This is a genomic window from Shewanella ulleungensis (assembly GCF_014648315.1).
Classification (GTDB): Bacteria; Pseudomonadota; Gammaproteobacteria; order Enterobacterales; family Shewanellaceae; genus Shewanella; species Shewanella ulleungensis.
This window is the reverse complement of record NZ_BMQW01000005.1, coordinates 230,686-288,356: the sequence shown is the minus strand read 5'-3', so window position 1 is coordinate 288,356 and position 57,671 is coordinate 230,686. Positions and strand designations below refer to the sequence as shown.

Here is a 57,671-nt window from a genome sequence, read left to right as displayed (position 1 = left end):
GTATTAATGGCGGCTCAGCAACGGCTGCAAACTGTGATTTAGTCTTTGCCGACAGTGGTTTTATTTTTGATGTACCAGACAAGCTAGCAAACAAACCCACGGGTAATATTTCAATCAGTGCTGTGAAAAAGTCAGATGATACGCTTCAATGTGTACCTACCTTTGCAGACACAAGTAAAGATGTCAGTTTTTGGAGCACGTACCTGGAGCCCATTACGCCAATTAACGGTCAATCAATAACCGTTAACAGTACTACTGTGGGCAAACAAAGCTCGGCAGCAACCAGCATTACCTTAAATTTTGACGCCACTGGCAAGGCCAATATTGATGTTAACTACCCTGATGCAGGCAATATGCAACTCGATGCTCAGTACACCGGTACTGGCGATGAAGCTGGTTTAGTTATGTTGGGTTCCGACTCATTTGTGAGCTTCCCAGTGGGGTTATGCATTACCCCTAAAGATGATAGCGCCCAATGCTCGGCGGGTAACAGTAGCTGTAATGTATACAAAAAGGCTGGTGAATCGTTTGATTTGATTATTCAAGGTAAAGCTTGGCAGTCTGACTCTGATACTAATTATTGCGATAACACCAATACGCCTAATTATGCCCACAATAATATAGTCTTAAGTCACCAATTAGTGGCACCTTCGGGCGGTGTATTAGGAGCTGTTGGGTCATCACAGTATAACCAGGTGGCAGAAGCAACAAACAGTAATACTGTTTCTCAATCGGTCAGTGAAGTGGGGGTTTTTAACTTTACGGCTAATCCTCCAAGTAGTTATTTAGGCTCTAGTTTTTATGACATCCCATTGGCAATATCACCCAGTATAGGTCGATTTGTGCCAGACCGATTTACGGTTACAAGCTCCAGTGTGTTGCCAAGTTGCGGTAGTTTTACCTATATGGATCAGCCCTTTGGATTAACACTTACTTTAAGCGCACATAATACAGGTACTTATACTACTCAAAATTATCAAGGCAGCTTTGCCAAAGCAAGTGCCAGTTTGGTTGCCGAAAATGCTAATGATGGTGTTGAGTTGAGCAGCCGATTAAGTGCTTTACCTATTGATGCGAGTTCATGGAGTTTAGGTGAGGCGAGTGTTGGCATAACGTATCAAGCGAATCTGAGTCGTACTCTTGCTCCTGGTGTTGATGGGCCTTTTGGTCAATTAGATATTGGTGTTCAGGTTGTCGATAACGATGGCAATGTGTCATTTGTTGCCTCGCCTGATATGCGAGCAGATACTAACGCGATCTGTAGTGACAGCAATAATTGCAATGCTAAATTATTGTCGACTCAAGATTTTCGTCATGGCAGAGTTGTAATGGATAATACTTTTGGCCCTGAAAATGAAATTTTGCGTATGCCAACGTATGCCCAATATTGGAATGGTAGTGACTGGATTACCAATATTAATGACAGTTGTACTCAAGTGACCGATCCTCTCGATGGCTCAGAGGTCTACTCTCCGTTATTAACGACTGGCCAAACGGTAATACGCAGTGATGGTGGCAGTTTAGTCAATAATGGCTTACTTACGTTATTGTGGCAAAACACAGGTTCTGATGCGTATCGAGGACAAGTTACTGCACCGCTGCAAGTTGATGATTGGCTCAAATGGTATTGGAATTGGGATCAATCCAGCGCAACAGTACAGTATGACCCAAGAGCAAGTGCTTTCTTTGGTCGTTATCGAGGCCATGATCGGATCATTTACTGGCGTGAAGTTGGCCAATAATCTGAATGATAAAGCATCTGTTTGATGCTTTTTAGCGTTAAATGTGAGCGATTATGGTTTTTTTACAGGCTTTTGAAAAAAAAAACGCCAGATTAGCAATTGTTAACCTGTTCGGTCTTGTAGAATAGGGGTGTCATTGATAAAGTTACCTGATTTTTCTTTCTTCTGACTTCACAGAATACAGGCCTGATACATGTTCAAAAAGCTGCGCGGCATTTTTTCTAACGACCTATCGATCGATTTAGGTACGGCAAACACTCTTATTTATGTTCGCGATGAAGGTATCGTGCTAAACGAACCTTCAGTAGTTGCCATTCGTGGCGAACGCAATAGCAATGGGCCAAAGTCAGTTGCTGCTGTGGGTAGAGACGCAAAACAAATGCTAGGCCGAACGCCTGGTAATATTCAAGCAATTCGTCCAATGAAAGATGGTGTAATCGCCGATTTCTATGTGACTGAAAAAATGCTTCAACATTTTATTAAACAAGTCCACAACAACAGTTTCTTTCGCCCAAGTCCACGTGTACTTGTGTGTGTACCTGTTGGTGCAACCCAAGTTGAACGCCGCGCAATTCGCGAATCAGCAATGGGCGCTGGCGCACGTGAAGTCTACCTAATTGAAGAGCCAATGGCTGCTGCAATTGGTGCAGGTCTTCCTGTGTCAGAAGCAACGGGCTCGATGGTTGTTGATATCGGTGGTGGTACTACTGAAGTGGCAATCATTTCGTTAAACGGTGTGGTGTATTCATCATCTGTACGTATTGGTGGCGATAAGTTTGACGACGCGATTATCAATTATGTTCGTCGTAACTACGGCAGCTTAATTGGCGAAGCGACAGCTGAACGTATTAAGCATACTATCGGTACCGCTTATCCTGGTGATGAAGTGCTTGAAATCGAAGTGCGTGGTCGTAACCTTGCAGAAGGTGTTCCAAGAAGCTTCACTTTGAACAGCAACGAAATATTAGAAGCACTGCAAGAACCGCTATCTGGTATTGTGAGTGCAGTCATGGTGGCTTTAGAGCAATCTCCTCCAGAATTAGCATCAGATATTTCAGAGCGAGGCATGGTGTTAACCGGCGGTGGTGCACTATTGCGTGACTTAGACCGTTTGCTGATGCAAGAAACCGGTATTCCAGTTATGGTTGCCGACGATCCGTTAACTTGTGTGGCTCGTGGTGGTGGTAAAGCGCTTGAAATGATCGATATGCATGGCGGTGATTTATTCTCTGAAGAGAATTAATGATTAACTGCACAGTGGCTTTGTTAACCGTATTATGCCCTAACAGAGCCACGCACAATTTATGAAACCAATTTTCGTTCGTGGCGTTTCTCATCAATTTAGATTGACACTGGCAATAATATTGTCGGTGGCCTTGCTTGTTTCTAATCATCGCCTTGACCCTATCCGCCAATCGCTCTCCTCAATATTAAGTCCTCTACAATATTTAGCCAATGTACCAGGTGTGATGCTAGATTGGTCTGCTGAAGCATTTGCCACTCGTAATATGCTTGAATTACAAAATAAAGAACTGTTACGTCAACAATTGATGATGTCTGAACGCTTGCAGCGTTTTGAGCATGTCCGCCAAGAAAATGAACGCTTACGCGCATTGCTCGGTTCTCCTGTTCACATGGATTCACGCAAAGTGGTTGCCGAGGTCATGGAAGTGGCCAGTGATCCGTTTCGTCAGTTTGTGGTGCTCAATCATGGTTCACAAACTGGCGTTTATGTTGGTCAGCCAGTGGTTGATGCGCAAGGGGTAGTCGGGCAGGTTATTGAAGTCAGTGAATTCACCAGCCGCGTATTAATGGTGTCTGATACGACTCATGGTATTCCGGTTCGTGTTACACGTAATGATGTGCGTGCTATTGCTAATGGTACAGGCGATATTGACCAAATAGAACTGCGCCATGTGGCTAAAAGTACAGACATTATTGCTGGTGATTTATTAGTAACGTCAGGCTTAGGAAATCGATTTCCTGAAGGCTATCCTGTGGCGAGGGTGATTAGTGTATCTCGTGACGATGGGCAAAGCTATGCGGTGATTAATGCTCAACCGTTAGCGGCGTTAGACCGCATTCGTTATGTGTTATTGATTTGGCCAGATGAAACTAAACCATTTACGTTACCAGCTGACTTGGTCGGCGTTGTTGCAACCGATCCTGCTGATGTGCCGCAAAATATCGTGCCAGTTAATGGCGAGCAACCAACCACACAAACCATTACATCACCAACAACTGGAACCGATCCGGCTGCGAATAATATAACCCCTAATACAACCTCTAATTCAGTGGGCGCGCCGAATACAAATCAGCCAACGCTAAACCCAGCAAGCAATAATGCAGCAAACCAACCCGTTTCACCGTCAACGCCAACTAATGAGGTGAACCAATGAGTGCGCACATCGCCAGCGGCCGCTTAGTGGTGTGGCTAACGATATTTATTGGGATGATGTTTCAAATTATGCCGTTGCCGAGCATGGTAGAAAATTGGCGACCAGATTGGCTATTAATGGTCATGGTATATTGGGCAATGGCACTACCACATAGATACAGTATCCTGACCGCGTGGATACTTGGGGTGATGCTCGATGTGTTGTTGGGCGCGACGTTAGGTATTCGCTCACTAGCATTGTCTTTGGTTATTTACATTGTAGTGCTAATTTGCCAGCGCCTTCGTAACTATCCTCGCTGGCAACAGTCGCTTGTTATCGCAACCTTGATATGTATTTATCATGCCGTGATATTCTGGGTGCAGTTTGTGGTTGTTGGCGCTACACCGTTTGATTTCAATATGTTTTTACCTGCCGTGTCGAGTTTATTTATTTGGTGGTGGGTATTTTGGATTTTACGCAATATACGCCGTCGATATAAAGTGCGTTAATCAGGCCCCCTGATTTAATGGCATCAATAGAGTGAGTAAACATGACTTGGGTACTGGCTTCAACTTCACCAAGAAGAAAAGAATTACTGGCGCAAGCGGGCTTTAGTTTTACAGAATTTAGCTTTGAACTTGTCGCGCCTGATATAGATGAAACACCTAAGGTCAATGAGTTAGCTGCTGATTATGTGTGTCGGCTCGCCATAGAAAAAGCTCAAGCTGGACTGGCATTAAGTGCACAGCTTAGTCAGCCAAAAGTGCTAGGTTCAGATACGATTGTGGTGTTTAACGGCGTTATTTTAGGCAAACCTGTCGATCCTGACGACGCTAAACGCATGTTAACCTTATTATCTGGCAACACACATGAAGTGATGACCGCTGTAGCGTTAACCGATGGCAAGCACACTTTAAATCGCCTTTGCCGTACTCAAGTCAGCTTTTGCGAATTATCAGCCACAGACATCGATGCTTATGTTGCCTCAGGCGAGCCTATGGACAAAGCGGGTGCTTATGGTATTCAAGCTTTGGGTGGCTGCTTTGTTAAGTCTATTACTGGGAGTTATTCTGCAGTAGTTGGCTTACCGTTAGTTGAAACACGAGAATTATTAGCCTGCATGATGCAGCAAACTTAACCTTTTGCTTTAATCGGTCTTCATACGGTGGCGCAACTGCTGTCAATATTACGATTGGAGCATGACCTGAATACAGGTGGCCTATGAACATAAAAGCACAACGTAAAAAAGGCACAGAACTACTCATCAATGTTACGCCAACCGAAGCGCGTGTTGCATTAGTCGAGCATGGTGTGTTGCAAGAAGTCCACATCGAGCGCCGCATGAAGCGCGGTTTGGTGGGTAATATTTACAAAGGCAAAATTAGTCGCGTGCTACCAGGTATGCAAGCTGCATTTGTGGATATTGGTTTAGACAAAGCTGCTTTCTTACATGCCTCTGATATCGTTCCTCATACCGAATGTGTTGCCGATGTCGAAAAAGGCAATTTTGTGGTGCGTGACATTGCCGAACTGGTTCGCCAAGGACAAGATATTATGGTGCAAGTGGTTAAAGACCCGCTTGGTACCAAAGGTGCTCGCCTCACCACCGACATTACCTTACCGTCACGTTATTTAGTGTTCATGCCTGGATCTAGCCATGTGGGGGTGTCGCAACGTATTGAGCTTGAAGAAGAGCGCCAACGCCTTAAAAATATCACTTTACCGTACGTCGACGATGACGGCGGATTTATTATTCGCACTGCAGCAGAAAATATTGGTGAAGATGAACTAGCACAAGATGCGGCATTTTTACGTCGAGTGTGGGCTAAAGTTAGTGAGCGCCGCAAACGCAAAGGTGCCACGTTACTCTATCAAGATCTGGCATTACCTGTGCGGATTATTCGTGATTTTGTTGGCACAGAGCTTGATCATATTCAGGTCGATTCACGCCGTACTTATGCTGAGTTACAGCAGTTTGCTCAAGAATTTATGCCAGAAATAGCTGACAAAATTGAGCACTATGCAGGCCCTGCCCCCATTTTTGAATTATACGATGTCGAAAACGAAGTGCAGCGCGCACTAGGGCGTAAAGTTGAGCTTAAGTCGGGGGGTTATTTAATTATCGACCAAACCGAAGCCATGACTACTGTCGATATCAATACTGGCGCGTTTGTTGGTCATCGTAATTTAGAAGAAACCATTTTTAATACCAACCTCGAAGCAACGCAAGCCATAGCCAGACAACTGCGGCTTCGTAATTTGGGCGGCATCATCATTATCGACTTTATCGATATGTTGAATAAAGAACATCAGGCAAGGGTGCTCGAAAGCTTAAACGCTGCACTTGCTCTTGATCGAGTTAAAACCAGTGTGAGTGGTTTCTCAGGTTTGGGCTTAGTTGAAATGACTCGTAAGCGGACTCGAGAAAGTCTTGAACATGTAGTTTGTGGCGAATGCCCATCGTGTCAAGGTACTGGGACCATGAAAACCATCGAAACGGTATCTTATGAAATTTTCCGTGAAATTATTCGCTTAAACCGAGCTTATAAAGCCGACGAGTTTTTATTGTATTGTTCGCCTGCGGTTTACATGAGTTTTAGCGGTGAAGAGTCGCATTTATTGGCAGAACTTGAAGTTTACATCGGTAAACGCATCCGCCTTCAAAACGAACCTTTATACATTCAAAGCAAATATGATGTGGTGATGATGTAGTGTCAACAACCCGGGTAGCGACTATCAACAGGATCTGTTGGCAAATATTGGCGATTACGCTAGTGCTTTTTGCACTGGCTGTTAGCCTTATTCGTGGGTTGTTACCGCATATTCCTGAAGTGCGTACCGAGCTAGTTAACTATTTATACTCTGAGTATCATTTACAGGTACAAATGGATGAATTGAATGCCGAATGGCAAGCTTTTGGTCCAGCGCTGACTATTAAAAACTTAAATTTGCCTCCTCAAGAGTTGCTGCCTATTACGGTTATCAGCCAAAACGTACACATTAAGCTCGACTTTTGGCAGTCTCTTTTTACCCTTAGTCCACAAGTTGAAACAGTGGTATTTGACGGTGTGAAAGTGGTATTAAATTTGGACCAACTGCCAGCCAATGGCGTCAGCGACAATAGCCAACCACAAGCAAATCTAGATTGGCTTTATCACTTGTTATTAGAGCAGTTAGCTCACTTTTCTATTACAGATGCATCATTACAATTAATGAGTAGTGAGCATGATTATCGGCCTATTTTTATTGATAACCTTGAATGGCATAACAGCCAAAATCGCCACCGGGCACAAGGGGTTATTCATGTTGATCAACTTGAGTCGAACAACGAACAACTGACACTTCGAATTGACCTAAGTGGTGATGGTTATCAGCCTGAGTCCGTTAACGGGCAGTTATATGTGTCTGCAGAATCGCTCGATTTGGGTGAATGGGCATCTCGTCAGCACAAAACTCAACAAGTCACCGACAACATCGAGTTTCAAGGCGTTATAAATTTAGATGCCTGGATGACGTTTGCTAACCGTAAACTGCGTGATGGTGTATTGATATTTAAACCGAGTTGGTTGCAATGGCGAGATAGTGATAGTTTGCAAAAATTTGCTATTGATTCAGGAGTATTGCAGTGGACACCTGAGCAAGGTGGTTGGGAAATACACAGTAACGATTTAGCACTATCGACTAACGAGCAAGCATGGCCACAATTAACACTGGCCTTTGGTGCTCAAAAAGGGCAATTTTTTGGTTTTATCAATCAAATTGTCCCACCATTATTAACGCCTTTATTGCCTTTAATCCCCAATTTAGGTCTAGAACAAGTTAAGAGTTGGCAACAACTTAATCCTCAGGGGGTTGTAGGGCCCATTCGATTATACAAACAAGTACAAAAACCACTAATAGCCACGGCAGATATTGAACAATTACAATGGCAACCATTTGATGCAATTCCGGGTTTAAACCCAATTGATATACACCTTACATGGGCTAATAATCACCTTGATTTTGCGCTACCACCTCAAGCCTACCAATTTGATTTTGGTGACAGTTTTAGTCATCCACTGGCATTACAAGGTGAGGCAATTAATGGTCGAATGGATTTCACCAAGCAACGCCTTACGATTGCCAATATCAGCTTAAGCAATGCCGATATTGAATTGCAGGCAGGGGTAAACCTTGATCTAAGCGAGACTAAACATTTAGCGTTAGCCGCCAATATGAGTATTTTTGATGTTGCCCATGCCGGGCGATATTTTCCGTTAATGGCCATGAGTCCAAGTTTAGTGGATTACCTTAATGATGGCTTACAAGCTGGCAATATCGAAAATGCTCAGGTGGTGTGGCACGGTGAGTTAAGCGGTTACCCATATCAAGACAGTAGTGGCGTATTCCAAGCAGATTTTGAGTTAGAGAAAGGTAATTTTAAATTCCAACCTAATTGGCCAGCAGTAAGTGACTTAACCTTGTCGGCACTGTTTGAAAATGCCTTAATGGACTTGCATATTGAAAAAGGGCTGTTAGGTAAAGTCGTTGTTGATGGTGCAAAAGTGTCTATTGCGCAACTTGGTAAAGAATCATTATTAAAAGTCGAAGCCGATATCACCGCAGATGGCCAGGCCGCGACTCAAGTGATTAATCAATCACCACTCAAAGAGTCTGTCGGTACGACATTAGATGTCGTGCAAATAAAAAAACCTATTGGCATTAATTTAGACTTAGCCATTCCGCTATATCATGGAGGGCAGCAACTAATAAAAGGCCAGATTAATTTAGCTGATAACCCTATCTTTATCGCGAGTCCCGGCCTAGATTTACAAAAAGTAACTGGACAAGTCAGTTTTATCAATCAATTCATTGAAGCCAAAGATATCAAAGCAACATTGTTTAAACAGCCGCTCATTTTTAGTGTAAGCACAGGTAAGCAAAATGATAACTTTGCTTTAAACGTCAATATGAATGGTCGCTGGGATCTTGATACATTATCAAATCAACTGAATAACCCCATGACAGGTTTATACCATGGTGAACTTGATTGGGATGGCGCATTGACAATGATTTTTGACCCAAGCGGTTACAGTTTACAGGTATCGGCCAATTCAGACTTAGTCGGTGTCGCACTGGATTTACCCACACCTTATGCCAAATCAGCAGACGAGCCTAAAAAACTACGTGCCGATCTCATTGGCGACAATAAACAGTCATCACTGAGCATTAAACTTGGTAACGATGTTGAGTTTTGGGGCGGATTTAACGCCGAAAATAATGGCCATTTGGCGTTTTACGATGTGATGGTAGGTCGTCATTTTAAATTAGGTGACAAGCTCAGAAAGCAATATGGCCATTTACACCTCGATTTACCAAAAGTTGAGTTAGCGCAATGGTTACCACTGATAAAACGTTTTAGTTCAGCTGCTGAACCTGAAGTCATCGCTTCATCAGTACGAGACAGGATTTTAACTGATACCGAATTACCCACTATAAACAACACCACCTTAGCAACTGCGAGTAATATCCCTGTTCCAGCTGCGTTTCCTCCACTCGTTGGGATCCATGCCAATGTTGCTCAGCTAAATGTATTAGGCCAGTCGTTTGACCAATTACAATTTGATGCCGAGCCAACGGAATACGTATGGCGTTTTGATGCGATATCTGAGCAGTTTGACGGCCGAATCGATTTTTACTCAAATTGGCGCGAGCAAGGCATAAAAGTGGTGGCAAATAAACTCCATCTATCACCGACTACTCAAGCCGCAACGGCAAGTGAGCCTGTTGATGTTGCTAGTAAAACTAGCATGCTAGATCAAATACCAACGCTAGCCATTGATGTTGATGATTTTAGTGTTTATGACCTCTCTTTAGGGCATTTGGTACTACAAGGTGTACCAACTGAGCAAGGTTATCAGTTCCAAACGCTATCATTAACTAAACCAACACTGTCTTTACAGGCCGATGGTTTATGGTCATTGAATGAGGGTGTCGACAGCACTGAGTTTGATGTCAAACTGCTGGCAGAAAACTTCGACGAGTTATCGACCACGCTAGGCATTAATCCCGGTCTCAAAGATGCGCCCTTAGATCTCAGTGGTAAAGTATCATGGGAGGCAGCCCCCTATCACTTTTCGCTCGACACCTTAAATGGTCAAATCAAGTTCGACTTAGGCAAAGGGTATTTATCGGAAATCAGCGATAAAGGCGCGCGAGTATTTTCATTGTTTAGCTTAGACTCATTACTGCGTAAATTGTCGTTAGATTTTTCAGACGTGTTTGGTCAAGGGCTTTATTTTAATACTTTTGCGGGCAATGTGACCATTGATAACGGTGTGGTAAAAACCACCGATACCGAAATGGATGCTATCGCCGGTAATATGAAAGTGAGGGGATATACCGACTTAACGACCCAAAGCTTAAATTATGATATTCGCTTTGTGCCGCAATTAGCCTCGAGCGTCCCCACAGTGGTCTTGCTGAGCACTAGCGCATGGACATTAGGTTTAGGGGCATTTGCATTAACCAAAGTGTTAGAACCGGTAATTGAAGTGATTTCTGAAATTCGTTTTCGGGTTACCGGCACTATGGACAATCCTGAGTTAGAAGAATTAGAGCGCAAGAGTAAAGAGATTGAAATTCCAAAGGCTATTTTGCCACAACCAGATGAAACCAGTGTTGATGCGGTTGAAGGTGTAAGCTCAAACACCAAAGATAAAGTTAGTGACAGCGTAGTACCAGACGTACAATCCAGCGCTAACGAACCAACCAAAGTAGCACCTGCAAACACAAATATAAGCAATGTCGTTACGCTACAAGGAGCACAATATGCAAATCAGCTTATTACAATGCCAGAGCAGTCGCGACGTTCAAGCCAACCTAGCTTTTATCGACTCGCAGCTTAAGCTATTACCGCGTGAACTAGGCGAGCCTCAATTGGTGGTATTGCCTGAGTGTTGTTTATTGTTTGGTGGCCATGAGAGCCAGCAATTACAATATGCTGGCAGTGAACACCAAAGCGAGCTGAAAACGGCATTAGCTAATATGGCCAAGCAATACCAAGTGTATTTAATTGCCGGCACTATTCCGATGCGCGCCGATGATGGCAGAGTGTTCAGTCGCTGTTATTTTTTTGATGATCATGGCGTCACCCTAGGTCATTACGATAAACTGCATTTATTCGATGTAGATGTTGCCGACGGTACTAAAACCTACCGTGAAAGTGACACCTTTCATCCCGGCGATCACCTGTGTGTTGTTGATACGCCTTTTGGTAAAGTAGGCTTAGCCATATGTTACGACATTCGCTTTGGCGATTTGTTTAGGGCACTGCGTTTAGCGGGAGCTGATTATATTGCACTACCTTCAGCTTTTACTAAAGTGACCGGAGAGGCACACTGGCAAGTATTATTACAGGCTCGGGCCATCGAAACTCAATGCTATTTATTGGGTGCAGGTCAATGGGGCCAGCATAATCAAGGTAGCCGAGAAACCTGGGGCCACAGCATGATTGTCGACCCATGGGGTAGAGTCATTGCCGAACGTGCCACCGAGTGCGGTTGGGCACAAGCCAAGGTTGAGCTCAGTGAGCTACAACGTATACGCCAACAAATGCCGGTGATCGGCCATAATCGTTTCGTTGCGCCGCAATTAACCCCTGTTTAGGTGGGCGCTTAAGACCTCATTCGCACTACGCGTTAGCTATTAATAAAAGAGAATTTGAATGCCATTTTTAACTCAAGTAGAGCAAAGCTTATTGCAAGATGGATTAACCTTAGATGGACTACAGGGTTACTTAAATATCATTCATCAACACAATATTGATTTTTCAGACCTGTATTTTCAAGCTTGTCGTCATGAGTCTTGGGTACTAGAAGATGGCATTATAAAAGAAGGCAGCTTTCACATTGAACGTGGTGTGGGTGTGCGTGCCATTACCGGTGAAAAAACCGGTTTTGCTTATGCAGATGAGATTACACCAGCAGCATTAGATGCTGCAGCTAAAGCCGCACGGGGTATTGCTAGCGCGGGTGAACAACACAAAGTCAAAGCATTTACTCGTCAAACTGCTCATAAGCTTTATGACAGTGCAGATCCTATTGCAGCGATGGATGAAGTAAAAAAAATCGATTTGCTCAAGCAAACCGATGCCTATATTCGCAGCCTCGATAGTCGAATTATTCAAGTCGTAGTGAGTTTATCTGGTGTGCATGAAGAGATATTAATTGCCGCTAGCGATGGGACATTAGCCGCCGATATTCGTCCATTAGTGCGTTTTAATTGCAGCGTCATTTTAGAAGATAAAGGCAAGCGTGAGCGTGGCAGCGCCGGTGGTGGTGGTCGTCATGACTACAGTGTGTTTTTAGCCACTGATGAGGCGGGTTTACCACTTAGTTTTGAATTTGCTCGTGAAGCGGTGCGCCAAGCTCAGGTTAATGTTCATGCGATTGATGCACCTGCTGGCGAAATGCCCGTCGTGCTCGGTAATGGCTGGCCTGGCGTGTTATTGCATGAAGCAGTAGGTCATGGTTTAGAAGGCGATTTTAATCGTAAAGGCAGCAGTGCATTTAGCGGTAAAATTGGTCAGCAAGTCGCCTCAACATTAGTCACAGTTGTCGACGATGGCACCATGGAGAATCGTCGTGGTTCGTTGAGTATTGATGATGAGGGAGTCCCAAGCCAAAAGACGACCTTAATCGAAAACGGTATCTTAAAAGGTTACATGCAAGACAAGCTCAATGCACGTCTTATGGGCCAAGCGCCAACAGGTAATGGTCGCCGCGAATCATATGCACATTTACCTATGCCGCGTATGACTAATACCTATATGAATGCCGGAGAATCTAACCCAGCCGACATTATCAAGTCAGTTAAAAAAGGTATTTACGCACCGAATTTTGGCGGCGGACAAGTGGATATTACCTCGGGTAAATTTGTATTCTCAGCCTCAGAAGCTTACTTAATCGAAGAGGGTGAAGTAACACAAGCCATTAAAGGTGCGACCTTAATTGGTAACGGTCCAGAAGCCATGGGGTTAATTTCAATGGTCGGTAATGATTTAGCATTAGATAAAGGCGTGGGCGTGTGTGGTAAAGATGGCCAAAGTGTGCCGGTAGGTGTGGGTCAACCTACATTGAAAATTGATCGTTTAACCGTTGGTGGTACAGCGTAAAGAGCGTTAACGGATGAGCTTAATGCTGAGTGCTATCGCTAATTAAGCTCATCAAATCGTTTATGCATTGAAAAGATTTGTTCTCTAAGGGTAACTGTATTCCTTACCTGTGCAGTGGATCTCAACGATTGGCTGATAAGCAATGTAGATTCAGGGTATAATTCATCAATAAAATAGAGCAAAAACTCTAAGGGTGATTATGGTGTTAATAAGTCTTATTGGCCAATGTTTTCAGCAGCCAGCACGTTTTGTTGGCTGTGTTACTTTGAGCATTAGTACGCTAATCTTTACAGGTTTTTCTTATGCTGAAACCGTGAGTTTTCCACAAGCCTGGCAGCAGCTGTTACAAGTGAGCGATCAACTGCAGGCCAAAAACCAACACGTTAACAGAGCCAAAGCGGAAGAGAGTGCAGGTGATGCGTTAAATTATCCATCGCTAAATGTCGCAGGAAGTTATACCCGCCTAGAAAAACCGATTGAGTTAGATTTACAAGATTTAAACCCACTCGCTTCACTCGATGTGAGCACATTACCGAGTGCTATTACCGATGTGTTAGCCACTATCCCTAGCTCAATGTATGTCACACCATTTACCGAACAAGATGTGTTTCGCGCTAGCTTACAAGCTATGTGGCCTATTTATACTGGTGGACGAATTACCGCTGCGCAAGGTATTCATGCTGCGCAAGTGTCAGAGTCAGAACAAGAGTTTGCTTTAGCCAGCCGTGAATTATTTTTACAATTAGTTGACCGCTACTATGCAGTGTCGGTGACGCAAACGTTGGCTGAAACGCAAAAACAGCTGGTGGACTCGTTAAGCTTACATGCATCACATGCAGAAAAGCTTGAGCAACAAGGACAGATTGCCAAAGTTGAACGTCTCAATGCACAAGTCGCACTCGAAAATGCCAAAGTGGATTGGGGTAAAGCGAAGCGTCAATATGAAATGGCCGAAATTGCATTAGCGCGAATGTTACACGTGCCTGCGGTTAATCCTACTACTGGATTATTTATGCTTGAACAGCAGCCGTCCTTATCGCGCTTGAGCCAGCTTACCTTAACGCAACATCCAGCATTAAAATTACTTGAGGCTAAAGAAGCACAAGCCAATGGTTTGGTCGATTTAGAAAAAGGCGGCTATTTTCCAACGGTGTATTTATATGGTAATTACACCTTGTATGAAGATGACAGTTTATTTTCCCAAGTTGAACCAGACTGGATGGTTGGGGTTGGTGTGAGTATTCCACTTATTAGCCGTGACGGCCGCAGTGGTAAAGTGCTTGCAGCCAAAAGTGCGTTACTACAAGCACGGTATACCAAGGCGCAAACTCGACAAGATTTAAGCTTGTTGATAGACCAAAGCTATCGGCAAATGTTGCAAGCTAAGGAAGAAGTTGATGCACTCGACACTTCGCTCGCTCTTGCTACTGAAAACCTTCGTTTACGTGAATTAGCCTTTAATCAAGGGCTTTCAACCTCAATTGACCGTGTAGATGCAGAGCTAAGCTTAACGGCAGTAAAAACCAAGCAGTTAGGGGCAAAGTATCGATATATGCAAGCGTATGCCAAAGTCATGGCCGTGAGCGGTCAAGTAGACGAATATGTTAATCGAACTCAAATTCAGGGAGCTTCACATGCGGACTAACAGAGTTATCGCAGTATTCGCATTGGTGCTGTTATTGTTATTGCTCGGTTACGGCGTCATGCTAGCATTTACGCCCAAACCATTGGTGCTACAAGGACAAATTGAAGCACGAGAATACAATATTTCATCTAAAGTACCTGGCCGTGTTGAACAAGTACTCGTACGTAAAGGTGACAAGGTCGCTCAAGGTGATATTTTGTTTGCCATTAGTAGCCCAGAGTTAGATGCTAAATTAATGCAAGCTCAAGGTGGCTTAGATGCGGCAACAGCGATGCAGCAACAAGCGGATAACGGCGCCAGACAACAAGAGGTCACCGCCGCACAAGAGCAATGGCGCAAAGCTAAAGCGGCTACTGAATTACGGGTTAAAACCTATCAACGGGTTGAAAATTTATTTGATGAAGGCGTAGTCGCCAGGCAAAAGCGCGATGAAGCCTATACCCAATGGCAAGGCGCTAAATATACTGAGCAAGCGGCTTATGCTATGTATCAAATGGCACAAGAGGGCGCACGCAGCGAAACCAAAGCCGCTGCTGCAGGGCAAACTCGCATGGCAGAAGGTGCGGTAAAAGAAGTGAACGCCATTTTAGCCGACAGCCAAATGCGTTCGCCTAAACAGGCAGAGGTCAGTGACGTACTACTTCAAGCTGGTGAGCTTGCTCCGAGTGGTTTTCCTGTGGTGAGTATTATTGATATGTCAGATGCTTGGGCTGTAATGCAAGTACGTGAAGATCAGCTGAGCCAATTTAAACAAGATCAAACCTTAACCTTAGAAATCCCAGCACTTCAGCAACAGGTTGAGTTTGTGGTGTCGCACATTAGCGTAATGGGCAACTTTGCCACTTGGCGTTCAACCGAAAGTGGTCACGATTTTGATATGCGTACTTTTGAAGTGGAGTTGACTCCAAAGCAACCTATTGCTGACTTGCGTGTTGGTATGTCGGTGTTATTTCGCATCGACAAACTTGACCAATAAGTTGCATCACAAGGCTTAATGATGAGACAGTTAATTAAGCGAGAACTTAAAAGTGTATGGCACTCTCCATGGCAATTAGCTCTCATGAGTTATATTCCGCTGATTGGTGTATTGGCGCTATGGTGGCTGTTTAGTGCTGGTTTGCCGCGTCAACTTCCTGTGGCGTTAGTTGATCTAGACAATAGCCAAATTAGCCGAATGCTCAGTAGGCAACTTTCTGCCAATTCGGTGATTGCTCCTCAGTCGTTTGCTAATGAAGCACTGGCGATAGATGCTATGCGCCAAACTAAAGTATACGCGATGGTTGTGTTGCCTTATCAGTTAAAAAAAGATCTGTTAACGGGTCATCAGCCCACTATTGATATTCGTTATAACAGCCAATTTTTACTGGTGGGTAAGTTACTTTCAAGTCAATTACAGCTGAGCCTAGCAGAAGGGCTTACCCAAATCGGTCAGCAACGTTTGCTGCTTAATGGTGCCACTAAAGCCACTGTAGATGTCAGCCTAACGCCAATCACCAATCAAACCACGGCATTATTTAATCGTAATAATAATTATGTCGGCTTTTTAGTGCCGCCCATTCTGATTGCCTTATGGCAATTATTATCGATGTTAGTGTTCGTTAATAGCTTAAATAAAGAGCTTATTTTGCTCCAAGACCGCTATTACTTACCGAGTAACATAGGGGCGTTAGTTGTCACTAAAATCTTATTCTACAGCCCGATAATGTTGTTGCATGGCGGGTTTATTTTATTGTGGCTATATCACTACTTAGGCCTACCTGCCGCTGGCGGTTTGATTGATTTAGTGCTGGCGCAATTGGCGATGTTACTGGCGTTGTGGTTATTGGTGCTGGTGATTTTTATGGCCATGCGAGATGGTGCGCGTACAGTGAGTTTTTGCACTGCATTATTTGCCCCCGCTTTTGCATTTATGGGGATTACTTTTCCGGTTAATGATATGCCTGAGCTCGCGCAGTGGTGGCGTTTAGTGATGCCATCTAGCCATTATATCGACTCTCATGTGAGCGTGATTAGTTATGGTGCGCAATTACCTCAAGTGTTAACGCAAGTCAGTTCATACTGGGGCTTTTTATTATTATTGCCAATCATTGTGTTATTAGCCCATAAAGCGAAACAAGTGCCACGAAGCGAGTTGGCTGTCACAACTGCAGGTCAGGAGGTTAATCAATGAACTTCTGGCAATTGATGCTGGCTGAATTTAAGGCGATTTTGGCTGACAAAGCCATTGTGGTGACCTTATTTGGTGGAGTGTTATTTTATTCAGTATTGTATCCGCTGCCATATTTACAACAAGTGCCTACTGAGCAGCAAGTGGTTGTTATTGACCACGATAACTCATCGTTGAGCCGCTTAGTGACGCGTCACGCTGATGCCAGTGCCAAAATCCATGTTGTAGCTAATTTGGGTAGTATTGATGAAGCTAAGACCTGGATTAGTAACGGGAAGGCTTATGGTTTGTTAGTGATCCCGGCTAACTTTAGACGAGATTTATTGTTAGGAAAGGGCGCGACGTTAAGTTATGGCGGCGATGCCAGTTACTTTTTAATTTATTCCGCCGTGGCAGAGGGTTTAGTCGCAGCAGGTATGGATGCCAGTAAAGACGTACAGTTAATTGGTTTGTTGTCTCGTGGACAAAACCCACAATTGGCAGAGCAAAGCGTTAACTCAATAAATATAAACTCTGTGCCGGTATTTAACCCTAGCTTAGGCTATACCCCGTATGTAGTTCCCGGACTTTTTTTACTCATATTGCATCAAACATTATTAATTGGTACCGGTATTTTAGGGGCTGGGCAGTGGCGCAAAAAAGGCTATTGGCAGCATGTGAGTTCTACTCAATTGGTGTTGGCGCGATTAAGCGTTTTTTTATTAATTTATAGTGTGTTTAGCAGTTTTTATTTGGGTTACTGTTTTTATTGGTATCAAGTCAGTGTCGCAGCAACTATCATCGAGGTGGGCTTATTTATGCTCCCCTTTTTATTAGCCACAGGCGCACTGGGGATTGTGCTAAGTAGTTTTTTTATGCGCCGTGATTTACCCACTCAACTGTACTTACTCATGTCTATGCCGGTGTTATTTGTGTCTGGATTTGTATGGCCCATTGCCTTGATCCCAGAACCGCTAGTCGTCGTCTCACAGGTTATTCCAGCCGTACCAGCCATTATGGGTATGCTAGAGTTAAATCAATTAGGCGCTGGCTGGTTAGCAATATTGCCAAAATGGCTACAACTTTGGGGATTATTTGCGGTATTTATTTGTCTTGCTGTGTTTGCTGTTGCGCAAAAACAAAAGCAAGCTATTGGCATAAGTAGTTAAGTGTTAGCTGCATGCCCTAGACAATAAAAATAGACAGGCATCAAATGATTGACCTGTCTATTCCATCACATTCAGTGATATGTGAGTTACCTAAAAGGTAAGTAAGCTGGTTGGTGTTAACCGTAGCGGTTATTTGGTCACTCTCCAATTACAAAATACCAGTTTGAACTGTGTTTAAAGCCGCCTCTAAACGCTCAAGGTTATGCTTATAAATGCTACTGTTATCGACTTTTGCAGCGCGTTTAAAGTCAGCTAATGCACCTAAATTATCATTATTCATTAACTTCATTACACCACGGTTGTTATAAGCATAAGCACGAACAGACATGGACGGTATTGCCACTAAAGAACGTGCACTTTTTACCGCAGCACTACACGCTTTTTCCGCTTTTTCCATATCTGACATTTGTACGTAACCAGCACATAAGTTCACATTACGCGAATAGTCGTCTACCGTATATTTACTTGCAGATAGTGTTGCTGTTAAACCTTCTTCAACATTACCTGTTTGCAATGCCGTTACACCTGGTACATCTTCAACTAACACCATTTTATAAGCTGTGCTGCTGAATTCTTGACCTTGAATATCAGCCATCACGCTTGCTGAAGTGGTAAGTAATACTGAGGCACAAATTAGGCCATTAACAATGCTCTTTTTCATGGTGTAGCTCCTTTAAAGTTGTTGTAGCGCCGCGCTACAGGTGAACTTTAGTGAAAAGGCATACAGGCGACAAACGATAAAAAACGCATTAATGGGTTAAAAATATTCATCTATACATAAAGAGGTATGTAAGCGGTGATTCACTGTGCATAGTAAAAATAACCAAGAGCGATATAGATTCGAGTGAAGGACAATGGGCAGGCTAACAAGGTAGTGCCTTACTGCGTCATTAACTCTTTATGTATAATCACTGCACACTCCAAAGTGTCTGCCTTGTAAAGTTGTCAGCAATTCGCTACAAAAATAACCTTGAAAACTCTACAGACCCTAACATTAATCAGGAAATTAACCTCATTGTATACTGGAGCGCTAAGCTAAATCGATGAGGATATAATAAGGATAATAATGACAATACATCAACACTGTAAACTGCTTGGTTATAGCTTTGTTACCTGGCTAAGTTTTTATCTGATTGGTCTGCCTGATTATTATCAACAATAGCCATTTTGGATAAAATTACCCTTATTGCCACTTGTGACCTTGCTATACATTCCTATTACTAAGATTACGCTGAGAAAGTATTGGAGTGATGGGAGACATGTTATTAACTCATGCTGGCTGGCGTTTTACTTAACTTTACCTTTGTTTATTTACGATTATTTGCTACTAGGAGTGTATAAAGAGTTAGGTATCAATTTTGTTTTTACTTATTGGTATTTAAGCTTTTTCTACTTTTCATTTTGGATCCAATTCCCCTATATAGCCTGGAGAATGGAAAAGGCTGAAGGTCGTCGTTAACATAAGGCAAGTATGGTGCAACAACGTTGGCTAACTTTTGTACCGATTAGTATGGGATTGACGTTAGCTAATGACTTTCATCATGGAAGCTTTTGAGGATCCAGTCGATAAGCAGTTGCACTTCGGGGCGCTGTTGCTCGTTAGTGTGGCGGGTAAGGTAATAACGGTCATGGCTGTAAAGTGGGTGAGAGAAGAGTGGGATAAGAGTGTTGTTATCAAACCATGCTTGGCTGATCGGTAATGGGATTAATGCAACCCCTAGCCCTTGCTCTGCGGCACGGGCGACGCTAAACATACTGTCTAATTGAATAATTTGTTTGGGTTTGAATTGTTCAAAACCGACATTTTCGGCCCATTGGTGCCACGCGTAAGGTCTGGCTTTGTGCAGTATTAACGGAACTTTTGTCAATGCTTTAAAACCTTGCGAATACAGTTCGCTGTGAAGGTGTGGATTACACGCTGGGATATAGGTGATGGGAAATAAATCGTAAACATTGTCATTCGGTTGCTGTTTTCCCGACAACATAATCGACACATCTGTATGCTTTATAACATCACTACGCGACTTAATGGTTTCAAGTTTTAGATTGATATTAGGGTATTTTGATGACCAACCGATAAGTTTTGGCATAAACAGTTCGCTGGCGAAAAATTCAGGCATGGAAATGCTTACTTCGAGCATTCGATCTGACTGATTAAATTCGCTAACAGTATTGACCAGTTGCTGCATAACAGGTTCGATGGCCTGATAAAAGCGTGCACCTACTTCAGTTAATGCTATTGAGCGTGTTTGGCGGATAAACAAGCTTTGGTTTAATGTCTCTTCTAACTGCTTAATTTGATGACTTACCGCAGAGGGCGTTAAGTACAGCTTTTTAGCCGTTTCTTTAAAGCTTAAGCATTCAGCAGCAACGCAAAAACACCGTAAACCGCGCATAGAAGTGTGTAAAGGCAGCATTCAATTCTCAACAACAATAAATGACTTTGCATAGGGTAAATGATACGGATAATAATCATTGGTGGGTGATTATCAACAATTAACATTGGCCGCTAAACTCGTATTAACCACTAAACTGATTTGACAACTATATTAGAGGGTTAATGATTATTGCAGCAAAGATCAGACCATTGTTAATATGATTTTAAAACAAGATGTTAAGTAATCGACTAAGGGGTATTGAGTCGAGATGGTGCCTAGCGGATAAATATGCGCACCACGGTAGTGCAGTATCGTTTAGGCAGTATCGGTTAGGTAATATGAAGCAGGGCTAGTGCTTAGTTAGTTTTATTAATTAAAAATAAAGTGTTTCTTTTTGCTCGCCATCAATAAAGATGTCGCACTTGTCTGCAGTGCTGTTTTTAGCTGATTGCACAATACTGGCAACGACTCCAAATGCTCCACCTTGGTCGCCTAAAACCGAACCAAAATAGCAATCGCCCTTAACAGCCATACCTTTGTATTTAGCGTTAAGGTGTTGAGTAGGGGTCATTGGCGGGAATTGGCCTTGCATGATTGCATCGCCATTAGCAATAAGTTGTAGTTTATTTTTCTCTTTGTCGTATATACCACCAAAGATGATAGTCTGGTCATTAACGACAACAGTTTTATTTTGTGCCACGATAGGTGGTTTAGCGGCACAAGCGCTTAGAAGCACACCTGCGGTTAAGGTAGAAAGTACATAAAGTTTGCGCATTATTTTTCCTTAGTATGCGTCGAAAGACATTTATCAGTCCCTCGTATTAATAAACTAGCCCTGTTTATAAATTGGTTTTTTTTGGATAGCAGATTAAAATATGGAAAGTATCTTTACCGTATTTCGGCCGCTATTGTAACAACTTATCAACGAATGCCAACCACAAAAAAGCCTGCTTATTCAGCAGGCTTTTTATTGTCATAAGCAAACGGTACTACAATAACGTAACAAAAAAGCTCAATGTAGTGACCACACCTTTTGGTGTTGTAACGGTTAAGGTCACCTGGCTAATACCCGGCGTGTCATCATTTTTTAGTGTAAATGATGTAGAGGTTCCACCCTCTGAGTTTTGACTTGGGACGCTATAACCTGCAAATTGCAAGTCACCCAATGTGCTTGTTACCGCTAAGGTAGTGCCTGCAGGTAATATTTGGTTAGCGCTGTCAGCTAACTGCACTTCAAATGTTGCGGTATCACCGTTTGTTATCGCTTGAATATCACTATTGTAATCATTAATTACTGTATCATTTTGACTTACGGTAAAGCTGGCTGTTGAGCCTGACATGGTTAACACCAAGGCTTTACGAATATAGGTTGTCATGGCTGTACTGTCGCATAAATTTCCTTGGCACTGTGGGCCATTAAATTTAGCGTCAGCAGCTTGATATGACGTACTAGATTTAAGGTTAAAGTACGGCTCACTTGAATCGCGAATGCGAGATTCATTGTCGTCTCTAAAGGCATCTGGTAAATCAACAAAGCCACTGTCTTGGTAGGTTTCAACATCCATACCGTTACCGCTACACTCAACAGACGTTGTACCGCTTAAACAGCCATTAACTGCGCTGCCATCGTCATCATCAAATACATTATTACCATTGGTGTCGAAAAAGGTTTCGTGGCCAAGAGCATAAGCCAAAACGGTTATACGATGATTGCTTACTCGAGGTGATGCTGATGTCCAAGTCACGGCACAGGTACCGCTTACAATGCTACATGAAGGCTCGATTTGGCCACCTTCTGTTGTAAAGTTAACTGTGGTGTCATCTGGCGCTGGGTTACCAAAACTGTCTGATGCATAAACGGTCATGATGACTGTTTCACCATTGTAATCGCCGGCTTCAGGGTTCGAGCTCGATGCTGAGATACTAAATCCAAGTTGCTGCGGTAAACCTGTATTGACCGTAAGTTGCTCAGATTGAGTCGTAATCGTTTGTTGGGTGTCGCTATCCGTTGTTGAGGCCATAACTCGTACAGGTGTGGGCACTGTGCCTGCTTGTACACGCACACTAACTAGCCCTTCTGAGTTAGTAATGCTGCTGTCTGTTATATCATCATTTGCAAAGACTAAACCACCTACAGTGGTATCGAGAGTGAAAGTCACTTCTTGTTGAGCGGCTGGCTGGCCATTTGCACTGCTTACTAAAAAGGTAACTAACGATGATTCGCTCGAATCAGTACCGCCAGAGCCTTTAATGCGAATCTGGGTTGGTTCTGCAGACACAAAGCTAATGTCTGATAAGGTTTGGCGAGCCAGAATGAAAGGCAGGCTAGCACTTAAACTGATGTCATTGACGGTTGTGGTTGCCACAACGGTGTCGCTGCGTTCGCTGTTACCGCTGCAACTATTATCGGTAAAGGTTGAACTTGCAGAACCTGACAGTGTGGTTACTGGCGAATCCAAACTGGCGTCTGCATTGGTATTACAATCAGAGCTAAAGCTGATGCTGGTTGGGTTTTGTAAACGAGTAATATTTCCATCAGTGTCTTCAGTCACTAGCGTGGCTGTAACGCCAAAAGTTCCGCCTGCACTAATGGTATATTGGCCATTTTCGTCAGCAGTTAAGGTTGTCCCTAAGACGCTTTCAACAAAGTTACCTGTGGCATCATACGAGCCAATTTTTATTGTGCCATCGGTGGTCACATCACTTGTGGCTAACACTTCATATGCACTAGTGCTGGTTAGAGTGGTGCTGTCGTATTCTGTGGTTGCGGTTAATAAGCTAGCGCCTAGTTCTGAATCTGTCGGAGTAAAGTTAAGCGTGGCGATACCAGACGCTTTAGTTAATGCTGTTGTAGGTGTTAACGTGGCGCTACCAGCATTAAAGGTTACTATTTGATTTGCAATGCCTAGGTTATTGCTGTCAGTTAGTGTCGCGTTTAACTGTACTGTGTCGCCGACATTAAAACGTGTAATTACACCGTTACTGTCACTAATTGAGACCGTAAAGTTGATTGCTTCTACAGGCGCTGTAGTGGTGTATTCTTTAAACTGATAATTACGGCTGGCAGTGACGGAGTCTTCATCATCTGGCGAATAGGTCACGCTTAACGTGCCGGCCTCCGTGCTGGTGGAGCTCACCATCGTTGAGGCTATTCCGCTAGTGCTTGTTAATACTGACGCTGTGCTTAGCGTGGCATTGCTGGTAGTGAACTCAATTAGTGCGCCGCTAACATTAGCGCTCCCCAATTTAAGCTGCGCTACCGCACAAAAGCTGTTTTCGATATCAAAAATTAAGCTGTCGGTGCTGGTATCGCATTGGCCATTGACCACGTTTTGATAACTGACCGACAAGTTGTAGCTGTCATCTGAAGTATCTGAGTCGGTGCCATCAGCGGCACCGTTACAACCTGTAAATACCAACATTGAAGCAAGAGATAGAAAAAGTGCACGTATCGTTGTTTCAAGCCGCATTAGCAACATCCTTATTTTGGTTAATCAGATAAATTGAGAGCAGACCCTAGTCTTTGATTTCAGAGCGTAAATATTTAAACAGTTCTTTTGACGACTTTGATTCTGGGCCTTTAGCTAATTCTTTATTAGCTTGGCGGATCAATTGACGTAATTTTTGACGGTCTAATTGTGGATATTGGTCTAATAAGCTTTGAACTTCATCGTCACCATTAGCTAATAAACGCTCACGCATTTTTTCAAAAATCTGTATCTGAGCTGCTTCATTATTGTTCTTGTTCAACACTTTATCGAGTGCCGCTTCAATAGGTTCATGCTCAAATCCGCGCATTAATTTACCAATATATTGTAAATGACGGCGATAAGCTTCGGTTTTTTGTTTAATCAGTTTTGTTTTTAGAATCGCATCATAGAGAAACTCATCTAAACCCATTTTGTCTAATTGAGTTTTGCTCAGCGCCACTAAACGCATGCCAAGTGCTTGAGCATCCTCACTTTCTTTTTTTTCACCTGTTCTGCTGACATAGTTGTCATCATTATCATAGGGCTGCTGAAACAGTTCAGAATCGCCAACAATCTTCATAGTCTTAAACCTCGAGTCAATATGCCTTAATGATAGCATTTATTTGGCATTGAATATGCAGATTTTATTCAAGATAACGGGTTGGTTATCAATCGCCTTTTTTATTTGATATGCTAGCGACAATTAGACTAATTAAAGAGTAAATTTGTGGCTTCTCATCCTTCTTCAGCGCCTAGCGCCAGCGAACCAACACCTAGAATTGATTCTGAATTATCGGCACTAAAAGATGCCGTAGCCGTTGCATTAGAGTACGCCAAACAATTGGGTACCACTGCCGCAGAAGTCGCAATTAGCAAGCAACAAGGCTTGTCGGTATCGACTCGCGAAAAAGAAGTTGAAACAGTTGAATTTAATAAGGATGGCGCATTAGGGATTACTATTTACCGTGATGGCCGCAAAGGTAACTCTTCAACCTCAGATTTAAGCCCTGAAGCTATCCGTGAAGCCGTAAGAGCGGCAGATGGTATTGCCAAATATACCTCAGAAGATCCATTTAGTGGTTTGGCCGATCCCGCTTTAATGGCACAAGATATTCGCGATTTACAGCTATATCATCCACAAGATATTGATGCTGAAGAACTAGCACAATTAGCGATTCGTGCAGAAGTGGCTAGTTTGTCGGTAGACAGTCGTATTCGTAACTCAGATGGTGCCAGTGCCAATGCACATACTGCAGCTAGAGTGTATGGTAACAGCCATGGTTTTTTAAACGGTTATTGTAGCTCGCGTTACAGCTTAAGTTGTGTCGTCATTGGCGAAGAGTCTGACGGCAATATGCAACGTGACTACGACTATACCGTTGCTCGTAAATATAATGATTTACTGTCACCTGAAGCTGTAGGCTTACAGGCAGCAAATAAAACCTTAAGCCGTTTAGATGCACGTAAAATTGCCACGGCAAAAATGCCAGTATTATTTGCACCAGAAATCGCTACCGGTTTAATGGGGCATTTAATCGGCGCAATTAGTGGTAGCAGTATTTATCGTAAGTCGAGCTTCTTAATGGACGCTTTGAATACTCAAATATTCCCAGACTGGTTTAGTATTGAAGAACAGCCGCATTTAATGGGGGCATTGGCCAGCGCTAATTACGACAGTGAAGGTGTTGCTACCCAAGACCGTCGTATTATCGATCGTGGTAACCTAGAAACATATTTATTAACCAGTTACTCAGCACGTAAACTCGGTATGACTAACACTGGCCATGCCGGCGGTATCTACAACTGGACATTAAGCCACACCAATCAAACTTTCGATGATCTGATTAAAACCATGAACACGGGCTTGATTGTCACTGAAGTGATGGGTCAAGGTGTTAATGGTGTTACCGGTGATTACTCGCGCGGCGCGGCAGGTTTTTACGTTGAAAACGGTGAAGTGATGTACCCAGTCGAAGAAATTACCATCGCAGGTAACTTAAAAGACATGTTTAAAGGCATTCAAGGTATTGGCAAAGATCGCGACTTGCGTTCTTCTATTCGTACTGGTGGTATTTTACTCAGTGAAATGAAGATTGCCGGTAACTAATTTTTTACAAATGTACTCCGCTAAGTGCGTAATAGCTTAGGGATGTTACATTAGTTTTAGTTAATATTGAGAGCAAAAGACCTCTTATCGGCCGATAAGGGGTTTTTTTATAACCAAAATAGGCCTTCTTGACGCTTTATATATCTACTTTACCTTTCTTGACAGTCGTTTACGCATGCAAAGAGTCATAATACTGAAAATGTAGCTAAGCGGTTAATGGAGTAATTATGTTTAACAAGAAAGTAAGCCGATTGATAATGTTGTCAGCGGTTGGAGCAGTACTTTTAGGGTGTGGCTCTGATAGTTCTGATAGCAGTAGTAGTGATGTTGCTTATGTACAATATTACAATGCATCACCTAACAGTACCTCAACTTCGTTAGTGCTCGATGATTACGCTTACACAGCAATCGACTTTGCTGATGCAATGCCTCGATATGGTTACAGTGTGGGTAGCACAGATTTAGAGATATATGGCCAAGATGAAGATGGCGAAACAGTCACAATTTACAGTGACACTGTAAGTTTAAAGGATGATGATAATCATTTATTCGTGTTATACGGTGATTACCTTGACCCACAATTACTGGATATAAACTACAACCGCGATGATATGGACGAGCTTAACGCGGATGATGATTATGAATACAGTAAAATGCAGGTGTTAGTCGCTAACGTCGCAACAGACGAAGGCACATTTGATGCGTATATATCACTTGATACTCAAAGTATTGACGAAGCGGTAATGATTGGTAGCGCAGCATATAGCACGTATACCGACTCAACCATTCTTGATACTGATGATTACATTGTGTACCTCACCACAACGGGTACTAAAGACGTGGTTTACACAACCGGCAGTATGGATCTTACCACTGAAACGGTTTACAAATTAGTGATCCGTAACAGCTTTGGCGCAGGTGACATTAAAGTCACCATCGACAGTGTTGATTCAACAACAACGCCAGATAACTATGCAGCGTTAGAAGCCACTGCAGACTACCGAGTGTTTAACGGACTCGAAACTCAAAACATCGATGTTGATGTGGTGAGTAAGCAAGAAACTCAGTACTTATACGATGTTGCATCTTTTGCAGTAACAGATTACCAATCAACTTCGTTCAACGATTATGGTATTACGGTTAGAGATGCCACAAGTAAAACCAAGTTATTTGATAATTTATTGGTAACCTTTAACCAAGATGACGTCAAATCGTTACTGATTTATCAAAAAGCTGACAGCTCTGTTAAAGGCATGGTTATCTCTCAAGACTTACGTCCACGAGCATACGAATATAAAGTCGATGTTGTTAATTTATCATATGATTACGATGATTTAACTGTGTACTTTGTCCGTGACTCAGAAACCATTGAAACAGCAGAATATACCTTGACTGACTTAGACTTTGTTGAACAACAGAGCTTAACATTACCTTCTGATGACTATGAAATTAACATAGTGTATGAAGATGACAATGGCACTCAAACATTGGTGTATCAGTCTGAATCAATGAGTATCAGTGGTAGCAACAATTTTACCTTTGTACTGACGCCAGATACAGAAAGCGCACTAGGTCATAGATTAACGTCATTAGAATAATTGAGCCTAAAGCTGGTCTTTAATACGGTATCAAAGCAGTAATTAAGCCAGTTTAAAGCCTAAAAAGCCGATATCAATGATATCGGCTTTTTTATGTGTTAACGGGTTATAACGCTGACTTATGGAGTTTATTCGTCTTCATCTTCAACTTTTACGCCCCAGACATCATGTTCATCAGCGTGAATAATTTGTACCCAAACTTGGTCACCTGGTTGCACGTCAAACTCGTCGGTTAAATACACTTTTCCGTCAATTTCTGGCGCATCCATGTATGACCGACCAATAGCACCTTCGGTATTCACTTCATCAATTAAGATTAAATACTCTTGGCCAATTCGCGCTTGCAACTTGTCGGCACTGATTTGTGCTTGAAGAGCCATAAAGCGTTGCAATCGATCTTCCATGACATCTTCTGGCACATGGTCTGGTAAATCGTTAGCTTTAGCGCCTTCCACCGGTGAGTATTTAAAGCAACCTACGCGGTCTAATTGTGCTTCTTCCAAAAAGTCTAATAGCTCTTCAAATTCTTCTTCGGTTTCACCAGGAAAACCAACAATAAAGGTTGAACGGATCACTAATTCTGGGCACATCTCACGCCATTTAGCGATGCGCTCTAATACTCTGTCTGAGCTACCAGGACGTTTCATTAACTTCAATATACGTTTGTTAGCATGCTGAAATGGAATGTCTAAATAAGGCAGAATTTTACCTTCAGCCATTAATGGAATAATGTCATCCACATGCGGATAAGGATAAACATAGTGCAAACGTACCCATACACCTTGTTTGGCTAACTCTTCACAAAGCTGTTGCATGTGGGTTTTAACGGGCATGCCGTCCCAAAATGCCGTTTTATGTTTTACATCAACGCCGTAAGCTGAAGTGTCTTGCGAAATAATTAATAATTCTTTTACACCCGCGTTCACTAAACGCTGTGCTTCACCGAGTACATCGCCAATTGGGCGAGAGTCTAAATCACCACGCATTGATGGAATAATGCAGAAGGTACAACGGTGATTACAACCCTCAGATATTTTTAGATAGGCATAATGCTTTGGCGTAAGTTTCACACCGTGATCTGGCACTAAGTCCATAAGTGGATTGTATTTTGGTTTTTCAACATGCAAGTGCACTTGTTTAAGCACTTCGTCATAGGCATGTGGGCCGGTTACGCCTAACACGTTAGGGTGTAGCTCAATGATTTCGTCTTTCTTAACGCCTAAACAGCCAGTAACTAACACTTTACCGTTTGCAGCTAATGCTTCGCCAATCGTTTCTAAAGACTCTTGTACTGCGCTGTCAATAAAGCCACAGGTATTCACAATAACGAGGTCGGCATCGTCATAACTGTTAGTAACGTCATAACCTTCGGTACGTAATTGAGTGAGGATCCGTTCTGAGTCGACGAGGTTTTTTGGACAGCCCAAGGAAACAAAACCGATTCGATTACCAGTACTTGGAGTGCTTGGGCTGTTTGCTTCAAGGGTTTTGACTGGAATATCGAGCGTGGTTGTTTGTTTCGGTGTAAAAGTTTCAACTGTCATAAGATCTCACACATATAGTTTACGATTAACGTTGGCGACAAAATTGCGCGGATTATACCTGAAAGTCATAAAAGGTATAGATCCAGCATGGTTGAAAAGTATACTGCAAAAGCAAGTCTCAGTATAAATAAAAACGGCGCGACATCTGTTGATGTCACGCCGAAGAGAGTTGAGCACTCGTTTGTTATGGGTTATAGCAAACGCATCGTGTTAGTTGCTCATGTTAGTTAGTGCGGTAACGGCTTAAAATTTTACCTAAGTTAGCCGATGCTTTCGTCAGATCTTTCACACCATGTGATGATTGCTGCGATAGCCCACGGATAACATTCGATTTGTGGCGAATTTCAGTCAGTTCTTTGGCGATATCATTCGCGACTGCACTTTGCTCCTCAGATGATGTTGAAATCTGGAAGCTCATGTCCATAATTGAGCGTGAAGACTCGGCAATAGCATCAATGTCAGTGCCAATATTACTGATCAAATCACTACTCGTTTGCGCCTGCTTAACGGTGTCTCGAGTGATGCTGTCGATGTTGAGTGTTTCACTTTGCAGTAACTCAATCATTTTATGAATTTCTACTGTTGCAGCTTGAGTTCGACCTGCAAGGGTGCGTACTTCATCGGCAACCACGGCAAACCCTCGGCCCATTTCACCTGCACGTGCAGCTTCAATTGCGGCATTAAGCGCCAGCAGATTGGTTTGGTCTGAAATAGCATTAATGGTAGTGATCACTTCATTAATATTGGTGGCATTGATTTTTAAGGTATTAACTGAGTTAGAGGTCTGCTCAATGTATGAAGACAATTGCTTAATTTCGTTAATTGCACGTTTTGCTCTGTCGTAGCTTTGGCGAGTGTATTCTGAGTCTTGCTCAACACGCTCGGTAGAGTTACGCGCAATATTAGATACTTCAGCGGCAGAGGCGGTCATTTCTTCCATTGCGGTAGCAACAGAGTCGAGTGATGCGTACTGAAGGTCGATTTGTTCTGCACTTTGTTCTGCATCGCGAGCAAAAGAGTCTGAGGTAGAGTGCAATGTGTCGGTGTTAGTTTTAACTGCAATAACTAGTTCACTTAAGGTGTCCATGGCTTTGTCTAATGCACAGCCAATGGTGCCAAATTCGTCACGCCCAGGGTGAAAACCTAAACGTGATGTTAAATCACCTTTAGCAATCTTTTCAGTGGTATCCCATAACACCCAGAGTGCGCCACCAATAAAGGTCGCATTCCAATAAATCACCAACGCAAATGGCAATATCCATAAAAATGCCATTAGCATGGATGTCATCGCTGCTTGTTTAGCGTCAGACTCTTGGTTATAAACTGATTCGCTCAAAGTATAATATTGGCCTGCAGAGGCATATACCGCGGTTACCGTGTCTTGTGAACGAGTACTCGTTTGGGTACGGCTAGAGACTTGCAAGCCTAAACTCGCAGCTTGTTCGAGCTGACCTGTCGCATCAAGCGCCTGCACCATTGATGCGGCTTTTTGCTCTAGCATCTGTACTGAACGCTGTTCAATTAGCTCTAGTTTGCTGAAATAACTGCTGATGGAAACGCTAGACAAAATAATAAGAAACAGTCCGAAAATAGTCCAAAACTTATCGTTAATAGACATTTTGATGAAGAGTTTATCGATATTTCTGAAATCAACTTGTTTCATAGCGAGGGTACCTAAATCGGTAAATACAATAGATGCAAATAGTAGATGAGCCTGAAGTATTTTGATACTAAATACTAAGCATAACTACAGTTTTTATGAGCTCAAATATAGTTTTTATGAGCTAAATTACAATTATTCTAAATTGATATCGACAATAAATCGAATAGCTAAAGTGATTTCTTGTTTTTCTGCTGCATTGCCTCAGTGCGCTATGCATCTAATTTGCTACAAGTTCATCACAAACAGTACTTTTAAATACGTCAATTCATTCAGTAACCTGTTTTATCATCCCCGCATTATTTTATTGTTTCAAGAGTAAACGATTAAATAGATGAAAATAATTCCATTACAAAACAGCATTTTGTAATGCTATTGGCTTATTTTAAATAATAAGTGTTACAAAAGTTATCTTAATGCTCTGTTATGTCACAAGTATTGTTCTTTGCTTAGTTTTTGTTTTTTAATGAGTATTTGATCACATTTTTAGCCATATTCTTTGGGGAGGATTATTTTGTTCGGCTAATCAAGTAGATAGTGAATTTACATAGTGAGTTTATGTGATCAATGTTCTTTTTTATGTAACAGAACTTTGGGACAATCTGGCCGCATATTACAAAAAAATAGCATTTTTATTACAAAATATGGGGTTAAAAATATGAAAGGACTGACGAAACTAACGGCTGTTTCACTCGCAGTAGCCGCTGCATTGCCAATGATGGCAAATGCAGATGTGCTTATTAGTGAATACGTTGAAGGTAGCTCAAACAACAAAGCTATTGAGCTTTATAACAACGGTGACGCAGCCGTTGATTTAACAGGTTATAAATTAGTCCGTTATAAAGACGGCGATACAACACCGACAGATATGGTCGACCTTGCTGATTCTATTGCAGCGAAAAGCATCAAAGTGGTTTTACATCCAAGTGCGGCAATTACTTTGCCAGCCGGTACCGACTCAATGACCGGTAACCTTTATTTTAATGGCGGCGATGCAGTTGGCCTATTAAAAGACGGTGTATTGGTTGATGTGATTGGCGATATTCCTACGCCAAGTGGCTGGGGACTAGATACTACCTTTCAACGTAATTTGGACGCTTTAACAGCAAGTACAACTTACGCTGCCGCCCAATGGGTTGAGCTAGAAAAAGATACTTTTGGTGGTTTAGGTACGCTAGAAGCTGCAGAGGCTCCAGAGCCAAGCACGTTTACCTGTAATGGCGCTACACTTACCAATATTTATGACATCCAAGGCGCAGGTGATTCAAGCCCATTAATCGTTAGTGGCAGCTATGAGTCGGCTAATGAAGTGACCGTTAAAGGCATTGTTAGCGCTAGAAGTGACAGTTTATATAAAGGTTTCTTTATTCAAGATGCTCAAGGTGACGGTTCTCCATATACTTCTGACGGTATTTTTGTTTATTTGAACGAAGCTGCACCAGACACTGTTCAACCTGGTACTGAAGTGTGTGTGCAAGGTAAAGTTAAAGAGTATTTCGGCTCAACTCAAATTGATATTAAAGACGATCAAAAATTTGAAGTGGGTGTATTAGGTGATGTACCTGCTGCTGTTGAATTCTATGTGGCTGATGGCGAAACTCTTGCACAAGCATTAGAGCGCGTTGAAGGCATGAAAGTGAAGCTAGATGCAGGCAGTGACATGAAAGTCACTCGTACCTTTAGTTTCGATTACTCAAGCTATCGCAACAACATGGTGTTATCGCATAAAGCCCCCTTAATGAAACCGACTCAAGTATTTGAGCCAAACTCAGCAGAAGCGGTAGCATTAAGTGAAGCCAATTTAGTTAACCAGCTATTTGTTGAGTCTGACTATAAGGCCAAAGACGGCGAAGTGCCTTACTTCCCTGACTTTAATGCAGAAACAGGTTATATCCGCGTTGGTGATCAGTTAACTAATCTTGAAGGTGTCATTGGCTACAGCTACAGTTCATACCGTCTTCTAGCGACTAATACTATCACTGCGGGTGACTTTATCCGTGTTGATGATCGCACCGATGCACCAACTGTGGCAGACATGGGCGACATTCGTGTTGCAAGCTTTAACGTACTTAACTTCTTTAATGACGCTGTGGGTGGCGATGCTAACCCATCAAACAGTAACCGCGGCGCATTAACTGAAGACGAAATGGTATTACAACGCACCAAGATTGTGACTGCGCTAGTTGCTATGAATGCTGATGTTGTTGGTTTAATGGAAATTGCTAACAACGGTTTTGGCGAGCTAAGTGCGATTCAAAACTTAGTTGATGCATTAAATGCTGAACTGACAGACGAGCAAGCATATCGCTTTGTTGAAATTGAAGATGCTGACAAGTATGACGGTAAGTATATTGGCAGTGATGCCATTACTGTTGGCATGCTATATCGCCCTGCACGCATTAGTTTAAATGGAGCAGCACAAGTTATTGCGACACCAGAGCAGCACGCTGCTGAAGGTGCTGAAACTCGTGAACAAGGTGATGTCGTTGAATCTAGCCCTAGCTATAACGTATTTCAACGTCATAGCTTAGTGCAAAGCTTTAGTATCAATGACGAAACCCTAACTGTTGTGGTTAATCACCTTAAATCGAAAGGTTCAGGTTGTGTTGAAGACTGGGCAGAGTTTAATGACAACTCTGAGCCTGCTGATTTACAAGGCAAATGTAATGCTTTTCGCGTATCAGCTGCCAAAGTATTAGGTGAGTCACTTAAAGATGTTAATGGCGATGTTTTAGTGATTGGTGACTTAAATGCTTATGGCAAAGAAGATCCTGTCGCGGTATTAACAGACTATGATGCATCAGCAACTGACCATGTAATTCGCACAGCATCTTGGACTACCTTAGACGGTAAAGTGTATGAACGTGAAGGCAGTGTTATTGATAAAGGTTACGGATTAATTAACTTAAATACTCAAGCGCACGGTGCAGACACTTACTCATATAGCTACAACGGTGAATTAGGTAATTTAGACCACGCGTTAGGTAATGCGAGCTTAGCAGCTAAGTTAGTCGGTATTGATGATTGGCACATTAACTCGGTTGAATCGAACCTGTTTGAATATGGCAGCAAGTACACGGGTGAGTTAGCGAAGTCTGAAAATGCATTTTCAGCATCTGATCACGACCCAGTGATCATTGCATTAAGCTACCCAGCGCCAGTCGTAACACCTACACCAGATCCAGTAGAACCAGAGAAATACAGTGATGGTGGCAGCTTAGGCTACTTCGCATTGATGTTATTAGGTGCATTAGGCTTACGCCGTCGCAGTTAATTTTTACTAACGGCTAAGCATTAATAAAAAAGGATGACCATAGTGTCATCCTTTTTATTTCCCCGAGCGCAGGTTGATTAGTTATCAGATTAATCGATTAAATCATATTGCTCACGCAGCACTTTGATTATGTCCGCTTTAGGGTTTGCTGGTAATGCAATGCCACTACCGGTAACTTTTTCAGCCACGCCTGTGTAGGTACGCGACACGTTCATCATGGCTTCAAGTGGCAGGTCATTGTCACGGGCAAGGGCTTCACGCTCAGGCATTCTGTCTTTGTTTAATAGAATGTCGGCATCGTCAAAATGATTCAGTAAGAACTGACGGAAGCCTTCTTTTGAGTTTTCAACAATCTTACCGTCGCGATATGCGGCGCCGTCCCAAATACGTGATGAGTCAGGCGTACCAACTTCATCCATGTAAATTAGTTTTGATTGGCCATTTTTGTCATTGACGTAGCCAAATTCAAACTTAGTATCGACAAATACCTGATCAAGTTTTGCTAGCGCGTCAGAAATAACTTTGAAACCTTGTTTGAGCAAGGTTTCATATAGGTCGATATCTTGTGGCTTTTCAAAACCGAATGCCTGATAGTTGGCTTCAATGTCGCTGCGACTGATATTTACGTCATCCTGCGCAGGCACGCCTGGAATACCAGTTAAAATGCCTTTGGTTGAAGGAGTGATCAGTAACTCTGGCAGTTTTTGATCTTTAGTTAAGCCTTCTGGCAAAGTGATGCCACAAAATACCCGCTCGCCTTTTGAGTAGGCGCGCCACATTGATCCAGTAATGTATTGGCGACAAATCGCTTCAACTTTAATTGGACGGGCTTTTTGTACTATCCACACAAACGGGTGTGGAATATCTAAAATATGGCTATCGGCTAAATTGTTTTCAGCAAATAAGCCAAACCAGTGGTTGGAAATCGCATTCAATGCAGCGCCTTTACCTGGAATACCTTGCAAATTACCTTCGCCATGGAAAATACAATCAAATGCAGAGATTCGGTCACTGATCACCATAATCGCCAGAGGAGTGTCTTCTGGGACATCGTAACCTTTATCGCGGATCAAGCGACGGCTATCGGTATCGGTTAACCAATAAACACTGCGAACTTTGCCACTGTGGACTGGCTTGTCGGTACGGATAGGTAAATCATTGTTCACGGCAAGAACGGAATCGGCAAGACTCATGCGAGTGTTCCTTAGGTAGTAGGGCACATAGGTTTTTTATGGCGGCTATTTTACCTGCATTCAAAGCGTTTGCACGATAAAAGGAGTGGCTAAAATAGGCTTTTTTGTTATGCGAACAATCAACCATAAGGTTAGCCTTTCTAGATAAAGACTTTATTAGGTTAATCAGGCAAAATTCACGCCTTAATGATGTTATGGATAAACCAACGTGAACAGCAATCAAGAAAGCGCGAATACTCGTTTAGGATTAATTTTTGTTTCTATAGCGGTGTTTTTTTGGGGCATTTTACCTATAGCATTAAAGTTGTCTGGCGGTTTTATTACTCCAGTGACATTAACTTGGTTTCGCTTTTTAATGGCGCTAGTTGTGACATTGTTGATTCAATGGAAATTGGGTGCACTACGGCAATTTGTAGGATTACCAAGATTTACTTGGTTGAAACTGACGTTGGCTGGTGTGTTGTTGATGTGTAATTACGTGTCTTTTGTGTATTCACTGGGATACTTAGCGCCAGGTACTGCGCAACTTAACTTTCAAACAGCACCATTTTTCTTGGCATTTGGTGGCGTATTATTTTTTAAAGAACGTTTTAATGCTTTTCAGCTCAGTTGTTTTGCCACGCTTGCACTTGGCATGTTGATGTTTTTCCATCCGCAGCTCGATATGGATCAAGCTCGTGATCAGCAAGTGCTTATCGGCATTATGATTGTACAATTTTCGGTGATGTCGTGGACCAGTTATGCGCTATTACAAAAATCGATGAGCCAACAGTTGTCGCCCAGTAATGTGCTGTTATTTATCTATGCATTAGGTATTGTTGCTATGGCGCCGTTTTGCGATTTTAGTCAGTTTGAGGCCATGACATTAAACCAATGGTGGATAGTATTATTTTGTGGTGCTAACACCTTAATTGCTTATGGCTGTTTTGGTCAGGCGTTACATTATTGGCCGACGGCGCAAGTGAGTGCCATGTTATCGTTAACGCCAGTATTGAGTTTTACGGCTACTGAGATTGTCGTGAGTTTAGGCTGGTGGAGCGAAGTCTTTAGCAGTGCCAATATCGATTTATTATCATTGATGGGCATTGTGTTGATTGTATGCGCAGTATTTACGGTGCAAATCGTTCCTATGTATCAAAAGCGTAAGCAGGCAAAAGCGTTTAGAACTGTATTGTAGTTTTTGTTTAGTATTGACTAGCAAGATAATAGAGCATTAAGAAGAATGCGCTAAAAATCACGCCGCCAATGATAATCATCCACAATAAAGTTTTATCTTGTTTAGCTGATTGAGCTAGATCCATAGGTGACGAGCCACCAACTATCTGTAAAATGAAGGCTAAAAAATCCATTTAGATTACCTATCGGGTTAATTCATTCGAGAGTAATTATATTACCTACATCCCTTTAGTTGCCAAATTAATTAACCTGAAATCGGGATAATAAACGCCTTTCAAACAGTCCTTTGCCCTGCTAACTGCGTTGAATCGACTTGCAATAGGCTAGCTATTGACGCGTCAATTCGCCTTGTTAGCAGAACAAATGACAAGCTTGAAAGTGAGGGTGGGTAACGTGTTGATTTTAAATGATATAAGTTCATTCCTTATCCCGAACTCAGGTTAATTAGTGTTAATTGGTTTTATCATTCTTAACTTATAAAAAAATGGGTTTAACCAAATGCAGAAAACAAAAATGGAGCCCTTAGGCTCCATTTTTTTGTGTCATTCAACTGAATGATTAACCGTTGTCGCGTGGCTTACGTGGACGACGTTCAACACTTGCAGGACGGTCGCCGGCAGGACGGTCACCACGTGGACGATCACCACGAGGGCGGTCGCTACGAGGCTTGCGTGGAGCACCACGGCCTGAGTCTACAAATACTTCATCGCCAGCTTCACGAATGTTTAACGGACGACCACATACACGCACCTTTCTTAGGTGAGCAAGGATGTCTTTTGGCATTCCGTCTGGTAAGTCAACAGTCGTTACTTGGTCGAATAATTGGATTTGACCAATGAAACGGCTGTCAATGTTAGCTTCGTTAGCGATAGCACCAACGATGTTACCTACACCAACGCCATTTTCACGACCCACATCGATAACATAACGGTTCATTTTAACGTCTGGGTTATCTTTTAGTGTGTCTGCACTACCAAAGCTGGTTGGTGCTGGACGGCTGCTGCGATCACTACGTTCACGACGTGGACGGTCACCACGGTCGCTGTTGCGGTCACCGCGGTCGCTACCACGATCACTGCGCTCGTCACGTGAGTCACGTTGACGTTCAGTAATAGTTGGTAATTGTAATGGACGTTCTTGCTGCACTTGTTGTAACAATGCTGCAGCAAGTAAGTCTGTATCAACTTCAAGCTGTTGGCATAATTCAGCCACTGCGTTTTTCATGAAATCTAAGTCGCCATTGATGGTTTCTTGGATTTGCTCGCCTAAACGAGATAAACGACGCTCTGCAACAGTTTCAGGGCTAGGGACTTTCATTGGCGAAATACGGCTGTTTGTAGCGCGTTCGATAGTGCGTAACATACGCATTTCACGGTTGGTTACAAACAAGATTGCCATACCAGTACGGCCAGCACGGCCAGTACGACCGATACGGTGTACATAGGCTTCTGAATCATAAGGAATATCGTAGTTTACAACGTGGCCAATACGCTCAACGTCTAAACCACGTGCCGCAACGTCAGTCGCGATCAAAATGTCTAGCTTGCCGCGTTTTAATTGGTCAACAGCACGCTCACGTGCTTGCTGGTTCATGTCACCGTGTAGTGGTGATGATGCGTAACCGCGTGCTTCTAATTTTTCTGCTAATTCAACACAGCTATTACGTGTACGTACGAAAATGATAATACCTTCAGTATTTTCAACTTCTAATACGCGAACTAACGCTTCAAGTTTGTTGTGTTGTGATACTTGCACATAACGTTGGTCAATTGACTCTACCGTTGTGTGGCTGGCAGCAATGCTGATGTTAACTGGATTGTTCAAATGCTTAGCTGCTACGCGCTTGATTTGCTCTGGCATAGTTGCTGAGAATAATGCAAGTTGGCTGTCAGCAGGCTTGTGCTCTAATACCCATTCGATATCATCGATGAAGCCCATTTTTAACATTTCATCAGCTTCATCAAGCACTAATGCTTTTAATGAGTCTAATTTTAGTGTGCCACGACGCATGTGATCCATTACACGACCAGGTGTACCAACAATCACTTGTGGGCCACGCTTAAGGGCGTTTAACTGTTGTTGCATGCTTTGACCACCGTAAATCGGCAGTACGTGGAAGCCTTTCATGTGTTTTGCATAGCTACCAAAAGCTTCTGCAACCTGAACGGCTAGTTCACGAGTTGGAGCCAACACTAAAATCTGTGGAGCATTGATTTTCATGTCGATTTTGTTTAGTAAAGGCAGGGCAAAAGCACCTGTTTTACCTGTACCGGTTTGCGCTTGACCGATAATATCTTTACCAGCCATAAGCGGGTCGATACTAGCAGACTGAATTGGAGTTGGTTTTTCATAACCAAGCTCGTCAAGTGAACGCAACAAATACTCAGACAGGCCGAGTTCGCGGAAAGTTCTTTCATTGGATGACATTGAGTTGTAGCCTTGTGGATGCGCACGAAGTTCGGAAGCTCGTGCTAAAGTTTCACAGACAGAAAATCAACCCCGTGTCGATTTCCCGCGCCGATAAGGGGGCATATTATAGCAGCAAGTATGCGATTTGACCACGTAAAAACTAAAAATAAACCTTAATTTGCACAATAATAGTTAAGATTGGCCTGATTCTTGATTTATGGCACGCAGTAATTGCTTGAAAAATGAGCGCTTGTTGCATGTTATGGTGTGTTTATGGCGTTACAGTGAGTTTATCGATACTTAACAGTTGATATACGGTTTCGACCACGGCAACGATAAATTCGATATCAAGGGTGTCTGTTGTGTCATTTTCGGTGTGGTATTGCGCATGTGGCGGCACGCCAAAATACACCCATTTATAGCCCGCTTTGTGAAACGGATAATGATCTGATGCTCTTAACCAATCGGTTTTTTGTAAGCTTCCGCTGAGTAATTTACGATGGTGAGTACGAATGCATAATTGGGTTTGTTGCATCAATTGTGCTTGAATATATTCAAACTGCTGTAGATTTTTTTCCCCTTCCATATATATCGCTCGGCGCCGATTAGGGTGTCCAATCATGTCAAGATTAACGCTTAACTCCACTTCAACAGTGGGATCTTGTTGCAGTAACTTTACTAAGGCGTAACTGCCAAATAATCCCGGTTCTTCTGCATCGGTTGCGACCAACATCAAGTTGATATCATCTACTGGAGCGTGCTGTTGCCAACGCTGGGCTATAGCGAGCATACCCGCTACCCCAGAGGCGTTATCATCTGCCCCAGGAAAAAATTGACTGCCTTTTTGGCCTAAATGATCGTAATGGGCAGTAATAATACGCCAGCGACGTGATGGTACCTTTGCTGGAATAGTGGCGACTAAATTAGTCCCCGTTACTGTTGAGAATTGATAGTCAAAAATAAAAGGTATCGCAAATTCTGTTCGCCAAGGCTTAAGCTCAAGTTGATTAAAGCGTGCTATCAAAAATGCTTGCGTGGCTTGTGAGCCCGCTGTGGCTGTTTTACGCCCTTGAAATTCTGCGGAGGTAAGTTGAGTTATATCTTGGCTGATTTGTTGCTCGGCGTCAGGCCACGAAGTGATTAGCTCGGATGAACATTCGGGCAAGTTTGAACTGCAACCGCCTATGAGACTAGTAAATAACAGTAACCCAGCCACTCGATAATACATGAGAGGTTGAACCATATTTGTATTCTCCTCTGAATGATTAAGTGGCTAGGTTGCCGTTTATTGGGTTACTTTTTTGTTTTCGTTTTTTTCGCGCGCTGCTTATGAATAGCAAGCATTGGTTTTAAGAATCGAGCGGTATGCGACTCTGGATGCTCGGCGACATCTTCAGGGCTGCCTGTTGCTAAAATCATTCCGCCGCCAGCGCCACCTTCAGGGCCTAAGTCAATAATCCAGTCTGCGGTTTTAATCACATCTAAATTATGTTCAATCACCACAACGGTGTTGCCATGCGACTTTAAGCGATGCAATACATCTAACAATAGTTGAATGTCTGCAAAGTGAAGCCCTGTAGTGGGTTCATCTAAAATGTACAAGGTTTTGCCTGTATCGCGTTTAGATAACTCTTTAGCCAGCTTAACGCGCTGTGCTTCACCGCCAGATAAGGTTGTCGCGCTCTGTCCCAAACGAATGTAAGACAAACCAACGTCGATTAAGGTTTGCAGTTTACGTGCGATGGATGGGATAGCATCAAAATAGCTACGCGCATCTTCAACGGTCATTTGCAGCACTTCGTGAATGTTTTTGCCCTTGTATTTTACTTCTAAGGTTTCGCGGTTATAGCGCTTACCTTTACATGAGTCACAAGGCACATACACATCGGGTAAAAAATGCATTTCTACTTTAATTAAGCCATCGCCCTGGCAAGCTTCACAACGCCCGCCTTTAACGTTAAACGAGAAGCGGCCCACTTGATAACCCCGGGTGCGCGATTCTTGCGTGCCGGCAAATAGTTCACGTATTGGGGTAAAAATACCCGTGTAAGTTGCAGGGTTTGAGCGCGGAGTGCGGCCAATTGGGCTTTGGTCGATGTCGACGACTTTGTCACATTGCTCCATACCTTTAATGCTTTTATAAGGTGCGGGTTCATCGACCGTGGCGCCGTTGAGCATGCGATGGGCAATTTTAAAGAAGGTATCATTAATTAAGGTTGATTTACCTGAGCCTGATACACCGGTAACGCAAGTAAACAGACCAATCGGAATGGTTAAGTCGACATCTCTTAAATTGTTCCCAGAAGCGCCAAATAGCTCAATGACTTTTTTAGGGTCGATTGGTGTGCGCTCATCACTGATGTGAATTTGTTTTTTACCAGAAATATATTGGCCAGTGACTGACTCTTCGCAGTTAAGAATGTCTTCTAATGTGCCATCGCAAATCACTTCACCGCCATGTACACCTGCACCAGGACCGATATCGATAACATGGTCAGCTAGACGAATGGCATCTTCATCGTGTTCGACCACAATGACGGTGTTACCTAAATCTCGCAGGTGGATAAGCGTTTGCAATAAACGTTCGTTATCGCGTTGATGTAAACCAATAGAGGGTTCATCCAGCACGTACATTACGCCCACAAGCCCTGCGCCAATTTGGCTGGCTAGGCGAATACGTTGTGCTTCGCCGCCCGATAAGGTTTCTGCAGAGCGCGATAAGCTTAAATAATTGAGGCCAACATTAACTAAAAAACCTAAACGTTGACTGATTTCTTTTAAGATTTTTTCAGCAATTTGCGCGCGTTGACCTTCAAACTCGACAGTATCAAAGTACTCTTTAGTTTCACCTATAGACCAGGTGGTTAATTGCGGTAAATTAAGTTCGCCAATAAACACGTTGCGGGCTTCTTCACGCAAACGCGATCCGCCACAGCTGTTACAAGGCTGCATATTAATAAATTTAGACAACTCATCGCGTACCGAATTGCTTTCTGTTTCGCGATAACGGCGGTCCATGTTATTTAAAATGCCTTCAAATGGATGGTTACGCACCACCACATCGCCGCGATCGTTAATGTACTTAAAGGCAATGTTTTGTTTGCCTGAGCCGTACAAGACAATCTTTTTCACTTTATCACTGAGCTCGGAAAACGGCTTTTCAACATCAAATTTGTAATGTTCTGCTAATGAGCTGAGCATTTGGAAGTAGTAAAAATTGCGTCTGTCCCAACCTCTAACTGCGCCACCGGCTAATGATAACTCATCGTTGGTGATCACACGGTCTGGGTCAAAAAATTGTTGTACGCCTAAGCCGTCACAAGTTTGACAAGCACCTGCAGGATTGTTGAACGAAAAAATTCGAGGCTCAAGCTCGGCCATTGAATAACCACAGTGTGGGCAGGCAAAATTAGCCGAAAACACTAACTCTTCGGTATCAGAGTCTTCCATGCTAGCAATTTTTGCGATACCACCAGAGAGTTCTAATGCCGTTTCGAATGACTCCGCTAAACGCTGTTTAATGTCATCACGCACTTTAAAACGATCTACAACTACTTCAATAGTGTGCTTTATGTGTAAGTCTAACGTCGGTGGGTCGGTTAAATCACACACTTCGCCGTCAATGCGGGCGCGGATATAACCTTGGGCAGACAAGCTTTCAAGTAGCTTAACGTGCTCACCTTTACGGTCGTTTACTACAGGAGCAAGTAACATTTGGCGACTGTCTTGCGGCATAGCTAAGACTTTATCAACCATCTGACTGACCGTTTGTGCCGACAAGGGTAAATTATGTGTTGGGCAGCGAGGCTCACCTACACGTGCAAATAGCAAGCGTAAATAATCGTAGATTTCGGTAATGGTGCCCACTGTAGAACGTGGATTATGCGATGTTGATTTTTGCTCGATTGAAATCGCTGGGCTTAAGCCTTCGATATGATCAACATCGGGTTTTTCCATCATACTTAAGAACTGACGCGCATAAGCTGACAAAGATTCTACGTAACGACGCTGGCCTTCTGCATACAAGGTATCGAAGGCTAAAGATGATTTCCCGGAACCAGATAATCCAGTAATAACAATAAGTTTGTCACGTGGGATTGTAAGATTGATGTTTTTTAGATTGTGGGTACGGGCACCGCGAATTTCAATTTTATCCATCTATCTCGCTCTATGACTAGTGTAAACAAAACGATGATCAGTATCGCATAGATATGGATGTACTTCAGATCAATTTTGTTAAGAATGATTTTAACAGTACGGATTAATGAGCGATTAAGTTTAGTAAATCATGAACTAAATGAAGCATAGGTCGCAAACTACGATTTCCTTTTGAGCTAATTTATGGCGCTGTGATAATATGCGCAGCTAATCGTTTCATTGAATCATTTTTCGAAGGGCAATTGCATGGCCGGTAATGGACTGTCAGGTATAGAGAAAAAAGTCGCTTTTTCGTTAGCCAGCGTATTTGGTTTACGAATGATGGGGCTGTTTATGATCATGCCTGTCTTCGCGTTGTATGGTCAGCACCTAGAAGGCTTTTCACCGTTATGGGTGGGTATTGCTATTGGTGCTTATGGACTCACTCAGGCTGTGCTGCAAATCCCAATGGGGATTTTGTCAGACAAGTATGGTCGTAAGCCGATTATTTTAGGCGGTTTGGTGCTATTTGCCATTGGTAGCTTAATTGCTGCCTCGTCTGATCATATTTACGGTGTTGTGTTTGGCCGTGCTGTACAAGGTATGGGAGCTATTGCTGCCGCCGTGTTAGCTTTAGCCGCTGATTTAACCCGCGACGAACAACGCACTAAAGTGATGGCCGTAATAGGCATGTGTATCGGTTTTTCTTTTGCATTGTCGCTGCTTGTTGGGCCGATTGTGGCGCAATACATGGGCTTAACCGGGCTGTTTTTCTTAACAGCTGTGCTCGCGGTAGTAGGTATGTTGATAGTGCAATTTTTTGTACCTAATCCTATTACTCAAGCGCCTAAAGGTGACACAGTTGCCACTCCAACTAAATTAAAGCGCATGTTATTAGACCCGCAGTTATTCCGTTTAGATGCTGGTATTTTTATTTTGCATTTAGTATTAACTGCCGTGTTTGTTGCTTTACCGCTAGATTTAGTCGATGCCGGTTTAATAAAAGAAAAGCATTGGATGCTGTATTTCCCTGCATTTGTTGGCGCATTCTTTTTAATGGTGCCACTCATCATTATTGGCGTTAAGCGTAATAACACCAAAACCATGTTTCAATTGTCACTTATGATTATGATGTTGGCCTTGGCCATCATGGGGATTTTTGCGGACAATATTTGGATGCTAAGCGCTGCTGTTGTGCTATTTTTTACTGGTTTTAATTACCTTGAAGCCTCGCTGCCAAGTTTAATTGCTAAATTTTGCCCTGTCGGTGAAAAAGGTTCCGCGATGGGCGTGTATTCCACCAGTCAATTTTTAGGTGCATTTTGTGGTGGTATGTTAGGCGGTGGAGCGTATCAATTAGTGGGAGCCTCAGGGGTATTTTTTGTAGCTTTAGGACTGATGTTTGTGTGGTTGTTATTAACGATAGGTATGCAAAAGCCTGTGTTGTTAAAAAGCTATACCCTTGAAGCCAATATAAAAGATAAAAATGATGCACAAATTATGGCCACCGAATTATCGCAATTGGCGGGTGTAGTTGAAGCCATTGTAGTGTTAGAAGAGAAGGTCGCTTATTTAAAGGCCGATGATAAATTCAATTTAAGCGAAGCGCGAGCTGTGTTAGGCTCTGTACAATAGGTCGTGTAGATCATTTCGTTAGAATTCAGATTAAATAAATTCAGATAAAGTAAACAGATAAAAATCTCAGGAGATTTCGATGGCTAGTCGTGGTGTGAATAAAGTGATTTTGGTCGGTAACTTAGGTAAAGATCCTGAGGTTCGTTACATGCCAAACGGCAATGCCGTAGCCAACTTTACAATAGCGACAAGTGAGTCGTGGAAAGACCAACAAGGTCAAGTGCAAGAGCGCACTGAATGGCACAATATTGTGATGTACCGTCGTCTTGCTGAAATTGCTGGTGAGTATTTAAAGAAAGGCTCTAAAGTTTACCTAGAAGGTAAATTGCAGACCAGCAAATGGCAGGATCAGGCTACTGGTCAAGATCGTTATAAAACCGAAATCAATGCGATGGAAATGCAAATGCTAGACGGTCGTAATGCCGGTGGTGATAACGCAGGTGGTCAAGGTCAGTACAATCAAAGCCAAGGCCAAGGCCAGTACAACCAAAACCCAAGCCAGGGTCAGCAAAGTATGGGTCAGCCATCTCGTCCGGCTCCTGCCGCATCAGGTGCTGCTCCTGCGCCACGTCCGCAGTATAACCAAGCTGCACCGGCAGGAAATACCAATACTTACCAAGGTCAGTCAAATGCTGGTCAACAAGGTGGTTATCAGCAGCCAGCTCCAGCGCAACAAGCTCCTGCTTATGCACCTAAGCCTGCTGCTCCACAAGGTAATTTCCAACCACAAAATGCACCGGCTCAACGCCCAGCGCCACAGCCTGCACAAAACTTCACTCCAGATTTGGATGAAGGTTGGGATGACGATATTCCGTTCTAGCCCGGAGGCTTAGCTCTGAGTTTAGAATGTTAATAAAAAGCCCTGACAGTAATGTCAGGGCTTTTTTGATCTCTTCGCTCAAACTCAAGTGTTGATGCTGTGGCTCAGTTAAGCGGTTAATGATTCAGCTGGGCCAAAGAACTCATAATGAATTTGGTTCGCCGGAACACCTAAGCTGGTGGCGATAGCTAACGCGACTTTCATAAATCCAACGGGGCCGAGCAAATAAAACTCTACATCTCGGTCTGCTGGCAATTGAGCTTCAATTATTGTGGCGTCAATAAATCCTGTAACATGCGGTTGGCATTGTGCTTCTGGCTGGCTGTAAATATAGAGCGGCTTGATATTGCTGTTGACTGCGGCAAGTTCATCTACGTGCTGTTTAAAGGCGTGTACTTCGCTGTTAATCGCGGCATGAATAAAGCGAATGTCACGGCCAGATTCTGCTTCAGTGTTTAGCATGCTGATGGCTGGAGTAATCCCGACACCGCCAGTGAGCAACACTAATGGTTTTGCATTTTTACGTAAGATAAAGTCACCGCTTGGTGCGCGTAACTTCACTTTATCACCAAGTTGAATATTGTTATGTAAATGGCTGGATACTATGCCATTTGGCTCTCGTTTGACGCTAATTCTGAGATAATCTTTGCCTGCAGCATCTGACAAGCTGTAATTACGACGCATCGCAACGCCATCAAGATCGTCAAACACGATTGTTATAAATTGTCCCGCTTCAAAATCGGGTAAGCCTTGGTTATCAAAAGGCTGAAAGTAAAACGAGGTGATAAGTGAGCTTTCATCTTCACGTTTCACTAAAATGAACTCACGCTCGCCGCGCCAGCTACCTTCTTTTTGCTCGTTGGCCGTGTAAATAGACTCTTCTGCAGCAATCAAGATATTGGCTAATTGGCCGTATGCTTTGGCCCATGCATCAATCACTTCATCTGTGGCGGCATCACCTAATACGGCTTTAATGGCTTGTAATAAACAGCTGCCCACTGCGTCGTATTGCTCAGGTAAAATACCTAATGCAGTATGTTTCTGAACAATTTTACTCACGGCATCGCTTAAGTTACCTAGCTCATCAATATTGGCGCCATAGGCAATCACTGCGTTTGCTAATGCTTTAGGTTGCGTGCCTTTGTCTTGGTTCGTTTGATTAAAAAAAGGTAGCACTTCAGGGTGCTGAGCAAACAATAAAGGATAAAAATGGCTAGTGATGTCATTAGCGTAAATTTGCAGTGCTGGCACTGTGGCTTTAATAATTTGTACAGTTGCAGTATCTAACATTGATGAGTCCTTTTGGGATTAAATTGCGATAAACTTCAATTGTTTATCTGCGATACTCTTGTGATACACATAATGTGCCAATATTTATGCAATTGTTTTATATATAAAAATATACTTAAAGGTTAAATTGACCTAGATCAACAAGTGTGTCAAATTAACCTAAATTGGGTTAATTTGACTTACTATGAATATTTCTCCTTTCATTGATATTGTAGAAGATTTAAATCGCGACTTGGTTAAATCGGAGCGTTATTTACGACTCATTAAAGCGATTCAACGCGCTATTCCTTGTGATGCTGTGGCTTTATTAAAACTCAAGCAGGATTACTTAGTGCCAGTGGCAGTGGTTGGGCTAAAACAAGAAGCGCTTGCTCGACAATTTTCTATTCATCATCATCCACGATTACAGCAAATACTCGCCAGCCCATACATTACCCGTTTTGATGCCGACTCCAGCCTTGCCGATCCTTATGATGGTTTGGTTGATGATGGCAGTGAGCAATTGCATGTACATGATTGTATGGGCAGCACTATTTATGTTGATGGCAAAGTGTGGGGCGTACTCACCCTTGATGCGATGCAGGCGGGCAGCTTTGATGCTCTTAATCCAACAGAAACCCGAGCATATATTGCAGGGGTGGCAGCAGCGATTAAAACCAGCGAATATATTGAGGCACTTGAGGCCAAGGTTGAGCAAAGTCATCAAGTTGCTCAGGCAAGCTTAGGACCCTCAACTATTATTGGCAAGAGTGTGGCGATAAACGCATTACAAGCCGATATTGATACCGTAGCCAGCAGTGATTTATCTGTGCTGATTTCGGGGGAAACTGGTGTGGGCAAAGAGTTAGTCGCGAAGAGTATTCATCAGCAATCACGGCGTAATTTACAGCCTTTAGTGCAAATTAATTGTGCTGCATTGCCTGAGAGTATTGTCGAAAGCGAGTTGTTTGGTCATGTTAAAGGTGCGTTTTCTGGGGCGGTAAGTGATCGCTGTGGTCGTTTTGAACTGGCTGATGGTGGCACGCTATTTTTAGATGAAGTGGGCGAATTGCCACTAGCGGTACAGGCTAAGCTATTACGAACACTGCAAAATGGCGAAATCCAACGCGTCGGCAGTGACAATATTATTGTGGTCGATGTCAGGATTGTTGCGGCAACGAATCGTCATTTACAGCAAGAAGTTAAAGAAGGGCGTTTTAGGGCAGACTTGTATCATCGTTTGAGTGTTTATCCTTTACCTGTGCCGCCGTTACGCGAACGTGGTAAAGACGTGATTTTACTCGCGGGTTATTTCTTAGAAAAATGTCAGCATCAATTGGGCGTCACCAAACTGAGATTACAGCAAACAGCGATAGAACAGCTTATGCATTATGATTGGCCTGGCAATGTACGTGAATTAGAGCATCTATTGAGCCGAGCAGCATTAAGGGCGATAAGCGAACAAGGTCGTCATGCCAGCATTATCAGTATCAATTGTGCTCATCTTGGAATGGAGTTTACGACACAACAATCTCAAGTCACATCCGAATTAACCAAAGCGCACAGCGAAGATACTCCTTCAACAATCGAATTTGCAGATATAGAAACCTACGGACTACGCAATGCAACCGATGAATACCAACGCCAAGTGATTCAAGCGGTATTAGCTAAGGAGCGGGGCAATTTAGCTGCGGTAGCCAGAACGTTAAAACTTGACCGAAGCAACCTCATTCGTACCATGCGCCGTTTGGATATAGACCCCTATGCAGGGTTTATGTTGGTATAAACCCGTGGGGTATAGTGTTCAATACTGAGTATTTAGCCATAAATAATGAACGATTAACTCAGTATACTTTTAATGGTGGTTTTTAAGTTTTGCATAAAGGTTTTAAAGTGAGGCATAAAATCAATAAACAGCGGGTGTTTACGGTTTTGCATCATTAATGGGCCTAACAAACGTAAACCAACACTTAAGATAGTGGCTTCTGACTCCGGGAGTCCACTGCCTTTTTTAAGGTTCTCAACGAGTTTAAACAGATCTTCTCGGTCTTGGAATTCAAACTGTAATGGTTGAGCTGCTTCGTTATCTGGATGAATTTGCTCGACGGTAATTCGATATTGGTTTTCTTTGCTCATGCTGAATTCCTCAATAAGTTATGGGTAAATAAGTTAACTTTTTAAAAATCGTTCAATTTTAGGTTTTATGGTTAATGATGTGATTACCATTAACGTTAAGCCTAATGGCAGCGCGGCGAGTAGCGCATCAAGCCAGTGGCTAAACAGTGCAGAATAACTGTTAAAACCCATGTTATTAATCGAAGTAGACAGTGCCATTGCAGATTCCATGGTAAACGCCATAAACAGCCCGACAATAATGTTGCGCTTTTTCTCACTGGTATCGGGCAGCCATTTTTCAACAATTTGAGTTAATACAGCCATTAAGATAAACCCCGCAGGCATTACGGTTACTGCAGCAAGTAGAAATGATGTTAACCAATCATTGAAAAACGTCTCGCTAAATCCAATATTGATGTATGTCATTAAACCGATTAACGAACCGCCCATTAAAATCATCATTGCCATTACCACGAGGATTTTGTACGCCAATGGCGTTTTTTTAGGATTAAGCATGGGCAATGTGGTAACTGTTTGTGAGTGCATTATGATTCTCAAGTCTTTAAAATAAGGTAATTATATAGTAGATTTTGTCAACTATATTGCACTTGGTTGATTGTGTCAACTAGTTTGGGTGTGAGGTTGGTTTTGTTAGGCTATGCGATACTTGAATGATTTTTCTTATGAGAGTAGAAATTTTTTCTCATAAACGTAGGTCAATATAGACAATAATCATGATTTTTTTACAGGATGGATGTAATGCAAAAAAATGTTATTAGTACTATTGCGTTGGTGGTTGCATTGGTTGCGGTAATCGCCGCTGGTGTGATGGTGTTTGGTTCGTCTATGGGGCTGTGGGACCCGATAACGGGCTTTATTGCGAGTCGTAAATACCATAATGTGCTCGGATATATGGTGGTGGCATTGGCGCTAATGAGTTTAGTCAGCGGTATGATGATGAAGACTGATAACCCTAAAACACGCGGTACCGCAAAGTCAGTCGTAGCATTACTATTGGGGATCGCGATGTTGTCGCCCATGTTGAAGGGGCTCATTATCGAGCCGGTAAAGTACCCACCGATCCATGACATTACGACAGACACACAGAGTCCTCCGCAATTTGAGTTTTTAACCGACAGCCGAATCGGTGCTAAAAATACTTTAGTGTATGGCGGGGCCGACATTGCCGCGCAGCAGTTGCAAGCCTATCCTGATATTCAACCGATACAGTCGAATTTACCCGCTGAGGCTGCGTTTGCAAAAGCCCTTGATGCTGCTAAAGCAATGGACTGGGTGATTGTAGACCAACAGCCTAAAACGCTGCGGTTTGAGGCGACCGCGAGAACGCCATTTTTCAATTTTGCTGACGATATTGTTGTCGTGGTGACGAGAATAGAGCAGGGTAGCCGTATTGATTTACGCAGCGTATCACGCATAGGTATTGGCGATGCGGGTGTAAATGCAAAGCGTATTCAAGAGTTTAGTGAGCGATTTGCTGAATCGTTATAGCTGTTGCAGGAGATGAATGCACCAGGTTTGTTAAAGAAGAGCACTTAGGTGCTCTTTTTGATGGTTAAAACTCTGCTTTAAGCTCACTGCAGCAAATGACATTTGTCATTGCTTATTGCTGACAAAGCACACTACTGCTCGATTAGTGTTTTGCTGATAATAAATCCATACCAACAAGGAGGCTTTATCATGCAACATAAATCATTGGATCAACAGTTAATTGAATACCGTCAGCAACGTGCTTTAGCTATGCCCTTATCTGGCATGATTGTTTGGAGTATTTTATTTGCTTTAAGTTTTATGTTACCCGCCTCACAAATGGTAATGGCAATTTTTATCGGTACAGGCTCAATTGTGTATTTGGCCATGGGGGTATCTAAGCTAACGGGGGAAGGCTTTGGTTTTAAGAAAGTGGCTAATCGAAATTGGTTCGACAATGTGTTTTTAGCCGCGGTAGGGATGAGCTTTTTAACCTTTGGTATTAGCATTCCATTTTTTATGGAAAACTATCTTGCACTCCCTTTTGTGTTAGCGATTCAAACAGGCTTAATGTGGTTAGTCCATGGCGTGATAGCTGCGCAAAAAATTGCCATAGTACATGCTATTGTTCGCACTATTGCCTGTGTGGTTGCTTTTCAGTTATGGCCTGAATTGAGCTTTCAAATTCAACCGTTAATCGTGGTGTTGTGCTATGGCTTTACTATCCCCGTTATGCAGTCTCATTGGCGCCAGCAACAAAAAATGGCATTGAGTGTTTAACTCTTTTTACTGAGTATTATTGAATAAAAAAAGCCACAGCACTGGGCTGTGGCTTCACTGATACTAGCAAATCAGTTAATTCTAAATTGCTTAGTTCTTTTTAGAATATTTTGCAGCTTCTTCACCCGCTAAGCGACCGAATGTGATGATGTCTGAAATCGCATTACCCCCTAAACGGTTAGCTCCATGAACACCACCTGTGACTTCGCCAGCGCCATATAAACCAGGAATCACCTGTTTTTTAGCATCCATGACTTCGGCTTTCGTGTCGATCATCACGCCACCCATAGTGTGGTGTACACCAGGTGTGATTTCGATAGCGTAGTAGTTACCTTCGTTTAGTGCACGTGGTAGATTTGGACGTTCAAAATCAGTGTCCTTACCGCTGGTGACTAAACTATTGTAGCGGGCGACAGTTTCAGTTAATGCTTTACCGTCAATACCTTCCATTTCGCCTAATTTAACTAAGCTGTCAGCCGATGGAGCGACACCTAAACCGACATATTGGTTAATTTTAGACAGTGATTTGCGCACAGAGTCATCAAAAATCAAATAAGCGGTTTTGCCTGTTTGTTCTAAGATGGCTGCAGATGCTTTATCACGCGTAGTGATTTCGTTGACGAAACGCTTACCTTCACGGTTAACCAAAATCGCACCATTACCACGCACCGCTTCGGTAATCATCACACCACCCTTAACAGATAGTGTTGGATGCGCCTGGATATACTGCATGTCTTTCAACGCGCCACCGGCATTTTCAGCAACATCTAAACCATCACCTACTGCACCAGGTTGGTTGGTAGAGATAAAGCCTTTTAATGAAGGATCTAGCTTAGAAACACGCTCGTTATTTTTAGCGAAGCCACCGGTTGCCAAAATTACCGCGTCAGCTTTAACCCAGTAGTATCCTTTATACATACCTTTAACGAGGATACCTTTTACTTTACCGTCATCAGTTTTAAGCACTTCGATACCACGAGTGTTCATGCGTAAGTCAATGTTACGTTTAACGGCATTATCGTAAAGTACTTGTACAACGTGAGCACCTACACCAGCACCACCGGTTGGGCGGTGTGAGCGTGTAACTGAGGCGCCGCCCATCATGCCGACGTCTGATAAATCGGCACCCATTTTGGTCATCCAATCAACAGAATCTTTAGAATGTGAGCTTAAGATTTTAACTAAAGCAGGGTCGTTAATGTCTCCGCCACCTTTCATGGTGTCTTTGTACATAGTTTCAGGGCTATCAGTAATGTTTTTGGCTTTTTGTTGGTCAGTCCAAGCTGCATTCATACCGCCGGCTGCTAACTTAGCGTTACCACCAATAACGGGTTCTTTTTCAATAAGAATAACTTTAGCGCCGTTGTCATGTGCTGCAACTGCGGCAGAGAAACCTGCACCACCTGAACCGACAATAACAACATCAACTGTGTCGCGCGGAGCACTTGCAAGTGCAGCCTGACGTTCTGCTTTGTCTTTGGCTAATTCAGCAATAGTAGGTTCGTCACGTTGCCATTTCTTAGCGTATGGCATGTTAAAGTCGAAGCTGTGGCATGAGTCGCAATACACCATCGATTTTTCGTGAGCGCTATGACATGAAGTACAAGCCACTTCGCCAGGAAAGTGAGAGGCGTGGGCATTGTAGTGTTCATGTTTTGTGGTTTCAGCTACTTCAGCTAATGTACCGTGGCACGATACACATTGGGCATTTTCATAGGTTAAACTGTCATTAGATAGCTCGCCATCTGCGGTATGGCAGCTATCACACTCTTGGTTTTCTGTATGGAAGTCGGCTAAGTTGTCAGCCGCGACAGCATTACCCATTAAGCCTGCTGTGCCCATTAATGTGGCAAGACATACTGCAAGTTTCATCTTTTTCATGTTGATTCCCCCTTCTATTCCTTAATGACATTTGCCTATTAATGATAGAAGTTCTTTTATTGTTTTAACCAGGCTGAAGTGAGTTTCACTCCACTCTATAATTTCGCTGTTATGTTGAATCGAGTTGATCAGCTATTTACTTTGCTCACAATAAGCTTCACCCATAAGGCTAAAACCAGCAACGAGATAGGCTATTACGAGGAAGGAAATGACTGCTAAATCACAGGCCTCAAAATGAGCTATGCAAACATGCATAGCTATAAAGGGGTATATGCAATTTTGCATAGTGAATGTGGCGCTAGATCACACAGGGCAAAGTGAAGTACATAATGATTTACTCATATGCGGAATGCTGCACAGTTTCATTTTGGCTAAATCGATAACATGGACACATGAGATTGATATTGTTGTGCCTTATTTGTATGACTCTGCCAGTGCTGGCGCAAGACAGCATTGTTTTTGGCGTGCACTCAAATACGGCGCCGCTTGAATGGCGTAATAATGGAGTCGATCAAGGTTTTAATATTGAGCTAATGAATCGAATTGGCCAGTTAACCAACAAGCGGATTATTGTTCGTCGCAAAAGTTTTCAGCAACTGTTGCACGATGTGCATAACCCAAATAGCGACATTGATGTGATTACTGTGGTGAGCCCAGTAAATATGGACCGTCAGTTAGCGCAATCGGATCCTATTTATGCAACCCATGCTAAAGCCTATACCTTACAGGGTAAGGCATTAATCAATAACTGGGCGGATTTAGTGGGTAAGCGTGTCGCCATTAAAAAAGGTGCTTTTGTTGATGTATATTTGTCTGACAAACTACAAAAATTTGATCGGGTCGATGTTGACCTTTATGAGACAGGCTTTCAATTACTGATTAAAAATCAGGTCGACGTGGTGATTGCAGAAAGTTTTGTTGCTCGGCGCTTACAGCCTATGTATCCATCGGTGCGAAGCTCCAGCGATGCTTTAATTTACGGTGCGTTTAATTTTGTCGCCAATGCCACTAAAGCCGAACAGATGAACCAGATTAATGATGCATTAAGACAATTAAAGCTGTCGGGTGAATATGATCTACTGGTCAATAAATGGTTTGGCACTGGCCGCGAAAAAGTCGATTTAACCTTTACTGAAAAACGCCTGTTCGCGCTTGCGATTGTGGTTGCCTTCATTTCTGCTGCGGGTTTGGTTTACACCGGATTTATTAGTGCTAGTTTACGTCGTCATGCTAAAGCGCTAAATGCAGAATTAACACAACGTAAACTGATTGAGGCAGAGATATCTGAACTGTCGCAACAGTTTCAATCAGTGCTCGATGGTATTCCCAATGGCGTAACCATAGTCAATCAAGCCTTGCAGCATTTATGGAGTAACGATAATAATATTCATTTGTTAGACTCTGCTGAGTTTTACTACATCGACAATGATGTATTTAATCTTAAAACAGCAGTATTCAACGTATTATCCAGCCAGACGTCATTCACTGCGGACATGCGCTATCAGCAACAATTTTGGCAGTTGCAACTTCACCCTATTGCTTACGACCAAGTCGTCATATTACTCGAGGAATCAACCGAGCAGCATCGCTTACGTCAGGCCAATGAAGAAGCCAGTCGATTAGCGTCATTAGGTGAGCTGTCTGCTGGGATAGCCCATGAAATTAATAATCCAACGGGGTTAATTGTCCATGCAGTGTCGTTATTTAGCGCCGCGATGAAAGACTTAACTCCTGCCGCTAGCCATTATCAAAAACAAAATCCTTTTTGGCTTATTGCTGGTTTACAACCTGATGTTGCCATTAAAGAATTGCAATACAGTTGCGGCTCCATTGAAGAGGGTGCTAAACGTATTAGCCGAATTGTGAATGATTTAAAACGTTATGCCATGCCGCATATCGCCGATGAATATACCCGCGTGTGTTTAAATGATGTGGTTCAAGTCGCGCAGCGGTTAACGGCAAATCAAACCAAAGCTCATCAAGTGAGTATCATATTATCTGCACTTTCACCTTGTATTAACGGTGACGCTCAACAATTGCATCAAGTATTAATTAACCTTATTCAAAATGCCTGTAACGCCAGTGCTGCAAAACAAGCCGAGATAGTTATAGAAACCAGCGTACAAGATGATAAGGCAATATTAAGCATTGTAGATAATGGTTGTGGCATGAATAGCGCAACATTAAAAAGAATTACCGAACCTTTTTTTACCACTCGGCGCAACGAAGGTGGCAGCGGGCTTGGGTTGTCGGTATGCAGTAAAATCATTAAAGAGCATCAAGGCGAAATGCAAATATTGTCAACGTTAGGCCACGGCACCCGCATTCGCTTAACGTTTGCTTTAGCGCATTAAACTAGGATTTAACCCATGAAGTTAGCTAGAAATATTCTGTTAATTGACGATGAGGCCGCATGGTTACGCACACTCGCCGTGACATTAAACCGTTTGGTGCCTGAGGCTGTAATTGATACCTGTATTGATAGTCGCCAAGTGCAAAGTCGCTTACAGGTAGGTGACTATGCATTGGTGTTGGTCGACCTAACGATGCCATTTCATTCAGGTGAAGAACTGTTAGCGATGATCCGCAGTGATTTTCCTAATACTCGCGTCATTATTGTTACTGGTGTTAATGAAGTTGATACTGCAGTACGTTGCATTAAAAACGGAGCTTACGACTACTTTATTAAAACAGATAATGTTGACGATCTTGCTCGGACAGTTCGCCGAGCATTGGAGGTTGTTGGTCTTGAACGTAACTATTTATACATTAAAGAGAAGTTCTTGAGTCGCACCTTAGATAACCCACAAGCATTCAATAATATCTTAACCTGTGAGCCGCAATTATTAGATCAATTTCGCTATCTTGAGGCCGTATCAGGTAGCTCTGAGCCATTGCTTATCATCGGAGCAAGCGGTACAGGTAAGAGTGAGTTTGCAAAGTCTTGTCACGCACTTTATAGCCCAAATGAGCCATTTATTTTCATTAACCTCGCGGGCATGAGTAGTGAGTTTTTTGAACAAAAAATGTGTGGCCAGTTGTATCATCACCATAATGGTGAGCTTGAAGCTGTTGCGGGTCTATTGCATCAAGTCGGAAGTGGCGTACTTTATCTTAACGAAATTGGTGCGTTGTCGCTTGATGCACAAGTTAAACTTTTAGCATTGCTCGAAAGTAAACAATATTACCCTCTAGGCAGTGACACCGCTTACCCAGTTAAATGTAAGTTTGTGGTATCGAGCCAAGATGATTTACTTAAACTTCATCAAGCTGGGCAGTTTAGAAGCGATCTGCTTTATCGTTTACGGGCGCATAAAATTAAATTACCGCCACTAGCCGAAAGGCAATTAGATATTGCGATGTTAATCAATCATTTCATTTCCATCGCAGCAGTAGAAATGAACTTACCTGCGCCTATTCAACCAACAGATTTAGCACCAAAACTGGCCAGTTATGATTTCCCTGGTAACCTACACGAACTCAAAGGCATGGTCTTTGATGCCGTGAGTAGAAGTGACGGTATCGCCTTGAACACCTCTGCTTTTATGGAGGCGATTAATGAACACAAATCATTAACTGCTACGCCGCAAGACCGTATTGTATTTCCTAAGCAACTGCCTACTATTACCCAAATGAACCAAGCACTTTTAGATGAAGCTATGAGCCGTACAGCCAATAACCAAACCGCAGCAGCACAAATATTGGGGATCAGCCAAAGCGCATTAAGCCGACGTTTAAAGGGTCATTAAGACTTTTTGAGGGTGTTTTTAGCCATTTTTAGTCGATGTGTGTGCAGATAGTTGCTGTGTTTGATTGTCTAACATCCAGACTTTTAGAGCATCTAAAGGCATAGGTCTAGCAAAATAATAACCTTGAATTTGATGGCAGCCTAGCTGAAGTAACTTGTTCACTTCAACTTCCGTTTCAACTCCTTCAGCGATTAAATTCATGCCTAATTCATGGCCGATATTAATAATGTTTTTGACCATAACGTGATCATTTTTCCCTAAAGGGGCAACAAAGCTACGATCAATTTTTAAGGTGTCAAAAGGTAAGTTTTTTAGGCGTTCAAGTGACGAGTATCCGGTACCGAAGTCATCTAAATGAAATTTAAACCCATGGTTCACTAAGCTTTGCATGGTGGGTAATATCTCGCTTTCAGATTCAGCAATCATACTTTCGGTAAGCTCTAAGTGCATTGCAGAAGGCGGTAATTGGTATTTCTCAATACATTGCATAATATCTTTTGTTAGATCGGAATCCCTAAACTGCCTCAGTGACAGATTGACATTACATTGCAGTTCCGGGTAATCAATACGCAGTTCTTGCAGCGCAGCGCCCACCTTATTAAATACTTGCTGCCCTAGTTTGGTAATCATCCCTGATGTTTCAGCAATACCAATAAATTCATCTGGCGGGATAAATTCACTGCATAATTTCCAACGAGATAATGCTTCAAGGCCTATAACACTGCCATTTCTTGCATCAATAATAGGCTGAAAC

Annotated in this window: 42 protein-coding genes (2 of these 42 only partly in view); 25 read left to right on the top strand and 17 right to left on the bottom strand. The window is 42.8% G+C overall.

All coding sequences use genetic code 11. From position 1 onward, the window contains the following. The 13 genes from IEY40_RS12015 to IEY40_RS11955 form a co-directional block, all read left to right on the top strand. Window positions 1-1,742, top strand: partial view of a DUF6701 domain-containing protein gene (locus IEY40_RS12015; RefSeq protein WP_229777090.1) — the final stretch only. Its footprint begins 2,842 nt before the window's first position; only the last 1,742 of its 4,584 coding nucleotides appear in the window; its start codon lies beyond the left edge, outside the window; its stop codon occupies window positions 1,740-1,742. A gap of 193 nt (window positions 1,743-1,935) precedes the next feature. Further along, complete coding sequence (locus tag IEY40_RS12010) at window positions 1,936-2,985, top strand: rod shape-determining protein (protein WP_188956447.1); 1,050 nt, start codon at window positions 1,936-1,938, stop codon at window positions 2,983-2,985. A 61-nt stretch (window positions 2,986-3,046) separates the two neighbouring features. Next, window positions 3,047-4,141, top strand: a complete 1,095-nt coding sequence (gene mreC, locus IEY40_RS12005) for a rod shape-determining protein MreC (protein ID WP_229777089.1) — start codon at window positions 3,047-3,049, stop codon at window positions 4,139-4,141. Beyond that, window positions 4,138-4,629, top strand: coding sequence for a rod shape-determining protein MreD (gene mreD / locus IEY40_RS12000; protein ID WP_188956445.1), 492 nt, complete (start codon window positions 4,138-4,140; stop codon window positions 4,627-4,629). The genes mreC and mreD overlap by 4 nt, the downstream gene beginning before the upstream one ends. A gap of 41 nt (window positions 4,630-4,670) precedes the next feature. Next, the gene (locus tag IEY40_RS11995; protein ID WP_188956442.1) at window positions 4,671-5,258 is read left to right on the top strand and encodes a Maf family protein; all 588 of its coding nucleotides are present in this window, start codon (window positions 4,671-4,673) and stop codon (window positions 5,256-5,258) included. A gap of 83 nt (window positions 5,259-5,341) precedes the next feature. Next, on the top strand, window positions 5,342-6,832 hold the full coding sequence (gene rng, locus IEY40_RS11990) for a ribonuclease G (protein WP_160053599.1): 1,491 nt from the start codon (window positions 5,342-5,344) through the stop codon (window positions 6,830-6,832). Beyond that, window positions 6,832-11,007, top strand: a complete 4,176-nt coding sequence (locus IEY40_RS11985; RefSeq protein ID WP_188956440.1) for a YhdP family protein — start codon at window positions 6,832-6,834, stop codon at window positions 11,005-11,007. Before rng ends, IEY40_RS11985 begins: the two co-directional genes overlap by 1 nt. Beyond that, window positions 10,931-11,767 carry a carbon-nitrogen hydrolase family protein gene (locus tag IEY40_RS11980; RefSeq protein ID WP_188956438.1) on the top strand — a complete coding sequence of 279 codons (837 nt, stop codon included), beginning with the start codon at window positions 10,931-10,933 and terminating at the stop codon, window positions 11,765-11,767. The genes IEY40_RS11985 and IEY40_RS11980 overlap by 77 nt, the downstream gene beginning before the upstream one ends. Window positions 11,768-11,825: 58 nt before the next feature. After that, the gene (gene tldD, locus IEY40_RS11975) at window positions 11,826-13,274 is read left to right on the top strand and encodes a metalloprotease TldD (RefSeq protein ID WP_188956436.1); all 1,449 of its coding nucleotides are present in this window, start codon (window positions 11,826-11,828) and stop codon (window positions 13,272-13,274) included. A 199-nt stretch (window positions 13,275-13,473) separates the two neighbouring features. After that, the gene (locus IEY40_RS11970; RefSeq protein WP_188956434.1) at window positions 13,474-14,919 is read left to right on the top strand and encodes a TolC family protein; all 1,446 of its coding nucleotides are present in this window, start codon (window positions 13,474-13,476) and stop codon (window positions 14,917-14,919) included. Continuing rightward, window positions 14,909-15,895 (top strand): HlyD family secretion protein, encoded by a 987-nt coding sequence (locus IEY40_RS11965; RefSeq protein WP_188956432.1) that lies wholly within the window; start codon window positions 14,909-14,911, stop codon window positions 15,893-15,895. The genes IEY40_RS11970 and IEY40_RS11965 overlap by 11 nt, the downstream gene beginning before the upstream one ends. A 21-nt stretch (window positions 15,896-15,916) precedes the next feature. After that, window positions 15,917-17,089 carry an ABC transporter permease gene (locus IEY40_RS11960; protein WP_188956430.1) on the top strand — a complete coding sequence of 391 codons (1,173 nt, stop codon included), beginning with the start codon at window positions 15,917-15,919 and terminating at the stop codon, window positions 17,087-17,089. After that, window positions 17,086-18,234 carry an ABC transporter permease gene (locus IEY40_RS11955; RefSeq protein ID WP_188956428.1) on the top strand — a complete coding sequence of 383 codons (1,149 nt, stop codon included), beginning with the start codon at window positions 17,086-17,088 and terminating at the stop codon, window positions 18,232-18,234. The genes IEY40_RS11960 and IEY40_RS11955 overlap by 4 nt, the downstream gene beginning before the upstream one ends. A 148-nt stretch (window positions 18,235-18,382) precedes the next feature. Here IEY40_RS11955 and IEY40_RS11950 read toward each other — a convergent pair whose 3' ends face one another. The 5 genes from IEY40_RS11950 to yjgA all read right to left on the bottom strand — a co-directional run bounded on the left by IEY40_RS11950 (window position 18,383) and on the right by yjgA (window position 24,662). After that, on the bottom strand, window positions 18,383-18,895 hold the full coding sequence (locus IEY40_RS11950) for a tetratricopeptide repeat protein (RefSeq protein ID WP_188956427.1): 513 nt from the start codon (window positions 18,893-18,895) through the stop codon (window positions 18,383-18,385). Between the two features lie 865 nt (window positions 18,896-19,760). After that, the gene (locus tag IEY40_RS11945) at window positions 19,761-20,651 is read right to left on the bottom strand and encodes a LysR substrate-binding domain-containing protein (RefSeq protein WP_229777088.1); all 891 of its coding nucleotides are present in this window, start codon (window positions 20,649-20,651) and stop codon (window positions 19,761-19,763) included. 334 nt (window positions 20,652-20,985) lie between these two features. Then, window positions 20,986-21,387 (bottom strand): hypothetical protein, encoded by a 402-nt coding sequence (locus IEY40_RS11940; RefSeq protein WP_188956426.1) that lies wholly within the window; start codon window positions 21,385-21,387, stop codon window positions 20,986-20,988. Window positions 21,388-21,601: 214 nt separating this feature from the next. Continuing rightward, complete coding sequence (locus tag IEY40_RS11935; RefSeq protein WP_188956425.1) at window positions 21,602-24,082, bottom strand: autotransporter outer membrane beta-barrel domain-containing protein; 2,481 nt, start codon at window positions 24,080-24,082, stop codon at window positions 21,602-21,604. 46 nt (window positions 24,083-24,128) lie between these two features. Then, window positions 24,129-24,662 (bottom strand): ribosome biogenesis factor YjgA, encoded by a 534-nt coding sequence (gene yjgA, locus IEY40_RS11930; RefSeq protein WP_188956424.1) that lies wholly within the window; start codon window positions 24,660-24,662, stop codon window positions 24,129-24,131. Window positions 24,663-24,809: 147 nt separating this feature from the next. Between yjgA and pmbA the strand changes: the two genes are divergently transcribed. After that, window positions 24,810-26,189: a metalloprotease PmbA gene (gene pmbA / locus IEY40_RS11925; RefSeq protein WP_188956422.1), complete on the top strand. Its 1,380-nt coding sequence runs from the start codon at window positions 24,810-24,812 to the stop codon at window positions 26,187-26,189. Window positions 26,190-26,416: 227 nt separating this feature from the next. After that, the gene (locus IEY40_RS11920) at window positions 26,417-27,787 is read left to right on the top strand and encodes a hypothetical protein (RefSeq protein WP_188956421.1); all 1,371 of its coding nucleotides are present in this window, start codon (window positions 26,417-26,419) and stop codon (window positions 27,785-27,787) included. 128 nt (window positions 27,788-27,915) lie between these two features. Here IEY40_RS11920 and rimO read toward each other — a convergent pair whose 3' ends face one another. Continuing rightward, window positions 27,916-29,331, bottom strand: coding sequence for a 30S ribosomal protein S12 methylthiotransferase RimO (rimO, locus tag IEY40_RS11915; RefSeq protein WP_188956419.1), 1,416 nt, complete (start codon window positions 29,329-29,331; stop codon window positions 27,916-27,918). Window positions 29,332-29,554: 223 nt separating this feature from the next. Next, on the bottom strand, window positions 29,555-30,994 hold the full coding sequence (locus IEY40_RS11910; protein WP_188956417.1) for a methyl-accepting chemotaxis protein: 1,440 nt from the start codon (window positions 30,992-30,994) through the stop codon (window positions 29,555-29,557). Between the two features lie 655 nt (window positions 30,995-31,649). On the opposite strand from IEY40_RS11910, the gene exeM reads away from it, so the two are divergent. Beyond that, window positions 31,650-34,265: an extracellular exonuclease ExeM gene (exeM, locus tag IEY40_RS11905; protein WP_188956415.1), complete on the top strand. Its 2,616-nt coding sequence runs from the start codon at window positions 31,650-31,652 to the stop codon at window positions 34,263-34,265. Window positions 34,266-34,354: 89 nt separating this feature from the next. Here exeM and IEY40_RS11900 read toward each other — a convergent pair whose 3' ends face one another. Next, a complete protein-coding gene (locus IEY40_RS11900; RefSeq protein ID WP_188956413.1) occupies window positions 34,355-35,458 on the bottom strand; it encodes a phosphoribosylaminoimidazolesuccinocarboxamide synthase in 1,104 nt (367 codons plus the stop codon). Window positions 35,459-35,666: 208 nt separating this feature from the next. Between IEY40_RS11900 and IEY40_RS11895 the strand changes: the two genes are divergently transcribed. Beyond that, window positions 35,667-36,635, top strand: coding sequence for a DMT family transporter (locus tag IEY40_RS11895; RefSeq protein ID WP_188956411.1), 969 nt, complete (start codon window positions 35,667-35,669; stop codon window positions 36,633-36,635). Between the two features lie 7 nt (window positions 36,636-36,642). Here the strand turns inward: IEY40_RS11895 and IEY40_RS11890 are convergent, their stop codons facing one another. The 4 genes from IEY40_RS11890 to uvrA form a co-directional block, all read right to left on the bottom strand. Continuing rightward, on the bottom strand, window positions 36,643-36,807 hold the full coding sequence (locus IEY40_RS11890) for a hypothetical protein (protein ID WP_188956409.1): 165 nt from the start codon (window positions 36,805-36,807) through the stop codon (window positions 36,643-36,645). Window positions 36,808-37,192: 385 nt separating this feature from the next. Next, window positions 37,193-39,061, bottom strand: a complete 1,869-nt coding sequence (locus IEY40_RS11885) for a DEAD/DEAH box helicase (protein WP_188956407.1) — start codon at window positions 39,059-39,061, stop codon at window positions 37,193-37,195. Window positions 39,062-39,314: 253 nt separating this feature from the next. Beyond that, window positions 39,315-40,286: a M20/M25/M40 family metallo-hydrolase gene (locus tag IEY40_RS11880; protein ID WP_188956405.1), complete on the bottom strand. Its 972-nt coding sequence runs from the start codon at window positions 40,284-40,286 to the stop codon at window positions 39,315-39,317. 50 nt (window positions 40,287-40,336) lie between these two features. Continuing rightward, window positions 40,337-43,201: an excinuclease ABC subunit UvrA gene (gene uvrA, locus IEY40_RS11875; RefSeq protein ID WP_188956403.1), complete on the bottom strand. Its 2,865-nt coding sequence runs from the start codon at window positions 43,199-43,201 to the stop codon at window positions 40,337-40,339. A 246-nt stretch (window positions 43,202-43,447) separates the two neighbouring features. Here uvrA and IEY40_RS11870 point away from each other — a divergent pair, with 246 nt between their 5' ends. Both IEY40_RS11870 and IEY40_RS11865 read left to right on the top strand, forming a co-directional pair. Next, on the top strand, window positions 43,448-44,815 hold the full coding sequence (locus IEY40_RS11870) for an MFS transporter (RefSeq protein WP_188956401.1): 1,368 nt from the start codon (window positions 43,448-43,450) through the stop codon (window positions 44,813-44,815). A 79-nt stretch (window positions 44,816-44,894) separates the two neighbouring features. Next, complete coding sequence (locus IEY40_RS11865) at window positions 44,895-45,635, top strand: single-stranded DNA-binding protein (RefSeq protein WP_188956399.1); 741 nt, start codon at window positions 44,895-44,897, stop codon at window positions 45,633-45,635. A gap of 108 nt (window positions 45,636-45,743) precedes the next feature. On the opposite strand, the gene hmpA is transcribed toward IEY40_RS11865, so the two are convergent. Then, the gene (gene hmpA / locus IEY40_RS11860; RefSeq protein WP_188956397.1) at window positions 45,744-46,925 is read right to left on the bottom strand and encodes an NO-inducible flavohemoprotein; all 1,182 of its coding nucleotides are present in this window, start codon (window positions 46,923-46,925) and stop codon (window positions 45,744-45,746) included. A 184-nt stretch (window positions 46,926-47,109) separates the two neighbouring features. Here hmpA and norR point away from each other — a divergent pair, with 184 nt between their 5' ends. Further along, window positions 47,110-48,690 carry a nitric oxide reductase transcriptional regulator NorR gene (gene norR / locus IEY40_RS11855; RefSeq protein WP_188956395.1) on the top strand — a complete coding sequence of 527 codons (1,581 nt, stop codon included), beginning with the start codon at window positions 47,110-47,112 and terminating at the stop codon, window positions 48,688-48,690. A 53-nt stretch (window positions 48,691-48,743) separates the two neighbouring features. Here the strand turns inward: norR and IEY40_RS11850 are convergent, their stop codons facing one another. Both IEY40_RS11850 and IEY40_RS11845 read right to left on the bottom strand, forming a co-directional pair. Then, the gene (locus IEY40_RS11850; protein ID WP_188956393.1) at window positions 48,744-49,040 is read right to left on the bottom strand and encodes a DUF3861 domain-containing protein; all 297 of its coding nucleotides are present in this window, start codon (window positions 49,038-49,040) and stop codon (window positions 48,744-48,746) included. 33 nt (window positions 49,041-49,073) lie between these two features. Further along, entirely contained in the window at window positions 49,074-49,565 is a 492-nt protein-coding gene (locus IEY40_RS11845; RefSeq protein ID WP_188956391.1) for a DUF2798 domain-containing protein, read from the bottom strand. Between the two features lie 213 nt (window positions 49,566-49,778). Between IEY40_RS11845 and IEY40_RS11840 the strand changes: the two genes are divergently transcribed. Further along, the gene (locus tag IEY40_RS11840; RefSeq protein ID WP_229777087.1) at window positions 49,779-50,528 is read left to right on the top strand and encodes a DUF1499 domain-containing protein; all 750 of its coding nucleotides are present in this window, start codon (window positions 49,779-49,781) and stop codon (window positions 50,526-50,528) included. Between the two features lie 189 nt (window positions 50,529-50,717). After that, the gene (locus IEY40_RS11835; protein ID WP_188956387.1) at window positions 50,718-51,287 is read left to right on the top strand and encodes a DUF7010 family protein; all 570 of its coding nucleotides are present in this window, start codon (window positions 50,718-50,720) and stop codon (window positions 51,285-51,287) included. Window positions 51,288-51,377: 90 nt separating this feature from the next. Here IEY40_RS11835 and IEY40_RS11830 read toward each other — a convergent pair whose 3' ends face one another. Beyond that, window positions 51,378-53,168: a flavocytochrome c gene (locus IEY40_RS11830; protein WP_188956385.1), complete on the bottom strand. Its 1,791-nt coding sequence runs from the start codon at window positions 53,166-53,168 to the stop codon at window positions 51,378-51,380. Window positions 53,169-53,439: 271 nt separating this feature from the next. Here IEY40_RS11830 and IEY40_RS11825 point away from each other — a divergent pair, with 271 nt between their 5' ends. The 3 genes from IEY40_RS11825 to IEY40_RS11815 are packed head-to-tail and all read left to right on the top strand — an operon-like array spanning window position 53,440 to window position 56,917. Then, complete coding sequence (locus tag IEY40_RS11825; RefSeq protein ID WP_188956583.1) at window positions 53,440-53,658, top strand: hypothetical protein; 219 nt, start codon at window positions 53,440-53,442, stop codon at window positions 53,656-53,658. Further along, window positions 53,561-55,522, top strand: a complete 1,962-nt coding sequence (locus IEY40_RS11820) for an ATP-binding protein (RefSeq protein ID WP_188956384.1) — start codon at window positions 53,561-53,563, stop codon at window positions 55,520-55,522. Before IEY40_RS11825 ends, IEY40_RS11820 begins: the two co-directional genes overlap by 98 nt. A 15-nt stretch (window positions 55,523-55,537) precedes the next feature. Then, the gene (locus IEY40_RS11815) at window positions 55,538-56,917 is read left to right on the top strand and encodes a sigma-54-dependent transcriptional regulator (protein ID WP_188956382.1); all 1,380 of its coding nucleotides are present in this window, start codon (window positions 55,538-55,540) and stop codon (window positions 56,915-56,917) included. An 18-nt stretch (window positions 56,918-56,935) separates the two neighbouring features. Here the strand turns inward: IEY40_RS11815 and IEY40_RS11810 are convergent, their stop codons facing one another. Next, window positions 56,936-57,671: the 3' end of a sensor domain-containing diguanylate cyclase gene (locus IEY40_RS11810; RefSeq protein ID WP_188956380.1), read on the bottom strand. Its footprint extends 1,622 nt past the window's final position; the window shows 736 of its 2,358 coding nt (coding positions 1,623-2,358); the start codon falls outside the window, past its right edge; its stop codon occupies window positions 56,936-56,938.

Coding starts and splice junctions, on each gene's coding strand:
- IEY40_RS11940 (WP_188956426.1), bottom strand. CDS start 21,387: ATGCGCAAACTTTATGTACTTTCTACCTTAACCGCAGGTGTGCTTCTA.
- IEY40_RS11960 (WP_188956430.1), top strand. CDS start 15,917: ATGAGACAGTTAATTAAGCGAGAACTTAAAAGTGTATGGCACTCTCCA.
- IEY40_RS11880 (WP_188956405.1), bottom strand. CDS start 40,286: ATGGTTCAACCTCTCATGTATTATCGAGTGGCTGGGTTACTGTTATTT.
- IEY40_RS11885 (WP_188956407.1), bottom strand. CDS start 39,061: ATGTCATCCAATGAAAGAACTTTCCGCGAACTCGGCCTGTCTGAGTAT.
- IEY40_RS11820 (WP_188956384.1), top strand. CDS start 53,561: ATGAGATTGATATTGTTGTGCCTTATTTGTATGACTCTGCCAGTGCTG.
- IEY40_RS11890 (WP_188956409.1), bottom strand. CDS start 36,807: ATGGATTTTTTAGCCTTCATTTTACAGATAGTTGGTGGCTCGTCACCT.
- mreC (WP_229777089.1), top strand. CDS start 3,047: ATGAAACCAATTTTCGTTCGTGGCGTTTCTCATCAATTTAGATTGACA.
- uvrA (WP_188956403.1), bottom strand. CDS start 43,201: ATGGATAAAATTGAAATTCGCGGTGCCCGTACCCACAATCTAAAAAAC.
- IEY40_RS11950 (WP_188956427.1), bottom strand. CDS start 18,895: ATGAAAAAGAGCATTGTTAATGGCCTAATTTGTGCCTCAGTATTACTT.
- IEY40_RS11845 (WP_188956391.1), bottom strand. CDS start 49,565: ATGCACTCACAAACAGTTACCACATTGCCCATGCTTAATCCTAAAAAA.
- mreD (WP_188956445.1), top strand. CDS start 4,138: ATGAGTGCGCACATCGCCAGCGGCCGCTTAGTGGTGTGGCTAACGATA.
- IEY40_RS11970 (WP_188956434.1), top strand. CDS start 13,474: ATGGTGTTAATAAGTCTTATTGGCCAATGTTTTCAGCAGCCAGCACGT.
- IEY40_RS11980 (WP_188956438.1), top strand. CDS start 10,931: ATGCAAATCAGCTTATTACAATGCCAGAGCAGTCGCGACGTTCAAGCC.
- IEY40_RS12010 (WP_188956447.1), top strand. CDS start 1,936: ATGTTCAAAAAGCTGCGCGGCATTTTTTCTAACGACCTATCGATCGAT.
- IEY40_RS11850 (WP_188956393.1), bottom strand. CDS start 49,040: ATGAGCAAAGAAAACCAATATCGAATTACCGTCGAGCAAATTCATCCA.
- IEY40_RS11870 (WP_188956401.1), top strand. CDS start 43,448: ATGGCCGGTAATGGACTGTCAGGTATAGAGAAAAAAGTCGCTTTTTCG.
- IEY40_RS11840 (WP_229777087.1), top strand. CDS start 49,779: ATGCAAAAAAATGTTATTAGTACTATTGCGTTGGTGGTTGCATTGGTT.
- IEY40_RS11945 (WP_229777088.1), bottom strand. CDS start 20,651: ATGCTGCCTTTACACACTTCTATGCGCGGTTTACGGTGTTTTTGCGTT.
- IEY40_RS11920 (WP_188956421.1), top strand. CDS start 26,417: ATGTTTAACAAGAAAGTAAGCCGATTGATAATGTTGTCAGCGGTTGGA.
- IEY40_RS11935 (WP_188956425.1), bottom strand. CDS start 24,082: ATGCGGCTTGAAACAACGATACGTGCACTTTTTCTATCTCTTGCTTCA.
- rng (WP_160053599.1), top strand. CDS start 5,342: ATGAACATAAAAGCACAACGTAAAAAAGGCACAGAACTACTCATCAAT.
- IEY40_RS11955 (WP_188956428.1), top strand. CDS start 17,086: ATGAACTTCTGGCAATTGATGCTGGCTGAATTTAAGGCGATTTTGGCT.
- IEY40_RS11995 (WP_188956442.1), top strand. CDS start 4,671: ATGACTTGGGTACTGGCTTCAACTTCACCAAGAAGAAAAGAATTACTG.
- IEY40_RS11825 (WP_188956583.1), top strand. CDS start 53,440: ATGCAATTTTGCATAGTGAATGTGGCGCTAGATCACACAGGGCAAAGT.
- IEY40_RS11910 (WP_188956417.1), bottom strand. CDS start 30,994: ATGAAACAAGTTGATTTCAGAAATATCGATAAACTCTTCATCAAAATG.
- hmpA (WP_188956397.1), bottom strand. CDS start 46,925: ATGTTAGATACTGCAACTGTACAAATTATTAAAGCCACAGTGCCAGCA.
- norR (WP_188956395.1), top strand. CDS start 47,110: ATGAATATTTCTCCTTTCATTGATATTGTAGAAGATTTAAATCGCGAC.
- IEY40_RS11830 (WP_188956385.1), bottom strand. CDS start 53,168: ATGAAAAAGATGAAACTTGCAGTATGTCTTGCCACATTAATGGGCACA.
- yjgA (WP_188956424.1), bottom strand. CDS start 24,662: ATGAAGATTGTTGGCGATTCTGAACTGTTTCAGCAGCCCTATGATAAT.
- IEY40_RS11865 (WP_188956399.1), top strand. CDS start 44,895: ATGGCTAGTCGTGGTGTGAATAAAGTGATTTTGGTCGGTAACTTAGGT.
- tldD (WP_188956436.1), top strand. CDS start 11,826: ATGCCATTTTTAACTCAAGTAGAGCAAAGCTTATTGCAAGATGGATTA.
- IEY40_RS11900 (WP_188956413.1), bottom strand. CDS start 35,458: ATGAGTCTTGCCGATTCCGTTCTTGCCGTGAACAATGATTTACCTATC.
- IEY40_RS11835 (WP_188956387.1), top strand. CDS start 50,718: ATGCAACATAAATCATTGGATCAACAGTTAATTGAATACCGTCAGCAA.
- IEY40_RS11965 (WP_188956432.1), top strand. CDS start 14,909: ATGCGGACTAACAGAGTTATCGCAGTATTCGCATTGGTGCTGTTATTG.
- exeM (WP_188956415.1), top strand. CDS start 31,650: ATGAAAGGACTGACGAAACTAACGGCTGTTTCACTCGCAGTAGCCGCT.
- IEY40_RS11815 (WP_188956382.1), top strand. CDS start 55,538: ATGAAGTTAGCTAGAAATATTCTGTTAATTGACGATGAGGCCGCATGG.
- rimO (WP_188956419.1), bottom strand. CDS start 29,331: ATGACAGTTGAAACTTTTACACCGAAACAAACAACCACGCTCGATATT.